The sequence below is a fragment of the Streptomyces yamdrokensis genome (assembly GCF_053890455.1).
The window spans coordinates 1-57121 of sequence record NZ_JBSSMB010000004.1; the positions used below are offsets into that span (position 1 = coordinate 1).

A 57121-nucleotide genomic window follows, 5' to 3' on the forward strand; every position below is an offset into this window, starting at 1 on the left:
TCAGGGGGGTTTGACGGCCGGATCCCTCATTCCTGGCGAAGTCCGGTGGTTAATACCAAGGAGAGGGCAGGATCAGCCTGCTCGCGAGGAAGGGGAGTGACTGTGGACGCGATGTTGCGTATCGAGCCCGCTGACACCTATGAGAGTCCGCTGATGGTCGAGGTGGGCGACTTCGCCGAGCACACCCAGGGCGCCTACGGCGACAAGACGGAGGCAGGCTTCGGCAAGTATGACGACGACTGACAAGCGGGCGCCGTGGTCGCTCAGTTGGTGCCGCGGGCGGTAGTGACAGCGGCATGCTGAACCGCGGCCGCAGCATGTGCGGCCCATAGGCGGGCGCGGCCGGTCCGCGCCCGCTCTGTTGAGGGGGAAGTGCGTGGTCGAGGGGTCGGCGGCGTGGTTCGTCGCGGTTCCAGATGGAGCGGTCGCATCCGGTGTCCTGGACCGGTTGCGACGGCACGCTCCGCAGATCGTGCCGCACGTGTCGGGGCGGCCGTGGCTGTTCGGCCGCTGGCCGAAGGAGCAATGGGCGTTCTCGTCGGCCGGGTCGTCGCTGCTGGTGGTGGCCGGGCGGTGTTCGCTCACCGCGCAGGATCTGGGCGTCCGCGTGAAGGGCGTGCGCGATCTGGCGGATGTCGAGACAGCGGTGCGGGGCGCTGCCGGCAGCTTCCATGTGCTCGCGTCCGTCGACGGACGCAGTTACCTGCGGGGCAGCGCCTTCGGTTCGCGCCGCCTGTACAGGGCGACGGTTGAGGGGGTGACGGTGTGTGCGGACCGCGCCCGCACGCTGGCCTGGCTCACCCAGGCGCTGGTGGACCCCGCTCAGCTCGCCGCCCGCATCCTCACCACCGACCCCCCGCCCCCTCCCTTGGCCGGTGGTGCGATGTGGCGCGGGGTGCATGCCGTCGCACCGGGCCGGGCGTTGATCCTGGGGCGGGACGGATGCCACCGCACGAAGGTGTGGTGGCATCCGGCCTCGCCGCAGCTCTCCCTCGCCGAGGGCGCACCGGTCCTGCGTGAGGCACTGCGTGAAGCGGTGTCGCTGCGGGTGTGGCCGGGGCAGGTCCTGGGAGCGGATCTCTCCGGCGGCATGGACTCCACCTCGCTGTGCTTCCTGGCCGCCGAGGCCGGAGCCCGCCTGGTGACCGCATCCCTGCACAGCGCGGCGTCCGGCAACGAGGACCGGCGTTACGCCCCCTACGCGGCGGAGCGCCTGGGCGGCTCGCAGTCCTTGGCTTTCACGTTCGACGAGGTTCCGGGCTACTTCGCAGGGCTGGGCCGACGGCGAGATCCGGCCGACGAGCCCACGGCCGTGACGCGGGGGCGGGCCGTGCAGGAACACCTGGCCCACGCGTTGCGCGACCGTGGCGCGCATCTGCGCCTGACCGGATACGGCGGCGACGATGTCTTGCTGCCGCCCCGTTCCTACCTGCACACGCTGGCGCGCCGCTATCCGCTCATGGCACTGCGGCACGCAGCCGGGTGGAGAGCGCGGTCGCGCTGGCCGCTGCCGGCCACCGCGAAGATGCTGTTCGACGGCGGTTCCTACCGCCGCTGGCTGACGGCGGCCGGCGGCCAGCTGCGCGAGTCCCCCGCCGGCCGGCCCCGCCCCGACAGCTGGGGCACGGCGCCGCGCCTTCCAGCATGGGCCACCGACAAGGCTGCAGACCTCCTGTCCGGCCTCCTGGACGCTGCCGCGCACGAGGCACAGCCGCTGGCCCCCGCACGCGGCCTGCACGGGCGGCTTCACCAGGCACGGGAAGCGGGCAGGATCGCCTCCGTCTTCTCGCACGACTCGACGGTCGACGGGCTGCCCGCGGACAGCCCGTTCTGCGACGACGCGGTGATCGCCGCGTGCCTGGCGGTACGCGCTCAGGACACCACCAGCCCCTGGACCTACAAGCCGCTCCTGGCGGCGGCGATGGACGGCATCGTCCCTGACTACTTGCTGGCCAGAGCCACCAAGGACCACGTCACCCAGGAATGGCACCACAGCCTGCGGGAACACCGCCGAGACCTCGCCGAGCTCGCCTCCGACTCCCACCTGGCCGCCGCCGGCATCGCCGACGAGAACACGCTGCGGCGCATGCTGCACAGCCCCGAACTCCTCACCGCTCAGACACACGGGTTGGAGCAACTCCTGGCAGCCGAGCTGTGGCTGCGCGACCTTGCCGCCCATCCCCTCCCCGCCCACCTCACCGCCACTGAACCCAAGGAGCAGTCCGTTGAGCCGGCTACGCGCTGAAGTCATCTGCACCGCCACCGAAGACGGCATGGTCCTGCTCGACCTGCGCGCCGGCCGCTACTGGCAGCTCAACGCCGCCGGGGCCGCCGTCCTGAAGGCGTACCTGAACGGTTCCACATCCCAGCAGATCACCGATGCCCTGTTCCAGGCACGCCCCGTCAGCCGTGAGCACGCCGAGGCCGACGTCAACGCCCTGATCGGCCAGGTCACCCGCGCCAAGCTGGTGAGCACCCCGTGAGCCGGCAGACACTCGATACCGCCGGAATCCGCCCCCCAGCACTGCGCAGGCTTGCCGCCCGCACCGCTGTCGGCGCTGCCCGGCTTCTGGCACACCTGCCCCCCGACCGCCTCCAAGCGGTACTGCGCGCCGCCCGCCGGGGAGCGAAGAGCGCTTCATACGACACGGCGTCGACCGCACGCGGGGACGTGACCGCGGTCAGCGTCCTGTGCTCGGGCCGCTACTGTCTCCAACGCTCCCTGGCCACCGTGCTGTTGTGCCGCATCGGCGGAACCTGGCCCACCTGGTGCACCGGCGTACGCACCTCCCCCTTCGCCGCCCACGCCTGGGTCGAAGCCGAAGGACGACCCGTCGACGAACCCGCCGACACTGCCGCCTTCCACACCATGCTCACCGTCCCACCACGCTGAACCGGTCACAGCAACCACCGGCCTCCCCCTGGCCGGACACAGCGAGGGACGCCCGGGACCGGACGTTGACGTTGACTTCGTACCTGCCAGGGATGCGAGGTACCGACACATCCACGGCGACCGGTACGCCTACCAGCACCCACGCCGCTGAGGGCCCGGCCCGGCCGCCCCGGTCATCGCCGAAGCGGCCGGGCCGGGGTGAAGTCGATGTGTCTCCCCGCTGGATCCGCGCGAACCCACGTGCCAATGACCATAAGCAAAGCTCAGTGGATGTGCGCGAATGCGTCGAGGATCATGTGCTGCTTTCTGGCTTGGTACTGATGTTTCGTGCGCCGCACCGGTGCAGGGCTCACGTGACGTCGTGACGCTGTGCCGCGTCGGCCCTGCACCGGTGCCGGCTGAGTCAGGCGGCGTAGGGGGCTTGGACGTCGAGGACCCAGGTGACGCCGAACCGGTCGGTGAGCATGCCGAAACCAGGGGTCCACGCCGACGCGGCGAGGGGCTCGATGACGGTGCCACCCGCGGCGAGGGCGTTCCAATAACCGGTGATCTCGTCAAGGGTGTCGGCGCGAACGGACTGGAAGAACGTCCGGTCGGTGATCGTGGCACCGTTCTCCCGGTGCGTGGAGCCGGCCGTCACCGTGATGTCGGTGTCGTCCTGGCCGGGGATGTCGTAGGCCATGACGCGGAACCCGTCCTCGTTCTCGACCTGGCCGAACACGACCTTGTCAGCGCCGGGAACCTCTTTCGGCATGCCGAGGTCGCCGTAGGTGGCGATGACGGGCCGGCCGCCGAACACGGTCGCGTAGAACTCGAGCGCCTGGCGAGCGGTGCCGCGGAAATTCAGGTGGGTGGTCGTCCTGATCGTCATGATCTGCTCTTCTCCTCGATGGGTCCGACCGGCAGGTGTGCCGTCCGGGACGAGCATCACGGCAGAAGGGGTCAGTGGCGGTCCTCTACTCGGAGCACACTGGATTCATGATCGGAAGTACTTCGCGGATGCTTGCCCTGCTGTCCCTCCTGCAGACGCGACGGGACTGGCCGGGGCAGGTCCTTGCGGAGCGTCTGGACGTGAGCTTGCGCACGGTCCGCCGCGACGTGGACCGCCTGCGGGAACTCGGCTACCGGATCGGGGCGGTGAGGGGGCCCGACGGCGGGTACCGGCTCGAGGCCGGCTCCGAGCTGCCGCCGCTGCTGTTCGACGACGAACAGGCGGTCGCGATCGCGGTCGCACTCCAGAGTGTGCCCTCCACCGGGGTCGACATCGACGAGGCGGCAGCCCGCGCGTTGGCCACCGTCCGCCAGGTGATGCCGTCCAGGCTCCGTCACCGCGTCGACGGCATCCGCTTCACCGGAACCGGAACCGAGACCTCCTTTCGTGTCGATCCGTTCGTGCTCGAGACTGTCAGCGCCGCCGTGCGGGACCGGCACACGCTCCGATTCGACTACGGCGGCGGCGCCTCTCCACGGCGCGTGCAGCCGCACGCGATCGTCGCCCGGAAGAGCCGGTGGTATCTGATCGCGTGGGATCTGGACCGGGACGACTGGCGAGTCTTCCGCATGGACCGCATGACACCGCGCACCCCGACGGGCCCGGCCTTCACGCCTCGCACGCTTCCCGCAGCCGACGCGCGCTCCTTTCTCGCCGCCCGGTCCAAGGGATCGGAGAGCAAGGATCGCTGGCCCTGCGTGGGCGAGGTCGTCATCGAGCTTCCCGCGCGTGACATCACACCCTGGATCGGTGACGGTGAAATCGAAGAGCTCACCGCGCGGTCCTGTCGTGTCACGATCGGGTCGTGGTCCTGGGCCGGTCTGCTCGCATCCGTGGCCCGGTACGACGTCCCCTTCACCGTGGTGGGCCCGGACGCCTTGGCCGAGGCCGCGGCAAAGCTCGCCGGCCGGGTGCAGGACTCCGTCTGTCTGCCGTCGCCGGGAAGTTGACCATCGAGCAGGAAGATCCCGTGCGCGCTGGAAGTGGCGGAGAGTACAGGACAGAAGATGACCGCTTCGCGTGCGAGGCTCACTTCATGACGAAGACGAATACGACGAAAGAGGAGCTGACCGGCCGGTTGATCGTGGCCGACGCGCAGGCCTGGCGGGCGTGGCTCGACGCTCACGAGAGCTCATCTGCCGGGGTGAAGCTGATTCTTGCGAAAAAGGGCATCACAAAACCGACGTCCCTGGCCTACGCCGAGGCCCTCGAAGAGGCTCTCTGCAGCGGCTGGATCGACGGCCGCCGCAACGCCGTCGACGCACGCACGTTCCAACAGCACTTCACCCCGCGTCGAACGGCGTCCATCTGGTCCCGGCGAAACGTCGCCATCGTCGCCACTTTGATCGAGCAGGGGCGCATGCGGCCACGGGGTTTCGCGGAGATCGAGCGGGCGAAGGCGGACGGGCGCTGGGACCGGGCCTATGCCGGACAGGCCGAGGCCGAAGTGCCCGCCGACCTCGCCCAGGCGCTTGCCGCGTCGCCCACGGCGGCGGTCCGCTTCATCGCGCTGACCCGCGCACAGCGTTACAACGTCATCCATCAGGTGATCACCGCTCCGAGCGAGACCAGTCGAAGGAACCGCATCACGAAGTCCCTCACTCGTCTGGAAGCCGCCCCAGGGGCCTGACGCTGCCCGGCGGGGCCTTCCGGGGACGGTAGGGAAGCAGAGACTTTCCGGGTCTGTTCCGCAGCCTTCCTGGGCGGCGCTCCGGTCGTTCCCCCGGCGACGCCGGAGGCCGACGTACTCGAGCGCGGGTGGCTGATGGCCGATGTCCATCACACCGGTGTCGGTGCCGGGAGGGGCGGCCCGGTCGATGCGGTCGAGGACATCGTCATCGAGGTGCGCGTTCGCTCCGTCGAGCAGGCCTTCGAGCTGGTCGAGTGTTCGGGGTCCGATGATCGCGGACGTGACCTGCGGGTGTGCGACGACGAACGCCATCGCCAGATGCGTCATCGACAAGCCTGCCGATTCTGCCAGCGGGGACCGGTTCCTCGATCGCGTCGAATTTGTGTGGATCGGTCATGTGGCGAGGTCCCCACGCCTTTCGGCCCGCAGTCACGGGTGTCTGCTGATCCCGGCGGTACCTGCCCGTGGAAAGCCCCCACGACAGAGGGCTCCACGTCAGCACTCCCATGCCGTGTTCGCCGCACACCGGCAGCACCTCGCGTTCGATGCCACGAGCGAGGATCGAGTACGTCGGCTGCTCGGTCCGCAGCCGCGCGAAACCGCGGCGTTCCGAGATCCACTTCGATTCGACGATCGTCGATGCGGGAAAGTTCGATGAGCCGATCGCCCGCACCTTTCCGCTGGTCACGAGATCGGTGAGGGCCGAGAGGGTCTCATCCAGGTCCCTCTGGGGGTCGAAGTGATGGACCTGGTGGAGATCGATGTGATTCACATCGAGCCGGCGCAGGCACTCCTCGACGGCAGTCACGATCCACCGGCGTGACGCGCCACGGCGGTTCGGGTCATCGCCCATCGGGCCCGTGAACTTGGCCGCCAGCACGACATCGTCCCGGCGGCCTTTGAGGGCGTTCCCGACGATCTTCTCCGTCTCGCCCCCGCCACAGACGTCCGACGTGTCGATGAAGTTGATCCCGCCGTCCAGGGCCCGGCGCACGATACGTCGGCAATCGTCAGGGGCCGGATTCCCGGCGGGACCGGACATCATTGTGCCGAGACAGTAGGGACTGACGCGGATACCGGTTCGGCCGAGTGCGCGCATCTTCATGCTGGTTCTCCACAGTGAGCAGGTGACGAGGAACTCCCGTCACACCGGGTGAGCGCACCTCAGGTCTCGCGCACCCGTCTCCTCGACACTGACGAATGACAGGACCTGGGCGATCATTTCGTCAGCGTGGAGACGGCCAACACGGGTGACCAGCCGATCGCCATCACCAGCTGGGGCACCGAGCTCCCCGGTGACCGGCGCATGTCCGTCACGCGAGGGGAGAACTGGGCAACTCCGCTCCCCCACGTGCTTGCCCCCGGTGCCCCTCCCGCGCGGTTCCTGATCCGGGCCGATGAGCTGCGGCGGGTAGAACGGGAACAGCACATCCCGTACACGCAGATGCGACCGTACGTGGGGCCGGCCGACGGAACGGTCGTCCACGCCGACCGCAGCGTGCCGTTGTCCAACTGACAAAAGCCCTTGGCGAAGGGGCGGGCAGCCAAGGTGTGGGCAGCCCGCCCCTTCGTCCTGACTCGGCGGGTCAGGGGTGCCACACACCTCGGGTGATGCAGTGCGGTGTTGCAGTGGTGGCCGGACCGCGCGGGGCGGTCGGCGGCCACCGCCGGCGCGGGATGGTGACCCGGACCTCCGCCAGGACGATGCCGGTCGTCGGGTCGCGGTGTACGGGGACGTACAGGCCCCAGTGGACCACCCCGAGTCCGTGAGCCGGCCCCCGGGCCCACGGGCCCGGGGGCGACATCACCGAACGGCCGCCCACGAGTCGGACGATCACAGCGGTACTCCCATCCGGCAAGGCTCTCCCGCCTTCATCCCTTAGCGGGACTCGGCAGCAGAAGGACAGCACCGAAGCGCACGGTGGAAGGGATCGGGTGTGACGTGGACACTGCCGGAACCCATGCTGAGCACTCCCGTGCCTGAGCTACGGCCGGGCTGGGCGGCGGAGCCCAAGTTGTCGACAGGGTTTTGTGTTGTCCGTTGTCCCTCGCGAGCTCGGCCTCTCTGCCCCGGCCAAGGCGCCTGCATGGGGCAGTGTTGGACTGCCAGGGGGCGTTGTCCGTCGAGGCTGGCACCGTGGTGCTGCGCTCACGCCGGGGCACCGACATGGGGCCGGCCTTCCCCGAGATCGTGGCCGCAGCCGGGCGGCTGCGGACGCGACCGCGATCGACTGCGTCATGTGACCTGTGGGGGCGTCTCAGCCCCAAGGTGTCTCAGGCGGCGCAGCTCCCATAGACGAGACGAGACGTGACGGGCGTCGCGGCCACGTGCCGCAGCGGCCGCTCAGAGGTGGCCGTCCAGGAACTTCCGTACCTCGGTGATGGTCACAAGGCCCCGTGCCGTGCGCCACCGCCTCTCCCTCCTTCAGCAGGACGCAGGACGGGGCTCCGGTGATCCCGTATCGCTCGGTTGCGGCCGGACAACGCGTGATGTCGGCGCGGACGGCCGTCAGGCGGCCCGCACAGTCGTCGGCGATGCCACCCACGACGAGGTCCATCACCCGGCAGGGCTCGATTGCCTTGGGCCATGTCCCGGTGAAGTATGCGAGGACCAAAACTCCGCTCATCCCGAGGATGAAATCGAACTCCGCGTCCTCACGGGGTCGGTGAACCCGCTTCGTCATGGAAGCTCCTGACCTCACGTTCCGTCATTGCATCCCCCTCATCCCTCGCGCGGTGTGCCAGGCCGGCCCGGCCGGTCGTCCGGTTGATCTGTCGGAAGGACGGCACGGGGCCGTCGCAGAACCACGGTGGTCCCCGGCGCGAGCGGCCCGGCCCCCGCCCCTGGGGACCCGGCCCGGCCGCCCCGCCGGTCACCCAGCTGCAGCCCGCCGCGCGCCCGTGGGTCAGCTCGTGCCAGGACAGCGCCCTCCACGACGACATGAAAGCCGTTTTCCGGGGCGTAGCGGCCCAGTTCACCGACCAGATGCTCGATGAGCGCGTCGACGAGCGGGCCGTGCGCATCGTCCACCGGATCCAGTCGAGCCGTATCCGCCACCGCGCTTCTCAGAGGCAGCGCCCCCGACGGGCTTCCCGAGGCCTTGTCTGGTCTTTCACATCAACCCCCGGTCTCAGCCGGCCAACACCGCTCTTCCCCGGGCCGCACGAGCCAGCTGATGGCGCCGAGAACGAGGCACGATTCCTGGACCGCTCGCGGGCGCGGTCGTGGACGGTCGAAGTACGCGTCAGCTGACCCGAAGACCGACCGCCAGCGTCAGTTCAAGGACCCGGTGTGGCGATGCGAGATCCGGAAACAGCTCCCGCAGCTGCGACATCCGGTACCGGACTGTCTGGGGATGGACGAACAACGCCGCCGCCACCTCCTCCCGCCTGCCCTGGTGCAGCAGCCACGCCCGCAACGTCTCCTCCAGCCGCCGTGCGGTCGCGACAGGCAAGGTCCGCAACGGTGCGAGGGCTCGGGCACGCAGGTCTGCGAACGCGTCCACGTCGGCGCTCAGCACCAGCTCGGGCAGGCGGTCCTCGGTGTCGCGAACATCAAAGGAGAGGGAGCGCGCGCGTACGGCTCGTGCGTACGAGGCGGACACACGAGTCCATGGCCGGGCCGGGCCGACCACGGCGGTGCGGTCGGTCAGCTGCCGCAAGAGATGTGATCGGTCGGCATCGGGGACGAGCAGCACACCGGTGGCGTCCGGCAGATCGTCGAGGACGAGGGTGTTCGGGTCGAGCGCGCGGTAGGCAGGCCGGGCCTGGGCGGCGGGCAGCAGGACCGCGGTCAGCGAAACCGGAGGCTGCCACCCGGCCCGTTGGACAGAGGCCAGCAGTACGTCCGGGCTCGCGCCGGCGAGGAGGTCGCGGGCCAGGTGCTCCAGGTGGCGCTCGTGGGCCCTGCCCCGGGCGGCCAGTTCGTCGGCGTGGCCCGCGGCGCTCGCGGCGGAGAGCTCGTCGATGTAGGCGAAGGTCAGCTCGGCGAACTTGGCGACCTCGGCGGCGGGCAGACCTGCGGGTACGGCACCCGCTGCCAGGCATCGCCAGGCCACGCGGGCGCCGACGCGGTAGGCGCTGAGTAGGGCGTCCATCGAACGGCCGTCGCGCACCTCGCCGCGGCCCAGCTCGTAGGCTGCGTCACCGGCGTCGCCGCCTGTGGCGTTCCCGCTCGCGAGGTCCAGGTAGTGCCCCAGGGCGGTACGGACGGCTCGGCGGATGGTGCCGCCCATGCGGCCCGAAAGGGCGTTGGCGTAGGGAGGGACCTCGTCGATGATCGCCTGGACGACCTCGTCGGCGGTGGTCTTCAGCGCGGCCCGAAGTGCGGTGACCGTCGTCTCATTGAGGGCCAGTTCGCTGGCCCTCCGGATTGCATGGCTCACGTTTTGTTCCCTGCGGACAATTCAGCCGACCAGATTTACGTCCTGCGGTCAGGACTTTACGCCTTGAGGCGCAGCAAGCTGGAGTCATGACGAGTGCGGCCCTGCGCAGCAGGGCGTGGAAACTGCTGGAGATGGTCACGACGCCGCTGCTGCCGTCGGACTACCTCGACCTGGTCAGCCCGCTGCGTGCGGGCGCTGACCTGCGTGGGCGCATCGAGGCCGTGCACCCCGAGACGGGTGACGCCGCGACCATCGTGATCAGGCCGGGACGGGGCTGGCGCGGTCACACAGCCGGTCAGTACGTGCGGATCGGGGTCGACGTCGACGGGGTGCGCCTGTGGCGTGCCTACTCCATCACCTCGCCGACAGACCGCCAGGACGGCCGCGTCACGATCACCGTGAAGGCGATCTTGGACGGCAAGGTCAGCAACCACCTGGTCCGCAGGGCGAAACCGGGCACGCTGATCCAGCTCGACCAGGCGACCGGTGACTTCGTGCTGCCGCAGGCCAAGCCCGCCAAGGTGCTCTACCTGACGGCCGGCAGCGGCATCACGCCCGTGATGGGCATGCTGCGCGACATCGAGTTCGACGACGTCGTCATGGTCCACTGCGCGCCACAGCCGCAAGACGTGATCTTCCGCAACGAACTGCACGACCTGGTCGCGGACAAGAAGCTGCGGCTCACCGAGGTGCACACCGCCACGGACGGCATGCTCGACATCGGCCGTCTCGATGAACTCGTGCCCGACTGGGCCGAGCGCGAGACCTGGGCCTGCGGGCCCGCGGGCCTGCTCGACGCCGCCGAAGAGCACTGGACCGAGCACGGCGTACAAGAGCGCCTGCACACCGAACGCTTCCGCCCCGGCATCGTCCTCGCCGGCGACGGCGGCGAGGTCACGTTCAGCGCCACCGGCAAGACCGTCGACGCGGACGGCGCCACGCCGTTGCTGGACATCGGTGAGGAGGCCGGCGTGCTCATGCCCTCCGGGTGCCGCATGGGCATCTGCTTCGGCTGCGTCACGCCGCTCAAGGCCGGCGCCGTCCGCGACCTGCGCACCGGCGAGATCACCGAGGCCGAGCCGGGCGTTCTCATCCAGACCTGCGTGTCCGCCGCGGCGGGCCCCTGCGACATCGAACGGTAGGAGCACCTTGACCGCCATCGACCCCACCGCCCACCTGACCGCGGAGCAGATCGAGGAGCTCGGCCGCGAGTTGGACGCGATCCGCGACGAGGTGATCGCCAGCCGCGGCGAGAAAGACGCCGCCTACATCCGTAGGGTCATCTCGGCGCAGCGCAAGCTCGAGCTGGTCAGCAGGGGTGTGCTGCTGTTCTCGTTCTTCCCGCCCGCATGGCTGCTCGGCACCGCCGGTCTGTCCGTGGCGAAGATCATGGACAACATGGAGATCGGCCACAACGTCCTGCACGGCCAGTGGGACTGGATGCGGGACCCGAAGATTCACTCCACCACCTGGGAGTGGGATCACGTCTCGCCGTCCGAGCAGTGGAAGCACTCGCACAACGAGCTGCACCACACGTACACCAACGTGATCGGCAAGGACAACGACCTCGGCTACGGCATCATGCGCGTCGACGAGGACCAGAAGTGGCACCCGTTCCACCTCGGCCAGCCGCTGTGGAACTTCATCAACGCCTGCTTCTTCGAGTACGGCATCGCAGCGTACGACCTGGAGCTCGGCAAGAACCTGCACAAGCGCCGCCGCAAGAACCCGGAGTTCCGCGCGCGGGCCAAGGCCGTGGGCCGCAAGATCCGCAAGCAGGTGCTCAAGGACTACGTGATCCACCCGCTGCTGTCGGGCCCGTCGTTCCTCACCACGCTCGCCGCCACGTTCACCGCGAACCTGGTCCGCAACATCTGGTCCCACTCGGTGATCATGTGCGGGCACTTCCCCGAGGGCGTGCAGGTCTTCGAGCGCCGGTCGATCAAGGGCGAGACGCGCGGCCAGTGGTACCTGCGCCAGATGATGGGCTCGGCGAACATCAGCGGCAGCAGGGCCATGCACTTCATGACCGGCAACCTGTCGCACCAGATCGAGCACCACCTGTTCCCGGACCTGCCGAGCAACCGGTACGCCGAGGTCGCGGTGAAGGTGCGCGCGCTGTTCGAAAAGTACGAGCTGGAGTACGTCACCGGGCCGCTGCCCAAACAGGTGTTCTCCGCGTGGCGCAAGGTCTTCCGGCTCTCGCTGCCGAACAGGAAGCCCGAGGTCAAGACGCCGGACCGCAAGCAGGGGTTCGCCGCGGCCTGATTCCCGGTATTGGTTCAGACCTTCCGGCCGAACCCGGCGGCACCGCCGGGTTCGGTGAGATCCATTGCGGACGGTGGGCGGCCGCGACGTCGGACCGTACGACACGGGATCCGGGCAGCCCGGTGTCCGGCTGCGCTGCCTGGACGTGCGCCAGGAGCTCAGCACACAGCCCCCGGCGAGGTGTTGCAGTGCGCTGGCCTTCCGTGGTCGGGCGAACCGTCACCGGCCCAGAACCCTCGGCAGACGATGGCTGACGCAGCGAGCCCAGGCTCGGCTCATCGCCAGCCCGGGTTGTCGGTGGGCAGGAACTCTCCAAAGAGTGACTCGTACTCATCCCCGGACTCAGTGACTACCAGGTGGTCCGGTTCCGTCCTCATCACCGCACTCCTCAGCCGGGCGACCAGTTCGGACACAGGCACCCGGTCCAGCGACAAGGCCGCGGCAACCTGCGCCCGATGCTCAACGATCTCAGGCTCGTCGCTCACTCGATCCTTTTCGAGGAGTGCAGCAGCGGCCTCCATGGCCTCCAGCCTTCCACCGCCCGAGAACTTCAGGCAGTCCTGCCACACAGCCAGACCAGTGATGATCTCCAACGCTTGCTTCAAGTCATCGGCAATCAGGCCGCCCTGGCCCTCGGAGCTGGCATACATCACGGGTCGTCGCCCGTCTTCGTCATGGCACAGGAAGAAGGTCCCGCCAGCCCAGTCACCAGCGATGGGCTCCAGCGAGGCGCCAGAGGCCGCGCGGACCACCTCACCGTGTTCATTGCGGAAGATGCCGAACTCGAAGGAGGAATGCAGCAGGTCAGCGACGCCCGGGGTGTCCTGGATCAATGCGAGCAGATGATCGGTTGAGTTCACGGCGCGGACCTTAGGGGTCGTCTCATTTGGTGAGTCGGCGGTAGCAGATGAGGGTGCAGGCGATGCTGGTGAAGGCTAGGAAGTGCTCGGCTTTGCGTTCGTAGCGGCGGTGCAGTCGACGGCAGCCGGCAAGCCAGGCCATGGTGCGTTCGATCGTCCAGCGGTGCCGGCCGAGTCGTTGGGAAGACTCGATGCCTTTGCGGGCGATGCGGTGGCGGATTCCGCGCGTGCGGAGCCAACGTCGCAGGTGGTTGTAGTCGTAGCCCTTGTCGGCGTGGAGCTTGGCGGGCCGGCGTCGGCGCGGTCCGCGACGGGAGCGGATCGGCGGGATGCCTCGCACGAGGGGTTCGAGGGCTTGACTGTCGTGCAGGTTCGCGCCTGAGATGCCGATGGACAGGGGCAGACCGGTCCGCTCGGTGATCAAGTGGATCTTCGACCCTTTCTTGCCCCGGTCTACAGGATTCGGACCCGTCAGCTCCCCCCTTTCAGGGCCCGCATGTTCACCGAGTCGATCGCACAGCGAGACCAGTCCAGCTTGCCGCGTGCACCCAGTTCGTCCAGGACCAGGCGGTGCAGTTTGGCCCAGACCCGGGCCTTGCTCCACTCGCTGAACCGCCGGTGGGCCGTCGGCCCCGAGGGCCCGAACGACGGAGGCAACTGCCGCCAAGTACAGCCCGACGTGGCCACGAAGATGATCGCCGCCAGAACTTCACGGTCTCCGTACCGCCGGCGGCCACCGCCCTGCGGCCGCGAGGGAGCGGGCGGCACCACCCGCTCGAACAGTTCCCACAACTCATCTGGCACCAGACGCTCAACGATCCCCACGACGCCAGACTATCGAACAGACCAAATGAGACGACGTCTTAACAGGAGCCACCGACACGGACCCGACCCCAGAAACAAAGAAGCACCTCGCCGGAAGCGAAGTGCGAACGTGGATCCCTCACTCGGAGGCTATTCAGTTAGTTCAGAGAACCCGTAGTCGGTGACGTCGGGGTCACCAGGCACGAGATTCTGCGCGATGTCGAGCAGCCATCGCTCATCGATGAACAGAGTCAGCGGCATCAGGCTGCGTGGCTGCTGGATCCGTGGCCGAAACGGTCGGCGAAAGCCTGCCCGTGCTCATCGACGAAGGCCTTCGCGCCCTCGAGGAACCTGGTCCGCGCAAGGTCATCGGTCAGCCGGCGGCTCGCGTACTGGTCAGGGTCCTCGTGCCCAGTGGCGGCGCGACGCTGCAACTCTTCGTACGTCTCGTCGTCAATCACGATGCGAATCTCACGGGCCATGCCCCCACGGTAGCGGGGATCGGTGCTCAGCGGGACGGGAATGCCTGCCTCTAGTACTCCAGCCGTAGTTCGGTATCTGGGCTGGTCAGCGGCCTGGTGGCGTGGAGTGTAGCGGGGGCGCCGGGTGCGCGGGAGGAACTTTGCCACCGCGCCCACGAACGAGTGCCTGTGCCGCATGCCTGTGAGCGGGTCCGAGCAATCCCTCGGCATGCTCAACGATGCGCCGACGAGCGCGTGGGACCGGGAACTCGAAGAACTCTTCCTGCGGACCGGGAGCCGCTTCACCCGGATCGAGCCCCGGCAGCGGATGCGGGACTACGTACGCGGCCTGCTCGCCCCGGTCGACCGCAAGAACGGGTGGCAGCTCGCCGAGTGGGCCGGCCACGCCACCCCGGACGGCCTGCAGTACCTGCTCTCCCGCAGCCGCTGGGACGCCGACCGTGTCCGCGACGACCTCCAGCAGTACGTCGCCGACCAACTCGGCCATGAAGACGGTGTTTTGATTGTCGATGACACCGGCTTCGTCAAGAAGGGGATCACCTCCGCCGGAGTGCAGCGCCAATACTCCGGCACGGCCGGGCGGACCGAGAACTGCCAGATCGGCGTGTTCGCCGCCTATGCCACCAGTCGGGGACACGCCCTCGTCGACCGTGACCTCTATCTGCCCAGGTCCTGGACCGACGACCGCGACCGCTGCCGGGCCGCCCACATTCCCGACGACCGTGCCTTCGCCACCAAGAACGACCTCGCCCGCGACATGATCCGCCGGGCCCATGCCTCCCCACTCCGGTTCCGGTGGGTCACCGCGGACGCCGCCTACGGCCAGGACAGCCGCTTCCGCCGCTTCCTCGAAGACGACCTCAAGCTCCACTACGTCGTGGCCGTCCCCAAGTCCCAGCAGGTCCACGGCCCGCGCATCGAGGACCGCATCCGCCGCGAGGCCCCACCGGAGGCCTGGCAACGGTTGTCCGCCGGCCCCGGAGCGAAAGGTGAGCGCTCCTACGACTGGGCCGGCGCCCTCCTGCCCGTCGTTGAGGAACGCGACGGCGACAAGCCCACCCGCAGACGGTGGATGCTGGCCCGGCGCAGCATCAGCAAGCCCGACGAGATCGCCTATTTCCTGGCCAGCGCCCCGCTGGACGCCACGCTCGCCGACCTGGCCCGGATCGCCGGATGCCGCTGGAAGATCGAGGAATGTTTTCAGTCCGCGAAGAACGAATGCGGCCTCGACGAGTACGAGGTCCGCCGTTACACCGGCTGGTACCGGCACATCACCCTCGCCATGCTCGCCCACGCCTTCCTCGCCGCCATGGCCGCCCAGGAACGCGAAAAAGGGGCCCCGACGACGACACTCCCGACCTCGTGGACCTCACGCCGGCCGAGATCCGCCGTCTCCTGGCAGCTGAACCCCCGCACCGCCCCACACGCCGCGGCCACACCCTGAACTGGTCACGGTGGAGACGACGCCACCAGGCACGCGCCCGCCAGAGCCACTACGAACGACGCGGCTACCTATTCGCCGGGGCGCGGTGGCAAAGTCCGTCCCGCGCACCCGGCGTCCCCGCTACACTCCACGCCACCAGGCCGCTGACCAGCCCAGCTACCGAACTACGGCTGGAGTACTAGGACGCGTCGTGCCTGCTCGCGCGGCCCTGCCCGGGGCAGATGAACGCCTTGCCGGAGTCGAGGTCGACAGAGTTGGGCGGTGCACCGGAGTCGGCGTCGTCTCGGAGGACGAGTTGGCGTTCCCGCTCTTGTTGGACGTGTCGCTGTGATGGATGGAAAAGCTCGCCCCATGTCTCAACAGCCGACGCTCCCCCACCGCCATGCTTGCGCCGACGCCAGCCGACCCACGCGAAGAGGGCAAGCCAAAGGGCGATGACGATACCGCCAATTGTAAACAGCAAAGGATGTCGTCTCCCGGACGCCGACGTTTGTATGCCGACAATCTGCTGACCACCGGGCAGCATGTCGATTACCCGGCCAACGATGCGAGCCGAGCCACTAGCGACACGTGCTGATCACAGCCACTCGTTCATGGCCGCGATGAGGACGGTCGCCTCATAGCGAACCGCGAGCTTGTCGTAGCGGGTGGCCACAGTCGGTGACGGTTGAGGCGGTGGATTCCGGACCCGACCGCGTAGCGCTCGCGGTAGTCGCTGAGGTCGAAACGTGGCGGCCGGCTGCCACGGGAGCCGAGTTTCCTGCGGTTGCGTGACTGGTCGGCCTTGTCCGGGATGGTGCAGCGGATTCTGCGACGGCGCAGGTAGGCACGGTTCTTGCGGGAGGCGTACGCCTTGTCGGCGCGCACTCGGCCAGGGCATGGGGCAAGGACGGGTACAGGGGCATAGGACGGTCTCCCAGCAGGCCATCGACAGGGTCTGGCCATCCCACCGCACACCGCTGACATCACGGTCAGTCAACTCTTCACGGAAGTTGAGCCAGAACCGCGAGACGTGAACGAAGCCGGTCTGCCGTCGGGCCGGGCGGCGCGGATCGACTTCAGCGCGACCGGGCTGTCGAGGGTACCTTCGCGGCGGCGGTTGACGCCCCACGGCCGGTCTTCGCCGACGGAGCAGCAGCCGTGGAAGCAGACCACGCCATGGGCACCGCTTCGGCTGGGAACATTGCATGGACCGTGCTTTGGACCCTATCCGGATTCCGCGGTGGGCCGGGACGGGGTACGACGCTGTGGTGCGGATACGGCCGGCGCTACGTCCGGCGAGTAATGACGGGCAAAGAGAGCGGCGACCAGATCACGCCGGCTGCGGACGCCCGTCTTGTTGAACACCGCCTTCAGATGGTCCTGGACCGTGTATGGCGACAAGCCGACATTACGGCTGATGTCGGCTGTAGACTGCCCCCGCAGTACCAGGGCGGTGATGTCCCTCTCACGAGGGGTCAGTCCGTATGCTGCGACGATCAGCGCGATGTGCTCGGCGGGACCGGCCTGTTCGACAACGACGGCGGTGCGGGCCGAGGTCGTCGTGGGTTCGTCCAGGCGCCAGGCGTGCAACCGCACCCGGCCATGCCTGCGACTGTGCATCCACGAGGTGTGGGAGGCCGCGGCCCCGGGAGCCTGCACCGCCGCTGCCACCGCATACACGGCGGGAGGCAGTCCGTGGCCGTGGCCACCGGACGGTACGCCGTTGGCATGAGCCAGGTCGTCGAACCACATGGCCACGGTGGGCGTCACATGAACCACCTGATGGTCACCGTCCAGCAGCGCCAGTCCCGGCGCCACCGCCGAGGCGCTTTCCTCGGCGAGCCGTGTCAGGTGCAGCCGACGCAGTGCGGCTCCCAGCGGCTGGACCAGCGACGCCGCCACAGCCAGGTCCGAGGAGCCGAACGGGGGTACGTCGTCTCCGCGGCCCATGACCAGGGCGCCCCATGCCCCGTGGCGGTCCCGCAGCAGCACACGTAACTCGTCGCGGAAACCCAGGGGTCGCATGATGTCCCGGTACCGGGGACTGAGGTCGAGGTTTCCGCTCGTCTCCCGGCTGAGCAAGCCCACCGGCGTCGGTCTGGCCGCTAGATCCGACAGGTCGTTGGCGTCCCCCTCGCGGTACTCGATGTCGAGCATGCGCGGCATCATGGCGGACGGCAGGCCGTCCCGATAGTCACCGCCGGTGTTCATCAACGTTTGCGGATCCACGGTCACACAGGCACAGACGTCGAACCTCAGCACAGGCTGTATGACCCGCTTCACCGTTCCGAAGAAATCCTCGACGTTCCGCGCGGACTGAACCCCCCGCGCCGCAGCGTCCCCGATCCCGCCGACCCGCGTTACTCCCCCGCAGCGCCTCATGGTCCGAGGCTAGCGTGTACCGCGGTTCCCGGGCCCGGTTTGCGCAGGTGGCTGTGCCTCCGCTTACCGTGCCCGGGAATCGCGTGTGTTCCGAGGCGCGCGACCGACGCCCCAATACGGCGTCAGCGGTTGTTGTGCAGGACGAAGTTGAGCTTCGCCCAGTCCTTGCCGCCGTTCTCCCCGTTGCGGAGCGTGATCTCGCTGACCGTCGAGGTCTGTCCTGCGGGGACGTAGCGGTTGAAGTGGTACTCGGCGTCGAGGTCGGTGTTGGTGTCGTTCGTGCCCTCGTAGAACTGCAGGGTCACATGGATCATGACTCCGCCGTTGGCGTCCGTCTCTGCGGATACGTGCTTCTCCACACGGATCTCGCCCCCGCACGTGGTTTCCCACCACACCGACGGCGTGCGGACCTCGTTCACCCAGCCCTCGGAGGCGACGTTGCCGCTGCAGTACGTACCGGCGGCGAAGATGCCCTCGTCGTCGCGGATCGTATAGGTCCCGGTCAGGGCGATGTTCCGCCATACAGAGGCCGTGACCGCGTTGCCCGCCGCAGACGGGGCCGCAACAGCAGCCGGAGCCCCCGCCACCGTCAGACCAGCGGCTGCTGCTGCCAGCATCCCGATGGCTTTTCTTCGTATGGACATCTCTTTCCCCTCATTGTCGTCACCGAATGCGCCGAAGGCAGCTCATCGCCATCGGCCGGATAAAGAGTGCCGTGGCCGGTCGGCATATCCCATCCCAGACAAGTGGGGGGTGCCTCTTATGTATTTCGTCAAGGCGCCTGGGTTCGGGTTGGGACGGTTCGACTCGCTGGGGTCATGGCGGCGAGTTCGACGTCCTTGGGGACGCGGGGTTCGTAGAAGGTGCCGTCGCGGAGCATGGCGAACAGGACGCTGATGTGTTGGCGGGCGAGGCGGAGAAGGGCCTGGGTGTGGGTCTTGCCGCGGGCTCGCTGGCGGTCGTAGTAGGTGCGGGAGGGCCGGGGCGGCGTTCATGCAGGCGAAGGCGGAGAGGAACATGGCGCGTTTGAGTTGCCGGTTTCCGCCCCGGGGTGCGTGTTCGCCGTGGATGGAGGTCCCGGACGACTTCGTGGTCGGGGCGAGTCCGGCGTAGGAGACGAGGTGGGCGGCGATGGGGAAGCTGGTGCCGTCGCCGAAGGTGACCAGGGGGATCTGGCCGGCGATCCGGGCCAAGGCGATGACCGAGGGCGGCGAGGTGCTCTTCGCCGACCAGCTAGTCAGCCACTCCCGCACTGCGGGGGAACCTCAGTTTCGCCATGCTGAACTGCTTGTGGCGTGCCATCTCGCTGCCCTGGTCCCAGGTGAGGGAGCCGCGCAGGTGGTCGGGCAGGGGCTGGATGGTGCGGACAAGGCCGTCGCGGACGGTCTCGGCGTCGTGGGCTCCGCCGGGCAAGTGGACCAGCAGGGTGTAGCGGGTGCTGCGCTCGACCAGGGTGGCGATCGCGGAGCGTCCGCCGGCGCCGATGATCAGGTCGCCTTCCCAGTGCCCGGGCACGGCCCGGTCCTCGGCGGCGGCGGGACGGTCGCTGATCATCACCATCGGGTCGATGAACCGTGGGGTGCGCCGCTGGGGGTCCCGGCGTGGTTTGCGGCGGGTCCGGCCGGACCGGATGGCTGCCTGCACTTCCCGCTTCAGACCGCCGCGGGCCTGGAAATACAATGCCTGGTAGACCGTCTCCACGCTCACCCGCATGCTCTCGTCGTCGGGATGTTCTCTGAGGAGAGCGTGGCAGATCTGTTCCGGTGACCACCGTCTGCGCAGTCCGTCCTGGACGAAGCGGCGCAGCCGGCCCTCGCGCAGCAGCTTGCGCTCCTTGGGCCGGGGCCTGTGTGCGGCGGCCGCCCGATGGGCCGCGTAGGGCTGGTAGCCCTCGGCGCCGGAGTTCGCGTCGATTTCCCGCTTGACCGTGCTCGCCGGCCGTCCCAGGGCACGTCCGATCGCCCGCAGCGAACGGCCCAGCGTATGGAGATCACGTATCTGTTCGCGCTCGGCCAGTGTCAGAAACCGCGGGTGCAGGTGCTTTTCCAGGGCTTGCAGGCCCACCGGTGCTGTGGTCACGCCGCCCATCGTGACGGTCCCGGTGGTGTAGTCGACACGGCGGCCGTCGGCGTAAGTGCGCGTGGTGCCGCTCTTCTTGACGCCCCAGTCCCAGTCCTTGGCCGTGCGCTCGTTCACACCGACCTGCCGGGCCGCCACCCGGCGTGCGACACCGGCGGCCCGAAGCCGCTCGTACTCGTCCCGCCCGGGGTGCCGGCGCGGCAGGCGCACCGAGCTCCGTCCGGCCTTCCGGGCCCAGCAGAAGGCAGTGTTCCGGTTCACCCCCAGCTCACGCGCCACCACGGTCACGTTCCCCACGGCATCCAGCCGCGCAAGGAAACGCTCCCTCAACCCCGCAAGATCATCACGTCCAACGACCACGGTCCTCGCAACTCCCACAGATCGCGGGTGTTGCGAGGACCGATAGAACCCAAGGAGGAGCGGGGCCTTCTGTCTTGCTACTTGTCGGAGGGCTCGTCGTTCCCCGAACCGCGCAGGTCATGCCACTCGTCGATGGTGCGGCCGATCTGCCGCATCAGCTCACGTAGCTGCGCGAGAAGTAGAAAGAACAGGCCGAAGAGCGGGTCCGACCGGAGTACGCCGGAAACCTGCCGTAGGGCAGTGATGCATCGCGCTGAGCCGGGGATTTTCCTGTCGCATTGATGTTCGTTAAGGTCGTCGCCGCGCGGGGGGCTTTGTCCGGTTGATGGTCGCGGGTGGTGGTTTCGTGGCGTCGATCGAGCGGACGGCGTATCCGCGGTTGAAACACGCGGTGTCGGCACGGGAGTTGCCCACCTCGGCAGCACGAATCCGGGAGGCAACGGCGCTGCCCCGGCTCGAGGCCGCGTCAGCGGCAGGCCGGAGAGGGCACGGAGAGTGGCGGTGCAGGGACTCGGCCGTTCAGCGGCTCCGGTCGACGCGGTCGACGAAGTCGCCGACCGCGGTGGTGAAGGCGGCGGGCGCCTCCTGCGCGACGAAATGCCCGACGTCCGGGATCGTGACCGCGGTGACGTCGCCGGCGACCTGGCGCATCGTCCGCTCGGTGAAGGGGGCGTTGATGCCGTCGACGGCGAGCACGGGAACGGTCAGCGGCCGCGACTCGGCCAGTGCCTGCATCCGGTCGCCGCCGGTCAGGGAGGAACGGTAGAGCCCCTCGGTGCCGCGCCAGCCGCCCGGCCGCGCGTAGGTGCGGGCGAACTCGTCGAGGTCGGCCTCGGTGACCCCGCCCGGCACCATCGTCATCACCGAGACGGCCCAGTCGAGCATCACTCGCTCGCGGCCGGCCAGGAACAGCTCCGGAATTCCCGGGGCGGCCAGGAACCCCACGTGCCAGGAGCCGCCGTTCCTCACGTCGGCCAGCATCTCCCAGCCGTACCCCGGAAGGGTGGTCTCGACGCCGGTGAAGCTGAGGACGTCGCCGGGGTGCGTGGCCGCGAACGCGAAGACCGGCCCGCCGCTGATGTCCTGGCAGGTCACGTGCACGGGCCCGACGCCGAGGTAGGCGACCAGCCGGTGCAGGTCCTCCGCCATGGTGGCCAAGTCGTGGTCGCCGTCGGCGATGCCGGAGTCGCCGAAGCCGCGCAGGTCGACGGCGAACACCCGGTGGGTGGCGGCGAGCAGCGGGATGACGTCGCGGAAGGCCCACCAGGACTCCGGCCACCCGTGCACCAGCAGGATCGGGGAGCCGGTGTCGCCCGCCGAGACGTAGTGCAACGTGGTGCCGTTGACCTCGGCGGTGTGGTGCGTGACGCCCGCCACGGCGGGCGAGGCGGTCACGAAAGAGCTGGTCATGCGATGACTCCCAAGATAGACAATCAGGTTGACTGTAGTGTTGGTCAACCTGGTTGTCCAGGTCAAGGGAGGATCTAGACTGTGGTCATGTCCTCACGATCCGGCGCCGATCTCGCCCTGCTGCTCCTGGGCAGCTATCGCAATCTGGTGGACGAAGTGGTCCGGGAGCTGGCGACCCGGGGATACCCCGACGCCCGGCCGTCGCACGAGTACGCGATCCGGGCCATCCGAGCCGGCGCCGACAGCGCCTCGGACTTGGCCCGCAGACTCGCCATCACCAAGCAGGCCGCGGCGAAGACGATCGCCGCGCTCGTCGAACGCGGGTACGTCACCACCGAGACCGACCCCGCCGACAGCCGCCGCAAGAACATCCGGATCACCGATCACGGGATCGGGCTGATCACCGAGGGCACGGCGATCTTCGACGAGGTGCGGGCCCGCTGGGAAGTGCGTCTGGGCGCCGCCGAACTCGCCGAGTTGGAAACGCAGCTCGCCCAATTCGTCGGCGACTCGCCCATCAACCTCGACGCTCCGGGCTGGGCGGCGGGACAGGAACTGCGCTAGCGGTCAGCCGAGGGTCGTGGTCGGCCGGTCGGCGCCGCGGCCGGCGGCGCGGGAGTGGTGCGCATCAGGTGGGGTCGGTGCGGTGAAGTGGACCGGTTGAGGGCGACGCGTTTCTCCTTGACCTGAGCCGAGGTCAAGGAGAAACACGACGGGCGCGCACCGAGTGGATGCGCGGCATCGCCCCCGTCGATGTCGCGCACTCCCACACGATGCTGTCCACTCCACCGAGTGAGCCTCCGCCAACCTGAAAGTCCCTGGTCAGCAGGGCTGGTGTGACTGTGTTCCGGGGTACTCGTGCTGATCGTGGGCGGAAGTCTTCGTCGTAGATCGTCTGTCAGCGGTTGATCTCGAGGTTCGTCAGGACGAGCAGGGCGCGCAGGAGCTGGGTGGCGTGGGCGGGGTCGGTGCGGAGCTTGGTGAGGATCCGCCAGTTCTTGAGGTGAGCGAAACCGTGCTCGACCGGTGCGCGTCCGACGGCGAGTACGCGGTTGGCCTCCTTCTGACCGGGAGTGAGCTTGTGGGTGCGGCTGGAGTGGTAGCCGGTGACGATCACGGGGTCGAGTACGTCGTTGTTCAGGCCGCGAAAGCCGAGGTCCGCCAGCGCTCCGAGACCGGCGGCGTGTAGGTGGGCCAGAATGTGGTCATGGCGGGCCGCGGTGTTGTCATGGGTGCGGCCGGGACGGGCGGCAGAGATCCAGACCAGGCGGCCTCTCTCGTCGGTGAGGGCGAGGAAGTGCAGACCATGATGGCGGTGCTTGCCGGAGTAGTTCTTGCGGTCGTCCTTCCCGGTGCGGCGCTGGGTATGGACCAGGGTGCCGTCAATCAGGACGACCTCTCCACCCTGACGGGCGATCTTCTTCAGCGCGCGGTCCAGGCGCGGAGCCTGCACGGCGAGGAGAGCGATCACCTCGTCGCGCCAGCGACGGACGGTGGACTCGGAGACGTTGTTGCCGCCGGCCATGTCGACCAGGCGCTGGTCGTGGCGCAGTACGGCCAGGACGATCACCGCGATCTTTCCGGGCGGCAGGATCCGCCACCTGGACCCGATCGCCTTCAGGTGACGCCGCAGCAAGTTGGCGAGGTGGTTCACGGTGCGCGTGGACAGCGACAGACGGCACTGATAGAGAAGCGGGAAGGTGCTCTCGGTGTGCTCTTTGGTTATGGTCACACATTTCCAACAGCCACCGGGGGCACCCCGGTTACGGCCGCTCAGCACCGCCCGCGGGCAACGCTTCCATGGTCACAGCCGGGTGGTGAACCGTCCGTCGGGCTGTTTCCGCAGCCAGCCGCGGTCGGCCAGCCTGATCAGTTTCCCGCGCAACGGCTCCAGCTTGCTCTTCACGCCGATGTCCACCCCCAGCACTTCGCCGACCTGCCGGGCCTTGACCGGGCCGGCGGCCTGCCGCACGACGGAGAGAATGCGCTGGTAGTCCGGCGGAAGCATGGTCTCCTCCACATTCGCCGCACGGTGCGGGATGACCATCACCGTCCGGCCGCCCACCTGCCCAGGGACCGGCGCGAACACTGCCCGTTCCTCGGCGATCTGCTCGCTCATCCGTTCTAGGATCTTCTCAGCAACGGCGAGCTCATCGCGCTCGGCCCGGACCTCTATCAGCTGCTTGGCCAGCTGCTTTTCGAGCTCATCCAGTTCCGCACGCCGCGCGGTGATCCGTTCCAGCAACTCGGGGTCCAGCATGCACCGGATCGTAGAGGGTCATCCAGACCCAGCCGGTGGGAATTGGCTGTACGGGGATGTCGGGCGTCTGGATCAGCGGGGCGGGAGGAAAGCCAGAGAACGGTCCCACTGATCAGCCGCGCGAAGCAGCGCTACGGCGTCCAACCTGACCTCTACAACGTACTGGTAGATGTCAGCCCCGTCCTCACCCTGTTGCCACGGAGGCGCCGACTCCAGAGACAGATGAAATCGAATCACCGCGGTCCCACCTGCGATTCGATTGCCGAGGCTGAAAGCCAAGACCGGCTCGATGAACGACAGGTCCGGCGACAGCTCACCTTCGGCATCAGGTTCGGTGACGTCCACCGTCCCCGCGGCCACCGCGCGCAGCCACGCGGATACCTGGCGGGCCTCATCGGTGAGCAGACACGGATCGGCGAAGAACCAGTTTCCCTCAGGAGTCATCACCGTGCCGTCAATGACCAGCCAGTTGTCGTCGTACGAGTCGCCCCGAACGGTGGCGAACTGATAGCGCACTGGGCAAAGGTCGACACTGCTGGAGCGATCGTTCAGGAGCACGGAGCCAGGATGGCATGCACCGGCCAGCAGGACGAACTGTGTTTCCCAGCCCAGGTGCACGGACCGGAGCGCTGTTCCGGACCCCGCTTCGGAGACAATCCCGACCTCTGGCAGACGATCTTCTCGATGGGCTCCCGCCCACAAGTAGCGTGAGCACCACGAAAGCCGGTCACACCAGCCCTGCTGACCAGGGACTTTCAGGTTGGCGGGGGCTCAGTGGATTCCACTCGGTGGAGTGGATGCCGGGCATCGTCGGTGCGCACCACGGCATCGGGTGGGCGGCATCGGGTCCACTCAGTTGCCGGCCTCCCGGCCGCGGTGCGGTCCGGGCTCCTGCGGGCGGTGCGCCTGCTGGTCGTCCTGGCGCACCGGCCGCACTCCATCGGCATCGTCCTGTTCGGCATAGCGGTCCGCGCGGGTGCGGGAGGCGTCGGCCGCCTTGGAGAACGCGTCCTGGAGGTGGTGCAGCCGCTCGGTAGTGAGATCGAGGGCTTCCACGTCCGTGCGGGACTCCCTCAAGGCCCGCAGCGCCGTCATGTCGATCGCCTCCCGGCGTCCGGCCTCCGGCTCCTGGTCGTCGCGCTCGGGGTCGGCGGCCGCGGGCGCGAGCAGCTGCTCGGGTATCGCCGCCTGCTGGTGCGCGACGACGTCGTACGCCCGGCCCCGCACGCGGGCGGTGGTGGTGGTGCGCAGCTGCTCCCGCACCACCGCACCGGCGAGGACAGCTCGCTCGTACTGCGGCGGGAGGCGGGGTATTTCCCACTCCCCCGTGTCCTGGCTCGGGGGCCGGGGCGCAGCCGGCTCGCCGGGATCGGCCGGGGGTTGCCGGTCCGGGTCGGGTGCGGGGGTGGGTGGGCGGCGCCGGGCGGGGGGTCGGACAGTGCCCACCGGGCGGTGTAGAGGCGGTAGTCGGCCTCCAGGCCGCGCACGGTCTTCGGCTCGCTGATGTCCAGGCAGTACGTGGAGATGGCGGCGGCCACGATCTTCTCGTCCAGGCCGGGGTCGCGGCGGCGGCCGCGCAGGACGAGGGCAACCTCGCCGCCCAGACCTTCGACGAACTCCTTCGAGCGGTGAAACGCAAGCTGAAATCACTCCAGTACCGGCCCGACATCATCGACGGCTGCCTCGCCGGAACCGGCCTCAACATCGAAGCAGCCCTGACCGACAACACTAGTTAAAGATCAGTAGTTAAAGATCAGTAAGCAGGTGATGTTGTTCAGGCCAGAGCCCCGAGGCCGGTGACGCGGTTCTCGTACTCGCGGCGGGCCTTGCGCTGTGCCGAGGCCGCCGGGATGCCCTGGCCGCCGTCGAACGGCTGGCAGCGGGCAAGGAGCTGGCGGTGGACCGCGGGCGCGGTGCTGACGCGCAGGGTGTAGCCCTGGCCGCGCCGCACGGTCACGCCCTGGTCGAGGGCGGCCCGCTCGGCGGGCTCCAGCTCGGCGGCGCGGAGGAATTCGGCGACCTTGCCCGGCATGTCCGGCGTCGAGGATCAATCGAACCGTGGTTGGCGCTGAGATTGATCATGGGTTCTGCCGGGATGATGGCCTGAGCTTGTCGAGGTCGGGGGCGTAGACGGTCATCCAGTGCGGGTTCAGCCGGTAGTAGACGACCTCGCGGTTCCAGTCGAAGGCGTCGTCGTCGTAGAAGTCCTTCAAGTAGGCGAGAAGTTCCTGCCAGTCGGCCGTGGTCGCGGCGTCCTCGGGGTTCATCTCCTCCACCGTGCCGTGGGTGAACACGCCGAGGTCCTCGCCGCGCATGTGAGCGACGCTGGCGGCCGGACGGGCCGCGAGATGACGGGCCTTGGCGGCGTTGCGCGCCGTGCCGAAGTGCCACCGGCCGTGCAGGAAGTGCCCGTCGGCGCCGCTGATCCGCGGTTCGCCCTTTGCGGTCACCGTGGAGAGGGCGAGCGTGCACATGCCGGTGAGGACCCCGGTGAGCTGCGCCGCCGTGATGGTGCGGCCCTCGACGATCGAGCGGAGGTGTGCGGTCGAGCCGGAGAGGGAGGAGTCGAGGAGGGACTGGAGCTTGTCGAGTTCTTCTGGGGTTTCGCGCATACATCCATCGTCGGCCGTAAACCCGACACCCTCTGTCGCTATTGATGAAGCAGCGGTGAGGTTGCTCCGCGCGGGTTGGGGGTGCCGTAGTGGTAGGAGTCTGTGATCAGGTGACCTGTAATCGAGGGCTTGCACTGCTTCCGATTACTGTGAGTATCTGTCAGGGCGGCCTCGGGGAGCCCTTTGTGTTGCGGTGTCGGGATCGATGTCTCGGTGCCGTAGCCGCGCGCGGACCCTCTCCCACCGCTCAGCGGGCAACTTCCACCCGATCGCTGATCCCGTGTCGCTTGCGGAGAAGGAGACTCCTGATCCCGTAGGCCCCCAGATCTCTGCGGAGATGGTGTGCGGCACGAGGGTGATGAACCATTCGCGCTGCCGTTCGTCCGTCAGGTCCAGGACTACGGCGGTCTCCCCTTCCCGAGCCCCCGTTGCGTCGGCGATGGCGGTGAGGGCGGCCTGGGCATCCGAAGGCCAGGGGAGGTCGGAAATGAGATCAATGTCCGTCGAAGCCGCGTCAGGTGCCACCTCCCGGATCACCTCTTCCACCACTGTCCGCGCTGTTTCGGGGGCGGTGCCTTCCAGAAGGAAGAGGTCAAGCGGACGTGGCCTCTGGCCACCGTGGCTTCCAAAGGGCCGCGCGAATTCGGTGAGTGCGCGCGTGAGTGAGCGTTTGGCGGACATGAGGCTGCTGTCTCCTCCGGTGAGGTTCTGCGCGGATCGTTTCATCGGGTGTGGTCGCCGGGTGCGTACTTCTTCCAGGTCCCTCCGGCTTGGGCGGCGACGGCCTCGGTGTGGACGGCGTGGTAGCCGAGCACCCCCGCGATCACCGATGGCGGCGCCTGGAGGACGAGCTGCCGCAGGGTGGCGGTCCGGCCGTGGAGGGTGGGGACGCCTGCGGTGGTCAGTCGCTTGCCCAGGGTGGCGGGGTCCATGGGCTGTCCGGTCCTGCGTCCGGGGAAGAGCCAGTCGCTGGCGGGAAGAGTGCAGCCTGGCCGATTCGGGCGTCCGTCACGTATGTAGCCGAGTAGTAGTTTGGCAAAGGGCTCGGGAACTGGTGTGGGCGGGGCGCCGAGGAGGAGCGCGACCTGGTCACCGTCGTGCTGGACATCGTGGACGGTGAGCCGGACCAGCCGACGGACGGGCTGGGCATAGAGGAGGATCAGGGCTGCCGCGATCCGTTCCATGAGCGGGAGATCGTCGCTGGTCATGATCTTGCGGATCAGGGCGATGCGGTGGTGCTGGCTGATCGGGGCCGGGTTCTCCGTACGGATCGTGGGGACGCCGCCTGCCCCCCGCAAGGCCGCCCCCGCCACTCCCGACGCACTGCGCGAGATGCTCGCCACCCTCGACCGCACCACGCTCGCCGGGCAGCGGGACGCCGCCCTGCTGCTGCTCGGCTACGCCTGCGCCGCCCGCGTCTCCGAGCTGACCGCGCTCGACCAGGCCGACGTCGTCGACACCGAGGACGGTCTCCTGGTCAGCGTCTACCGGCGCAAGCTCAAGCGGCACGACGAGGTGGCCGTGCCCTACGGCTCTCACCCGGGCACCTGCCCGGTGCGGGCCGTCCGCGCTCTGCTCGCCACCCTCTCCGTCGAAGGGCGCGCCGCCGGGCCGCTGTTCGTCCGCATCGACCGGCACGGCCGCATTGCCCCGCCGATGACCCGCCACGGGCGCACCATCGGCGACCCCTCCGGCCGCATCACCCCGACCGCGGCCGCCGCCGTCGTCACCCGCGCCGCCACCGCCGCCGGGTTCGAGGGAAAGTGGACCGGTCACAGCCTGCGCCGCGGGTTCGCCACCGCCGCCCGCCGCGCCGGCCACACCCTCGAGCGCATCGGACGCCACGGCGGATGGGCCGACGGCTCCCGCGCCCTGCTCGGCTACCTGGAGGAAGGCGACCGCTGGGAGCGCAACCCCATCGCCGGCCTCTGACCCCGCCCCGCCCACCACACCGGAGGAACCGCCAAGGACGCCACCACCTAAACCGACCACAAGGGCTGCACCCTTTCCGAACGCGTCGTCGCCGTGCATTGGTACGGAGACCCCGTCACCCCCGCAGAGCGCGCGGCCGCGGAGCAGCTGCTCGCCGTCCTGCTCGCTGCCGCCGAACAGCACGGGGTTACCCTCGAGGACTTCGACGCTGTGGTCGACCTGCCCGGCGGCTGCCTGGACGTCGTGCTGAGCAAGCACCGCCGCCCCTGACCACCCGCACCACCGGAGAGCCCGCAGCTACCCCGGCCGCGGGCCCTTCCCATGCCGGCCCTGTTCTCGAGAGACCCAGGCCGAGTTAATGGTTACGGTTCTGTAGGTGCTTCCGCAGGTTGTGGCTGTGCTCCTGGTGGCGGATCTGGTGGTGGTTGAGCTGGTGCAGTGACTGTTGGGCTGCTCAGCTGCTTGTAGCTGATAATTGCCTGGATTCTCTGCTGGGGGTCACTTATCTCTTTCAGGCTCATTGTGAACACTTCGTCAATCGTGCTCCCTTTTCGTTGCCTGGAATGTTCGAGCAGCATGCCGGTGAGGGGAAGGCCGAACGTCGTTGCGGCAAAGAGAGCCATGATGAGCCACCAAGGCGCGCCTCCGAGGGCGCCGGCGAGTGCCGCGGGGACGCCGGTCAGAAGGCCCGAAAGCGGGCTGAAGAGAGAGGTGTTCACGCGGCAGCGCCCTTCTGGCACGCAGCGGCGACCGCGCCGCCTCGTGCCTGACACGCCAGGCCGAGGCCGGCAGCAAGCTGACAGGAGACGGCACGGCCCCACCTTGCGATGAGGGCACGCCAAGCGCCGGATTCGCCAATCAGGGCGGTCCGGTGCTTTGTGGTGGAGCTGGTGTTGAGAGACTGGCCGGTGCGGCCACTGCCCTCGGAAGTTACTTCAGATTTTTTGCGAGGGGGGGAGTTTGATCCGGTTTTTGGGCAACCTGGTCTTAGGTTAGTCCCTAATAAAAGGAGGGAGTGCCCTCATTTTTTTCCGGTTCAAGCTCTCTCTGTCTCTCCTCTTGATCTTCTCGCGCCACCTCGGGCCCAGGTGCTTCTGGGCATGGCGGGGACGCCCCCAGTGTATGGCAGACCGAAGCTGGTGTGTACCCCCAACCGAGGTTTCCCGTGGAAGGCGTCGGCCCTTGAGGGGGATCGGAACGGGACAGTGAACCGCTCGACCAGGGGGATAGGCGCGATCTCGCAGGTGAGGTAGCCCGGCAACCTCCACCGGTTGCCGGGGCTTTGTGCGTTCGTCAGTCGACGAGGTAGTGGGCTTGGATGTAGGCGACGGTGGAGTCGTACGGCTCCCCCACCGGCTTCAGGACGTGCCGGCGGAAGACCGCGGCGGTGGCGCGGCGCACGCCTCGGTTGCGGGCGTCGGCGTTGTCCCATGACCGGGCGAGGGTGCGGGTGACCACCTGGTCGATCTCCTCGGCCGGGTTCCTCTCCGTGACGGTGAGCCCGGACGGTGCGTGGTCGTGGATGATCCGCGACAGGACGCCCACGTGGTCGTCGTCCAGCACGATGACGGCTTCGGCGGGATGCTTCTGGGCATCCACGATGGCGCGGGCGACCCGGAGCGCTCGGACAGGAACGCCAGGGCGTCCTGGGCATTCTGGATGAGCCGGTCCCGCAGCTGCTTGATCCGCTCCGCGAGGGCGGTGTACTTCGCGGAGCCCGGCTCGACGCCCTTGTCGAGGGCGGCCTTGATGTGCTCCAGGATCTCGGTCGCGGACGGCGGCATCTTGTCCAGGCTGTCGTCCTTGCCGGGCGTGGGGCGGACGAGGGCCAGCAGCTCCTTGAGTATGGCTGTGCCCTGGGCGTCCAGGACGAGGGCTTCCTCCTGGGAGGCGACCACGGAGAAGGAGTGGACGTGGGCGTTGATGATCTCCAGGACCATCGGCCCCAGCTCGTTCAGCCGCTCCTTGCGCTCCTCGTCGGAAGACTTCTTGAACAGGGTCGTGTACACGGACCCGAACAGAGCGAAGCCGTCCCGGTGGCGCTGTCATGTTGTTGGGTACGTGGGTATCTGACGTGGTGCCAGGGTGTGGCTGGCTCAAGCCTTCAGTCCTGATTCAAGCTGCGGTGGGCTGGCCGACGGTGCCGGTGATCTGGTCCCAGATCGCGAAGCGGAGGGTCATCTCGGCCCGGTAGTCGTGTGCGGTCATCAGGTGGCGGCGGGGCCGGAAACGAGGGGAGATGCCGCTGAACGCCGATAGGAACCGCTGCGCCCCGCCGACGGAACGGAAGCCCTTCATTGCCCTTTCACGCTGCCGCGTGGGCTGGTGGCTGTTCTCTGCCCGGTTGTTCAATCCCTTGTGACAGCGGTGCTCGACGGAGGGCATGACCTCTCGGTGGGCGGCGCGGCAGGAGCGCAGCTTGTCGGTGACGACCACCCGCGGCACCACACGCGTCTTCTTCATCAGGTGGCGGAAGAACCGCCTGGCGGCGGCCTTGTCCCGCCGGTTCTGCACGAGGATGTCGAGGACGTTGCCGCCGGCGTCGACGGCTCGCCACAGATACTTCAGCTCGCCGTTGACCTTGATGAACACCTCGCCCACATGCCTTTTGTCCCCGGGCCGGGGCCGGCGGCTGCGCAGTCCGTTCGCATACGCCTGACCAAACTTGGCGCACCAGCGGCGCACGGTCTCGTGCGAGACGATGACGCCGCGCTGCAGCATCGGCTCCCCCACCTCACGGAACGACAGCGGGAAGCGGAAGCACAGCCACACGCAGTGGGAGACCACCTCGACCGGGTACCGGTGCCCCTTGTACGACGGCGACGCACTGTCCACGGACGATCCTTCCCAGCGTGATCAACCCGAAGATCATCCCAGGCCGGTCAGCCAACGTGACAACGCCCATGACATAGATCTGGTACGCCTGGACCAGGTGCTCCGCCCAGTGCTCGACAACGATGAACAGGAGTAAGCGCAGGCCGAGTTGATGGTGGCGACCGTTGATGGAGTCGATTCCTCCCCGCAGCGTACGCGGTGGCGCTCCCGTGCTGATGGCCATGCTTGAACCTCCACGGTCGGGGAATCGTGGCTCATCACATCAGGCTCGCGCGGGGGCTTCTTCCTCCGTGCTCTTCACGAGGACCGGTGCGCGGACACCCGCGTGCTGCCGAGCGGCTCGGCGCCGCGCCTTTGGTGTGCGCTACGCCGGCCGCCCCGGCCCCCGCCGGGCAGATGCTCCTGCTCAGCGGCTTGATCGCGGGAGGACCGATTGTCCTGTCCCCGCACCGGGCCGGTGGTCCGCCCATGACACAGAGGCGTTTCCGAGGCCCGGCGCAGAGTTGCCACCGACGGTCCGGTTCACTAGCTTCCTGGCATCAGGAGGCCCTGTCGCCCCGCGGCGCGCCGCTCTCACCGGCCGCCCGTCTCCCCCTTTCGGAGGAAGAGCCGTGCCCCACATCGCACTGGATAACGACCTCCCCGGAATCAGCGGCCTGACTGACGGCCCACTGTCCCGACACCGCCGCGCCGCTGGGTGGCCTCGCGAACGAGCTGCTGCGGGCGCTGTCCTCGCTCAGCCCGGGGGAGAGTGAACTCATCGCGGCGTATGTCTCGCAGCTCAACGGCGCCGAGCTACCGGGGCGGGCCCGCGCAGGGCGGCTGAGGCAACCCACCCAGGAAGGGACGACGGATGAGCACCCGGCGCAAGTGGAGCACGGCCGACATCCCGGACCGGACAGGCACCACCGCGGTGGTCACCGGCGCGAGTTCCGGCATCGGACTGCGCACGGCGGAGGAACTCGCCCGGCGAGGCGCCCACGTGGTACTGGCCGTACGCGACCCGGACCGTGGGGCCGCCGCGGCGGCCCGCATCCGGGCCCGTGTACCCGCGGCCACCCTGACGGTCCGGCGGCTGGACCTCGCCAGCCTCGCCTCCGTGCGGGACGGGGCGAAGGAACTCTGCGCGCAGTTCGCCCGCATCGACCTGCTGATCAACAACGCGGGTGTGATGTGGAACGACCGGGCCCACACCCCGGACGGACACGAACTGCAGTTCGCCACGAACCACCTCGGTCACTTCGCCCTCACCGGCCTGCTCCTGGACCCCTTGCGGGCCGCACCCGGCGCACGCGTGGTGACGATCAGCAGCTACCTCCACAGGCTGGGGCGCATAGACTTCCGCGACCTCCACGCCGAACGCGGCTACAGCCGGTACCGGGCCTACAACCAGTCCAAGCTGGCCAACCTCATGTTCGCCCTCGAACTCCACGACAGGCTGGCGGAGTCGGGCCCGGGCCTCGCCTCGCTCGCCGCCCACCCAGGGCTGGCCGCGACCGGCCTGGGCCGGAACTTCCCGGCCCCCGTGCGCAGGTCCGGCTCCGTGTTCGCGCCGCTGTTCCTCCAGCCCGCCCACATGGGGATGCTGCCCGGTCTGCGTGCCGCCACCGACCCCGGGGCGCGGGGCGGTGAGTTCTACGGGCCGCTCGGCGTGACCGAGACACGGGGCGCACCCGGACTCGTCCGTCCCGGCAGGGCCGCCCGCGACCCGGAGGTCCGGCACCGCCTGTGGGAGGAGTCCGAACGCCTCACCGGCGTCCGCTACCCCTTCTGACCCCGCCACCCGCCCGTGCCGGGGCCGGTTTCATGCCGGCCCGGCCCGGCGGGGTGCGCAGATCCGGCCGCCGATCCGCACCGCGGTGGTCAGGGCGGCGTAGGACGTGAACTCGATGAGTTCACGGTCGGTGGGGAACCGGCTCCTGAAGGCCGCGACGTCCTCCGGGAGGGTCTGGTACGGCGCGAAGGCGGTCAGCAGTGCGAGCCGGGCAGCCGGCACGTCCTCGGCCGGCAGCGCCGACACGGCCTCATCGAGCCACCCCCGGCCCAGCCCCGGGGCGGATCCGTCCCACCGGTCGAGGCGTGAGCGCAACCGCTCCCGTACCGGTTCTGGCACCCAGCGCGCCCCCTGGTCCACGGCGGCGAAGGCCCGCCCGAAGGCCTCGGCCACGGAAGGACTGCCCAGGGCCCACTCCAGTCCGGGGGGCAGGGGCGCCGGGGGCAGCAGGCCGAGCGAGTCGCCCGGCGCCAGCGGGCCCGGGGCGACGGGACGCATGGCCAGGGCGGTGGTGCGCATGATGGGCCCACGCAGGGGCGTCGGCGTCCGGGCGGGCATGGGGGAGTCGGCCAGGAAGAGGGTCACCATGCGGTTGATGTAGTGGAACGTCACCACGACGCCGCAGAGTTCCGGCGCCTGTGCGTCCGGGAACGGGAGCGGGGCAGCGCTCGCGGCCGAGTCTCCCGGGGCGTGCCGTCCGGTCGCCCTGGCCCACTCGGCGATCCGGGCGACCGTCCTGTCCGGCGGCAGCGTCCCCAGGACCGCCTGGTGCACACCGACGCAGTACGGGCAGTCATTGGCGCGTGAGACCTCGGTGGCGACCGTCTCCTTCACCGCGCGGCTCACCAGGCCGTCGGCGAGCAGGGTCTCACGCAGCATCAGCCAGGTCGCCGCCAGCGATGTGGCAGCCGGCGAGTGGAGGGCCACGGGCGGTGCGAGCACCCCGAAGTCCCGCTCCGTGCGGCGGTACACCTGCGCCACCAGGCCCCGGGCGCGGCGCGGGGCGATCACATCTACGTACCGCACCTGCCGCAGGGAGCCCCGCAGCACGGCCCGCACGAGCGGCCTCATCGCCGCTCCTCCCTCTCCTGTTTCACATGGGTTCCCTTCCCCGGAGACCACTTGCCCCCGGTATGTTCTGCCCGGCCCCGTGAAGGGCGCCCCGGCCCACCGGCCGGGCCCTGCACTCCCGTTCCCGGAGTTTCGGTGCGGTCCCTCGGCGCGATGCCGCCAGGAGCCAACCCCAGCTGCTCCATCAGCAGACGGATCAGCGCGGTGGCCGTCTCCTGAGCGGTGGACGCGTTGTACGCGGCGGGCGAAGCCGCCGCCGCGCCGAGGACTGTGCCGGCCGACGGCTCCGTGGTGGGTGCTGCTCCGGCCGGCACCCGGGACACGTGGTCGCTGTCGCTGGTGGGCTGCCTCCTCACAGGGGTGGGCCCCCGGTCCGTCCGGTCCGTTTGCTCCGTCCGGTCCGGCCGCACTCGCGGCGGACGGGGCCGGACGCGAAAGGGCTTTCTCCTGCGGCCCGTTGGGCGTTTCCGCTCGTCCATCAGCCCGCCGCGCTCACTGTCATCGGCAGTCCGCCGCGCATCCGCAGCGACAGCATGGGCTCGGCGACCGCCCGGTGCCCGGGGAGGGTACGCAGGTCGAGGTCCCGGGTGACCAGCGCGGTCACGAACACCGCTTCCATCATGCCGAGGTTGCTGCCGACGCAGAAGCGCGGTCCCGCGCCGAAGGGAATATAGGCGTACCGGGGGCGGCTGGCCACCGCCTGCGGATCGAAGCGCTCGGGATCGAAGCGCTCGGGGTCCTCCCAGAGACGCGGATTGCGGTGCATGATGTACGGGCAGATCAGGACGTCGGCCTTGGCCGACACCGTGTATCCGCCGACCTCGTCCAGCTGCTGGGCTATCCGGGGCAGGACCCACACCGGCGGGTAGAGCCGCATGGCCTCCTGGACGACCATGGTCGTGTAAGTCAGCCGGTGCAGGTCGTCGACGTCCGGGAGACGTTCGCCCAGGACGTTCCTGGCCTCCTCGCGGACAGCGGCGCGGACCTCGGGATGACGCTCCAGCAGGTGCAGCGTCCAGCCGAGGGTACTGGCCGTCGTCTCGTGCCCCGCGAGCAGCAAGGTGACCAGCTCCTCCCGGAGTTGTCTGCGGACCTGTTGGGGCCGCCTGTTCCGCCGTCGGGCGGCCTCGATGATCCGGGACAGTGCATCGTCGCCGGGCTCACCGTCGGCCATCCGCGCGCTGCGGTCGGCCACCAGCAGATCCGCCACCCGGTACAGCTCCCGGCGGGCCCGGCGGAAGCGGGCCTGTGCAGGCAGTGGGAGCCAGCTGGGCACCATGCCTTGGGAGACCATCTCCAGCATCGCCTGGTCCTGCACCTCTTCGAAGGCGGGCGCGAGGGTGTCCTGGGAGGTGAGGTCGGAGTCGAGCAGGGTGCGGCCAAGCACACCGAGGGTGAGCCCGGTGACCTCCTGAAGGACGTCGACCGGGCCACGCCCCTCATGGGCGCGCAGGAGGGCGACCAGTTTGGTGCCCTCCTGCGCGACGGCGTGCGCCTGCCGGTTGATGCGCCCCGGCTTGAACGCGGGCTGCACCGTCTGGCGCTGGGCCCGCCACACCTCGCCGTCACTGGTCAGCAGGCCGTCGCCCAGGACCCGGCGGGACTGCACGAGGCCGATGCCCTTGTGGTAGTTGGTGCTGTTGTCGGCGAGGACGTGTTTGGCGTAGTCGGGCCGGTTGAAGATGTAGAGCTTCCTGGGCCCCATGGAGACCCGCACGGCGTCGCCCAGGGCGGCCGCGTCCTTCATCATCCCCAGGCGGTTCACCGCGAACTTCCTCAGCAGCCCCGGCAGGGCACTGACCGGCGGGCCCGGCGGGTCGATCCTCATGCCACCTTGCCTTCACCGTGTTCAGGGGCGAACCGCCGGAAGCGGCCGCCGGAGAACAGCAGGGCTTCACGGAACGGCCAGCGCACCGCAGAGAGCACCTCGCCGAGAAAGATCGTGTGGTCACCGCCTTCGTACAACTTCTTCTTCTCGCACTCCAGATGCGCCACGGCACCGGCGATCAGCGGTGCGCCGGACTTCGGTCCGGGCTGCCAGGCGACGGCGTCGAACTGGCCGGCTCCCACGGGACGGGAATGGTCGGCGAAGTGGCGTGCCACGGCCTCCTGGCCGACGTCGAGCACCGACACCGAGAACGTCTGCGAACGGTCCAGGCTGCCGTGCATCAGCGCGTCCTTGCCGACGCAGACGAGCACCAGGGGCGGAGAGAGGGAGACGGAGGTGAACGAGTTGGCCGTCATGCCCCGCGGGGAGTCCCCGCCGACGGTCACCACGGTGACCCCGGTGGGGAAGGTGCTGAACGCGCCCCGCAGTTGTTTTCGGTCCTCCAGGTCGACGAGTTCCATGGACGGAACAGTTGTCGGGCTCATGTCTGCCTCCCTGTCAGCGGCCGGGATCCGGCCGCGCAGGACGCCGACGCTCGTGCCGGCGCATCGGGGATCAGTGCGGGTACGGGGGCGGCGACCGGGAGCCGGCCCGTGCGGCGGCCCGTCCGGCCGGTCATGGCCGGGTCCTGGCGGCGGTGACGGCGCCGTCCGGGCCTTCGGCGAGGAAGGCCAGCACCGCCGGTTCCAGGGCGTCGCGCAGCGCCGTGACAAAGGTGGCGATCCGTAGTCCGCCCACGGTGAGGACCACCCAGTTGTCCTTGTTCGGCGGAGCCAGTGTGAGGGGCGCCCCGGCCATCAGTCCGGCCTTCCTGAGACACTCGACGGCGCCCCACACACGCGTCGCCGCGGTGTCGGGGGCCTCGCCCGTCTCCTTGGCCACCAGAGCGGCCAGCTCGGCGTGCTCACCGAGCAGCCCCGCCCATTCGGTGGCGCTGCGTACGCAGACCGCCTCGATGTCGCAGGCCACGGTCTGCGCGGCGGCGACCCCGAGGGTCACGCCCAGGCCGTGGGCGGCCGAGATCCGGCGGTCGTCGGCGAGTTCGGGGCGTCCGTCGGGCCGGTAGCGCACTTCGGCGCTCTCGCCCAGTGCTCGCTGAACGGCCCGTGCGGTGGCCGCACGTCGCTCGTCCTTGGACTCCCCGGCGCCGGGCAGGTCCGGTTCGACGGCGATGTCGAGATGGGTGCCGAGCACCTCCTCCAGAGTCCGCTCCAGGTAGGAGCCGAGCAGCGGGGCGACCCACGGCCCGGAGCCGTCCGTCTTGCGGACGGCATGCAGGGTGAGCCCCTCCCACCGTTCGACGACAGTGCCGTCGGGAGTGCGTACCGCGATGTCGTACACATAGGTGTCGCCGTCCCGGTGGCGCTCGGTGGCGCAGTAGCGCACCTCCTGCGGCAGGTCGTCGCCGGCGGCCATCGGGTACAGCCGCTCGATGCCGGACGGCAGCAGGGTCGCGTCGGGGACGCACACCTGGTTGCCGTGCATCAGCGCGTCCCGCATCCCCGGATCGGCCAGCAGCAGGGTGCCCGGCAGGAAGCCGGCGAACCAGCCGGACGGCGCGGCGATCGCCACATCGGCGTCGACGTGCCGGGCGGCCGCCCGGTGGAAGCGGCGCAGCCGCTGGAAGCGCTCGCCCTGGAAGAGGACACCGCCGTACAGGTCGGCCGCCGGGTCCAGCGGGGCGGCCGGGACGTCCGGGCCGACCTGGGCCGGGGGCCCGTCCGGGATTCCGGCGCCGGAGTAGACCAGCCGGGCCCGGAAGTGTTCGGCGACGAAGCCGGTGTCCTCCGCGTGGATGGCCACGTCCACGGTGTCGGTGTCGGTGACGGTGGCCGCGATCCGGATGCGGGTGGTCCCTGCGGGCGGCACCACGATGGGCCGCAGGAACTGCGCCCCCTCGATGACCGGTACGTCGCCGCGTCCGGTGACCGCGGACGCCACCTGGACCATGGCCTCCATACCGATCACCGCGGGCATCAGCATGTTGTCGTCCAGGAGGTGGTCGGCGAGGTAGAGATCGGTACCGCCGTTCAGTTCGGCCTCGGTGACGAGTTCGACGCCGTGGTAACGCACCAGCGGGGTCCCGGTGAACCGCAGCAGCGGCATCGGCGGGAGGTCGCGGCGTACCGTTCCGATCCCTTCGGTGCGTCCGCTGATCACCGTCACCACGGGGGCGTCCGGGTCCGAGATCAGCCGCAGCAGGATCTCGACGCCCTGGTCGGGCGAGACCGGGACGATGCCCTCGCGGGACAGGGACTCCACGACGGAGAGCTTCTCGCCCATGCCGACACCGGACCACACGGACCATTCCATGCACAGGGCACGGCAGTCCGGATTGTCGCGGGCGACCTTCTCGGTGAGGTCGGCCAGCCATTCGTTGGCGGTGGCGTAATGCGCCTCGCCGCGCAGTCCGGACCGGCCGATGATGCTGCCGAAGGTGACGAGGAGTTTCAGGTTCTCCTCGCCGACGGCGTCCAGGACGGTGCGCAGCCCGTCGACCTTGGGGGCGAACGTGGCGTGGAAGGTGTCCATGCCGAGGCCGGTGAGGGGGGCGGGCTCGTTGCGGCCTGCCCCGTGGAGCACGGCGGTGACGGGGCCGAGCGCGGCGGTGAGTTCGGCGACGGCCGCGGTGACGCGTACCGGGTCGGTGACGTCGGCAGCGGCGTAACGCACCGTTGCCCCGCTGTCCTCCATACGCCGCAGGTTCGTGGCGAGGTCCTCGTCCAGGGCGGGGTCCGACCGGCCGATGACGGCCAGCTTGACGCCGGTCTGCCGGGCCACAGCCAGGGCGCACTCGGCGGTGATGCCCTTGCCCCCGCCGGTGACGAGCAGGACGTCGGAGTCCTCCAGGACCTGGTCGGTGCGCCCGGCGCGGACCGGCAGGGCGCGTAGTACCGGGACACGGCGGGTGCCGTCCGCGGCGAGATGGACCTCGCTGAAGCGGGTGGTCGCCGCGACCTCGGCGGCCACCCGCTCCGCGGCGCCGTCGGCCACCGGGGTGTGCACGACGGTGGTCCGCAGGTGGGGGGCCTCCAGGTGAAGAGTCTTGGCCAGTCCGGCCGCGCCCCGGCCGTGCTGCACCAGGACGAAGCGGCGCTCGCGGTCGCCCGCGAGGGCGGCCCTGGCACCGTTCAACGCGTGTTCGATCTGCTCCCGGGTGCAGGCGGGCGGTAGGCAGACCAGGACTCCGGAGCCCACCGCGGCGTTCTCGAGGGCGCTTCGCACGTCCTGAGCGAAGGGGTGGTCCTGGGTGGTGAACAGCTCCCAGGAGCCGTTGCCCCCGCCCAGTACGGGGGCGGGCAGCGGGACCTCGTCGAGGTCGACGGCGAAGGGGCGGGCCCACGCGGCGGCGCCGGCCACGACGGGTGCGGCGCCCGTACCGCTGTCACCCGTCTCGGCGAGGGTGGTGAGCGCTTCGGCCAGTTCGGTCATCGTCGCGGTAGCGAAGTTGGTCGGTACGTGGGCGGCGGTGAGGCCGAGCTGGACGGCGGCCTGATTGACGATCTGGCCGACCGTGATCGAGCTCATGTGCAGGTCGTCCAGGAGACTGCTGTTCTCGTCGACCAGCTCGGGCGGCAGTTCCGCCCGTTCGGCGACCAGGGCGCGCAGCACGCTGAGCGCCGACTGTCCCGCCGAGCCGCCGGCCTGTGCGGTGACGCCGTTGCCGGAGTCCTCGGCCCGGGGGCCGCGCGTGGCGGGCAGGGCGACATCGGGCGCCTGCTCGCAGGGGTTGGCCAGGAAGCTGAACTCGGCGCCGACTTCCAGCGGCCGGGTCAGCCGGTCGTTGAAGAGCCGCTCGTGGATGAGCGGGGCGCCCAGCACATAGGCGGTGCCGACGACCTGGAGCAGTCCACGCAGGGACTCGTCGTCGGTGTTGAGGGCGACAGCCGGTACCTCGGCGGTGGCTGCCGCCATGCCGGCGAGCACCCGGCCGGGGCCGACCTCGACGAACAGGTCGACATGGGGAGCGGCCGACTGTACCGCCTGGGTGAACAGCACCGGGTCGGTGATCTGCCGCCGCAGCAGCTTGGACAGGTCGGTGTCGCTCTCCAGTTCGCCGCCGGTGACGGTGGAAACGACCCGGCGGTTCACCTCGTCCATGCGCACTCCGGCGAGCCAGGCGCCGAAGGCGTCGGCGGCCGGAGCGACCAGGGGCGAGTGGAAGGCGTGCGAGACCGCGAGGTCGGTGCAGGTGACACCGGCTTGTCCGGCCCGTCCGGTGACAGCTGCGACGGCGTCGACACTTCCGGCGACAACGGTCTGGTGGGGGCCGTTGTAACCGGAGATGACGACAGGCAGCTCTTCGATGAGCTCCCCGGCCTGCTCGGGGGTGGCGGCCAGCGAGACCATGGTGCCCGAGGCGCTGTGCTCGGCCATGGCCGCTCCGCGGACCCGGGCCGCCTCCAGCAGAGTGGTGGAGTCCAGGGCGCCCGCCCAGTGCAGGGCGGAGAGTTCGCCGAGGCTGTGGCCGACGGCGATGTCAGCCTCGATGCCGAGCGCATCCAGGACGCGCAGTCCGGCGGTGGAGCCGGTGACGATGCGGGGCTGAGCCACGTCGGTGGCGACCATGTCGCCGGTGGCGGGCAGCTTGGCCCGCCTGTACACGTCGGCGGCCTCGGTGAAGCGGCGGGCGAGCGCGCCGCCACCGGTCGAGGTGCCCGAGCCCTGGCCCGGGAAGAGGAAGCCGATGCGGGCGCCCCCGGTCGCCCGGCCGAGGATGGCACGGCCGTCGGAGGAGAGCGTGATGCCTTCGCCCCCGTTCGGCGCGTCGGCCAGCCGGCGCAGCCGCAGTTCGGCGTCCTGCGGTGAGGTGACGACGGCAGCCGCCCGGTGGGGCAGTTCGCGCAGTTCGCGCTGGAGGGTGGCGGCCAGGTCGGCGAGCTGGGCGTAGGAGACCGTGCCGGCGAAGTCGGCGACCTGGATGAGGCGTTCCTTGAGCGCCTGCGGTGATTCGGCATCCAGGAGCAGCAGTTCGGCGTCCTGGAGCGAGTTGGCCAGGGTGGTGGCGCGGCGGCTGGTGACCTGGCGCTTGGCGGGGGCGGCCTTGTCGAGTACGACATGGGTGTTGATCCCGCCGAATCCCATGGCGGTGATCCCGGCGCGCAGCGGTGTGTTCTTGGGCCAGGCCTCCGCCTTGCGCAGTACCCGCAGGTTGGCCGACTCGGCGGTGAGTAGCTCGTGCGGGTCGACGCAGCCGATGGCGGGTGGCAGCATCGCGGCGTCCAGGGCCATCGTGGCCTTGATCAGTCCGGCGATTCCGGCGGCGGCCTTGGTGTGACCGATCATGCCCTTGATGGAGCTGATGACGGCGCTGGGGGCGTCGGGATCGGCCTGGGCACGGGCGCCCATGATCGCCCTGAGTTCGGTCGCGTCGCCGACGGCGGTGCCGGTGCCGTGGCCCTCGAAGAGCGGGACGGTGTCGATGCCGAAGCCGGCCCGTTCGTAGGCGCGGGCCAGAGCGAGCTGATAGCCGCTGACCTCGGGGCGGGTGATGCCGCCCTGCCCGTCGGAGGAAACGCCCCAGCCGGCGATCGAGGCGTAGATACGGTGTCCGGCGGCGAGGGCGTCCTCTTCGCGCATCAGGACGACCATGCCGCAGCCCTCGCCGGGCCAGAAGCCGTTGGAGCCGCGGTCGTAGAGCCGCATCTCGTCCTTGGCGAGCGCTCCGGTCTTGGCGAAGCCGATGATCTCGAAGGGGTCGATGGACAGGTCGACGCCCCCGGCGACAGCGATGTCGAGGTCCTCGTACAGCAGCGAGGTGGCGGCGGTGGTGACCGACAGGAGCGAGGACGAGCACGCGCCGTCGACGGTGTATCCGCCGCCGTTGAGGTCGAAGTGGTTGCAGATCCGGCCGGCGATGGTGTTGGACAGGCTGCCCGCGAGGGTGTCCTCGTCGATGGCGGGAAACGGCTTCTTGTAAGCGTCCTCCACTCCTTCGAGGAATTCGCCGAGGCGCTCGTCGCCCCAGTCCTGCCCCTTGAGGGCGTCGGCGAGCACCCGGCGTACGTACGGCCAGCGCAACCGCATCATGTTGGCGCGGGCGAACTCACCGGTGAGGGTGTTGCCGACGACGACGCCGGTGCGCTCCTTGGGCAGCCCTTCCCCGGCCGGGAAGCCTGCGTCGGCCAGCGCCCGGGTGGTGGTGTCGAGCGCGAGCCAGTGCGTGAGGTCGGTGGAACGATAGGTGCTGCCCGCGATGCGGTGGGCGATACGGTCGAACTCCCACCCCTCCAGGACGGCGGCGTTACGGGTGTAGAACTTGTCGGGGGCCGTGGGGTCCGGGTCGTAGTAGTCGTCCAGGCGCATCCGCACGTCGGGCAGTCGGCGAAAGGCACGCCGCCCGGCGACCGCGTTCTCCCACAGTTCGCGCGGGGTGGTGGCGTCGGGGTAACTGCACGACACGCCAACGATCGCGATTCGGCTCATCCTGGCATCGCCGCCTTCTTCTCCTGCGCCGCCGCCCGGAGGGACGCGCACTTGCCGTGGAAGCAGGTGCCGTCCTGGCACGGGTCACCGGTGCGGACCGCCGTGACCGTGGCCGCGCGTACGGGAGCGGGATCCGGGGCGGGGGAGGCCCCGGGAGCCGGTACGGCGGCGACCTGCTCTGCGGGCTCTGTCGGGGTCCGCTGTGCCGGGGCCTGTTGCGCCAGGGCCTGCTGTGCCGGGGCCTGCTGTGCCTGCTTGTCCGCCGCCGCACGCTGCTTCGCCATGAAGTGCAGGCCCCACAGGTAGCCGCCGCGGATCAGGCAGACCAGGGCGGTGGCGAAGAAGATGCCGTACGCGATGCCGAGCCCGGTCAGCACCCCGTACATCGCGGCGACGCCGGCGCCGAAGGCGATCTGGGAGGAACGCTTGGAGGGGGAGGTGCCGGGGTCGGTGACCATGTAGTTCGTGAAGAGGATGAAGGCCACCCCGGTCATCATGCCCAGCGCCGCAGGGATGGAGGTCCCCATCACCAGGCCACGGATGATCGCCTGGAGGGCGAACCCGACCAGCCAGGCGCCGATCAGCCACATACGGCCCGTCAGCTTCGCGTTCAGCATGGTGCCCAGAACCAGGATGATCGCCGGGAGGACCCAGTCGGCGGGGCCGTACAGGTACTCGGTGAAGTGGTAGGGCGGGGCGATGCTGGCCCACGGGAAGAGCAGCAGGATCACCGCGATGCCGAAGTTCGACGGGTTCATGAAGTGCCGCATACGCCCCTTGAGCGGGGCTCGCAGCACCCATTTGGTGCCGACGGCCACGATGACGCCGAACACCAGGACCCAGACGCGGTCATTGACGTACGTGAGCATGTTCACCGCGAGACCGGTGATGTGTGCGGGGAAGAGGAACTCCACCATCCCCTTGAGTCCCCCGCCCGCGAAGCGCGGTGCGCGCTTCTCACCCCTGGCGCTGACCACCTCCAGGCCGATTTCCACCACGTAGGCGGTGAAGACCGCGATGAACGGCCACAGCCATGGCTGCTCGAAACCGAGGAAGGTGTACCCGGCAATGTTGAGGATCGAGATCGAGATCGCGAACCGGCGGAGTGCGGTAATGACCTTCACATCGTGCCGGGGGGCGGCAGCCGTGTTCGCCTTGGTTTCGGGCACGGTCACTTCTCCTTCACGTCGGCGCCGAGTTCCAGCGAGTGCCGGCCGGGGGCCAGCTGGAGATCCTTGTTGTGCACCTGCCCGGTGCGGTCGCGCCAGGTCAGGTGGGTCCGCACCGGTCCCTCAGCCTCCTGGCCGAGGCCGATGTGCACGTCCTGGCTGCGCTTGCCGGAGTGGCCGCTGCCGCCGTCGACACGGCCCAGGCGGGTGCTGCCGTCGGAGAGGGTCACGGTGACCTGTGCGCCGATCACGGGCGAACCGGCCTTGTCGGTGAGACTGAGGTTCAGGTAACCGCCGGTGTCCTGGCTCGTGTTGCAGTAGAAGACGGGGTCCTCCCACTGGCGTGCCACGACCATGTCGAGGCGTCCGTCGCCGTCGGCGTCGCCGGTGGCGATACCCCGGCTGGGCACGGGTACGGCCAGGCCGAGCTGCTTGGACAGGTCGCTGTAGGCCTCGCCGTCCTTGTCCTGGACGAAGAAGCGCAGGTGCTGGTCGCCGGCGAGGTCGTCGCCCTCCTCCACGCGGGGCCAGAAGCGGGGGTGCTTGACCAGCGAGTCGTTGGCGGTGGCGAGCTCCTGGAGCTGGGCCCAGCGGTTGCGCTTGCCCTTGACGAAGCCGACGGCCTGGGTGATCTCCTGGATTCCGTCGTTGTCGAAGTCGCCCATCTTCACGTCCCAGCCCCATCCGGACCAGGCGAGGTTGAGCGGTGCGCTCTTGTCCTTGTAGGGGGCGACGCCGTCGCGGAAGCGGGCACGCAGGTCCGACTTGTCACGGGCCGTTCCGATGAAGGCGAAGTTCGACTCCTGGATGCCGAAGGACGTGGTGATGTTGGAGACGAAGGCGTCGTACAGGCCGTCGTTGTCCAGGTCGCCGAAGTCGACGCCCATGCCCTTGAAGGAGCTGCGGCCGATCTCCTTGGACTTCGGAGTGGTCGCGGTGTGCTTGGCCTTGACCTCGCTGAACTTGAACGTGCCGGGGGTCGACCTGTTGTAGAGGAGGGCCGAGGTCCCGAAGTCGTGCGCGAGGTACATCTCGGGGCGCTGGTCCCCGTCCAGGTCGGTGGCCGAGACCGCCAGCGTCCAGCCCTGGTCGATGTCCTTCGGCAGGACGTTCTTGACCTGCTCGTAGCCGGAGGGGGTCCAGCGGAAGAAGTGGCCGCCGCCGCCGTTCTGGGCGTGGGACAGCGAGTCGTTCATCGTCACGCCGCCGTGCACGGTGTCGTCCAAAACAGGGCTGTCGGGGAAGTAGTTCCCGATGTAGATGTCGTTGTGCCCGTCACCGTCGAAGTCGGCGACGGTCGCGGCGTTGGAGTTCCACAGCGGGCCGCTGTAGTCCTTGCCGCCGTTGCCGGGGACGAGCTCGACGGGCTCGAAGCACTTCGGGTCCATGATCGTGGTGTCCTTGCCCGGCTCCTTCTTCGCCTGGAAGATCACCGGGGTACGGCCCCAGTAGTAGACGAGCAGGTCCATCGCGCCGTCCTCGTTGAAGTCACCGGGGACGCAGCCGATCGGGGCCATGATGTCGCTCTTGGGCAGCGGCGACATGTCGAGTGTGAACGGCGCGTACGACGCGCTCCTGCGGCCGGGCACCGGCGCGGGGGTGACCACGACCTGGTCGATCTGCGGGTCGGTGATGCACAGGTCGTTGGGCAGGCCGTCGCCGTCGATGTCGTTCATGGCGACGCCCGCGCCGACCGAGGAGATCCACGCCTCGATATGCTTGTAGGCCTTGTTGACCTTGCGGACACTCTGTTTCGTGTATCCGCCCGGCATGGCTATCGCCATCGGCTTGAAGGCGAACTTCTCCGCCAGCTCCGCTTTATCGGCAGCACTCGACTCATGCGGCTTCACCGCGTAAAAGGTGCCGACCATGAGAATGAGTGCGATGACTCCGGGCGCTTGCTTCCGCAGCCAGGAAATCGGGTGTGTCATGCCAGCGCCTTTCTACGCGTGCGGAACGGAAGTGATTTCTGCGGCGATGTGCTGCCGCCAGATCTCGAATGCGGGGATCTCGCCGCCGTCGCAGCCCTCGGGCGCCGCGTCGGTACACACCCGAGCGGCTTCCTCGGGTGTCCGGCCGCCGCACAGGACACGGGCGGCGACATGCGTGTGGGCGATCGTCGTACCCGCCCGCTCGCGCGCCTCGCAGGCGAACGCGGAGCCCTGCGCCAGGTTCGGCCGGTGCTCACCCGCGTGCTTGGCGAAGCGCCGCAGCTCGTCCTCGTCGGCGCTGCCCGCGTAGGTGCAGGCGAGCCCGGCGCCGGCGTACATGTCGCCGTGACGGTGGGCGGGGTAGGCGTCGATGAGCTCGGCGACGACGTCCGGGTCGGTGCCGCCGACGAACCACAGGGCGCGGCCGATGCCCTGGTCGATGACGCGGGCACTGTAGGCGTCCGGCCCTCCCTTCCAGCTGAAGGGGTGTTCCGGGCCCGGGTCGCGGACATAGGCGTCGGTCTTGAAGTACGCCTGGTGGAAGCCGTACCCGTCCAGGATCAGCCAGCGCAGCACCGGATCGGAACGGGTCACGTCGGGCCACATGAACCGCGGCAGTCTGGCCATCGCCCAGCCGACGCCGACATAGATCATGTAGTTGTGGTGCCGGCCCCTGCCCTCCAGGATCCCGGTCAGCCGCTTGTTGCCGCCCGTCAGCGAGTCCAGCATGACGGCGCCCATACCGGCGCCCTCGTACGCGAAACCGCGGAAGGCCCGGGGGACCGTCTCCAGCCAGTCGGCGGCCTGGTCCGCGGAGCGTGCCTCGACCGCGTAGGCATATCCCTGGAGGAAGCTCTTCCCGACCGTTTCCAGCTGCTGCTTGGCCTCCGCGTTCTTGATGTGGAACCCGCGTGTTTCCAGTTGCGTTTCCCGGACATTGGGCGTGAGGACCCGGCGCCTCAACGCACGCATCATGGACACCTGAAATACCGCCCCTCGATCCTTTGCCTGAATTTCCCGTTCGTTAGACGAAGATATTCGACAGAGGTACCCGTGTGGCTACTCCAGGAATGCTTGACGGGTATGCGCGAGAAGTTGTTCACGCACCGCGCGGCGCCACAATTCATAGGTCGGGACATCACCCGCCACGCCCGGTTCGGGCGCGGCGGCGTCGGCGAGCGCGGCCGCCGCCTCGACGGTGATCCCGGCCAGCGCGTGCAGCGCGGTCCGGGTGTGCTCGGGGACGGTGGCGGAGAAGTGGCGGGCCTTCGCCGCGAAGACGGCGCCCTGCGCCACATGGCCGTGCAGCTCACCGGCCTCGGCGCGCAGCGCGGCCAGTTCGTCGGCCGTGGAGCAGCCCGCAAAGGTGGCGGCGAGTCCGACGCCCGCCCACAGATCCGGCTCACGTTCGGAGGCGAACCTGCGCACGGCGGCGCTGACCTGCCCGACGTGCGCACCGTGGATGAACCACAGGGCACGGCCGATGCCCTGGTCCACCGCCCGCCGGAAGTAGTCCGGGTGCCCGTCCCACGCGTAGGGGGTGTCCGGACGCTGGTCGTCGACCCAGCGGGCGGGGTCGAAGTAGGCACGGTCGAAGCCGTACCCGTCGACGGCGAGCCAGTTCATCGGCGGGTAGAACTCCTCGCCGTCGAGCTCGTCGGGCATGACCTTCTTCCACAACGGCCGGGGCAGCTTGGCCATGGCGAACCCGATGCCGATGTAGTTGAGGAAGATGTGCCGCCGTCCGGCGCCCTGGAGGAGCTCCCGGGTGCGTCCGCCGCGGCCGGGCATCGCGTCCCGGATGACCGAGGCCATGGTCGCGCCCTCGTACGCGAAGCCCTGCACCTCCGGGTCGACCAGCGAGAGCCGCCGCTCGATCTCCCACAGGTCCTTGGACTCGATGCCCCATTCGAAGCCGGTCACCACGGCCTGCGGGATGGTCTCCAGCTGCCTGGTGGCAGCGGTTTCGGTCACCGGGAACCCGCGTCCGGCGAAGCTCACGTCACGCAGGGACGGAGCCATCAGAAGTCTGCGCAGAGAGCCCATTGCCGTTGCCACGCGGCGCCTCCTCGGTCGGCCACCAAGGAGGGTGGCGAGGGCCTCATCGTCGATCGGCGGCGAGGATCACGGCATCTTCGGGAATGCGCACACCCTTGCTCGCGATCGTGGCCGGGCGGCGTCCGATGCTGTCAGGCCGCCCAAGGCGCGATCGGGTACCAGGGAATGATCTCGCGGCGCGCGAGCAGCCTGACGTCCCAGTACAGGACGGTGAATACGCCCGCGACGATCAGGGTCACCGCGGTCACGGCAGCCATCCGGCCCGGCCTGGCCGTCATCCAGACGGACAGCCGGCCGCCGGCGAAATAGGCCATCAGGAAGAAGATCACCGCGATGATCACCACGTTGCCGACCGACTGCAGCACGAACGCCGCCGCCCCGTACAAGGGGTTGCCGCTCTCGGCCGCATCACGGAAGAGCTGGCGGAAGAGCGGATACGGCCGCCCGATGAGGAAGCCACCGACCAGGACACCCATGAACACCGTCTGGGCGTGCGGGAAGCGGCGGGCCGACCTCGCGAACGGATCACGGGTGTACCCCAGCGCGCTGAGCCCCAGCCAGAACATCGACAGCCCGATCACCCCGAACGTGACCATCGACTGCACCGATCGCCCCGACAACTCCCCCGGAACGGTCTGCGCCTCGGAGAACTGCGGCATCGACGTCCCCACCAGACCGACCACCGCCCCGTACACCGCCGAGACCACGACCATTCCCAGGAAGAGCCAGCCCAGCGGTCTGAGCGCCTGGACGGCCCGGCCCGCACGACTGTTCACGGTCCCCAGCATCGGAGCGACCGTGCCGAACACCGCGATGTTGCACGCGGTGAGAGTCCCGGCGAGACCCGACGTGAAGGCGAAGGCCGTCCCGGCCGCCACCGAGGCAAGCGGGGCAGTCTCCGGATCACGACCGAGAATCGACCTCGCCACATTGCCGCCGACCGTCTGGTCGACGAACTCCGCCGACCAGATCACGGTCAGCAGAAAACCGGCGACCGTACCGAGGACCAGCAGGAGTCCGCGCCGCCGCACCTCGTTCCCTCCGGTGCCGACGCCGCTCCCACGAACCGGTAATCCATCGATGCCTGCCACAACAGAGCTTCCTTGTCAGCCGTCGGATCTGGCGACAGCGTAAAGGGGACGGGCGGCGATTCCTTCTTCCCGGTTGCTGGATCTCCGGACGGAGAGCGGAAGGGAGCAGGGGAGGTGATCAGTGCGCGGCGGCCGAACCGAATTGAGCAAGGGAGGAGTTGGTCGCGGACGACGCTCTCAGGAGCATGGACGGGTCTACCGCTCGGACGACAGACGAGGACATGCCCATGCCACATATCAAGACCGGCAACGACGAGCCCGGCATCCGCGGTCTGATGGCCCACCGCCCGGACACCGCCGCGCCGCTCAACCACCTCGCCAACGTGCTGCTGCGGGAGCCGGCCTCCCTGAGTCGCGGGGAGCGCGAGCTGATCGCGGCGTATGTCTCCCACCTGAACAGCACCCCTTTCTGCGCCGGAACGCACGGCGCGGCGGCCGCCGCCCAGCTCGACGGAGGCCGGGACACGGTCAGGGCCGTGTGCGCCGGCCCGGACAGCGCGCCGGTCACTCCTCGGCTGCGCGCCCTGCTGCGGATCGCGGCCGAGGTGCGGCAACATGCCCGTCCGGTGTCCGACGACGCGGTCGCCGCGGCCCGCGCCGAAGGTGCCGAGGACAGCGACATCCACGACACCGTGCTGATCGCCGCGGCCTTCTGCATGTACAACCGCTACGTCAGCTGTCTGTCCACCGATGTCCCGGCCGAGGAGGGTTACTACGACGCAGCGGCCCACCGCATCGTCGGACAGGGCTACGGCACAGGCCTCCACCAGGACCACGTCCCGGACATGTCCGTCGGCACCTCAGCCCTCGCGAACGGAGGCTGAGGCCGGTACCTGCGCGGCGTACGGTTCCAGGGCCAGCCGCAGGGCCTCGGGCACCCTCGTGGGCCGGGTGTCGCCATTGGGGCCGCGCATACAGGCCACCCGCTGCCGGCCACGGGCCACCAGCTTCTCGGTGCCCTCGTGCAATCGCACGTAGTCGAAGGTGAAGGCGATCTGCGTCTGGGTCAGCTCCTCCAGGCGCATCTGGATCGAGAGCTGGTCGAAGGCGGTGATCTCGGCGAAGAATTCGCAGCTCACCGAGACGGTGAACAGCTTCAGGTCGTCGCGAATGTCGTCGAGCACTTCGGGGGCCATGTCCAGCAGGAACATCTCCCGGCACCGGCCCTGCCAGCGAACGTAGTTGACGTAGTAGACGTTGCCGACCAGATTGGTCTCCTCGAATCCGACGAGATAGCGCAGTTCGTAGTAGGGCCGCACGTCGGCCATCAGCGTTTCCTTTCCTTCGTCATCAGGGCAGGCGGCCACCGGTCACGCCTGTTCGTTCCAGCGCGGGATCTCGACGGCGCCCCATGCGGGCCCCGCCGCCAAAAGGCCCCCTGTCCCGCCGGGTGTGGTGACCGGCGGACACATCGCGAAGACCGGTGACGGCACGATCGGATCCACCACAAGGCCTGGTTCGAATCATGGGAAGGGATCCCACAGATACGATTGAGGATCGCCCAACGGCCGGCATCTCCCGGCTTGCTGAGGGATCTCGGGTCCGGACAACTGCCCTGCACAAAGCGCGGTTGACGGGAGCCGGAGCAATCCCGAAGTGGTACGCCACCAGGAGAAGCGGCGGTGAGGGAAGAAGGCGACAACCGCCCAGCGGTCTCGTTGTTTCGGCAGACTGCGGGGACGGGGGATTCCCACCACTACCGAGGAGAGGCATCACATGCCGCGGATTCCCGTCCACACCGTCGACAGCGCGCCCGCAGCCGGCGGGGAGACCCTGCGCCGCCTGGAGAAGCGTTTCGGGAAGGTGCTCAACATCCACGGAGGGATGGCCCACTCACCCGTGGTCCTGGAGGCCTATGCGGCGATCAGCACGGCCATCGCAGAGCACGGCACCTTCGACGCCCGCACACGCGAGGCGATAGCCCTGGCCGTGGGCGCGGTCGACGCGTGCGCGTACTGCCAGTCGGCGCACACGGTCTCGGCGAAGACGGCGGGCTTCACCGAGGAGGAGACCGTGGCGATCCGCCGTGGAGAGGCGGGCGACGACGCGAAGCTCGCCGCCCTGGTCCAGGTCGCGAGGGAGATCGCCGGCGAGGTCGGCGAGGCCTCCGACGCGGCGTGGGACAAGGCCGTGGCACAGGGCTGGACGGACACCCAGCTGACAGAGGTGTTCGTCCACGTAGCGGTGAACCTCTACACCAACTACTTCAACCACTACGCCCGTACGGAACTCGACGTCCCGGCCGCACCGGGCCTAGACGGCTGATCCCACCGGCCGCGCGCTCCGGGTCGTTTTGGTGCCGCGCGGCCACACCGGCGAAAGAGCCGGTCCCGCGGGTCACCCCATCGGGTCTCGACGGCCGGCAGGTTCGGGATTCGTCCGCGCACGTTCGCGATCGCTGCTTGTCCCGGCATCAGAACCATGCCCCAAGGGCCCAACCACACGAGCAAGTCGACGTTTCATCAGGCAACTTCCACTCAGTACGCGGCACCGGCGGGGCGGCACTGCCGGGAGCCCTCGGTTCAGCGGGGAGGCTTCATGAGTCGAACGGACGTGCGCCCCAGAGTGCTCGTCGTGGGGGCCGGTCTGGCCGGCACCGCAACGGCGATCCGACTGCTCCGCTTCGCGCGAAGACCACTTGAGATCGTCCTGCTGGAGCGGCGCCCCGACTACCGCTCCGCCGGAGTCGCCTACCACCGTGACGGCAACCCCTGGGACCACGTCTTCAACATCCAGGCCGGCCGAATGTCCGTGTTCCGGGAGGACGTCCTCGACTTCATCCGCTGGGGCAACCAGGAGGCCGACCGCCGGGACTGGCCGCAACACTGGGCCGCGCAGGAGTTCACCGAACAGGGCCCGGCACCCCGCCGAATCTTCCAGGACTACCTCGACGACCGGCTGGCCGAGGCCAGAAGGGAGTCCTGCCCCGGCGTCGACCTCGTCGAAGCGGACGGTGAGGCGCTCGACATGGACGCGTGCGACCGGGGCTTCGAGGTGACGGTGGGCCACCTCTCCGCGAACGGCCTCGACGGCCTGCGTCCCGGGCCGCTCCCGGACACGGAGGTGCTCGGCACGGACCACGTCGTCCTCGCCACCGGCCTCGAACTCAAGGAGCCGCCCTTCGCCGCAGAGGTCACCGGGCACCCCTCCTTCGTACGGAACCCGTACTCCGCGACCGGAATCCGCAAACTCGCCCAACTCCCGTCCGACGCCACCGTCGCCATCGTCGGATCCGCGCTGAGCGCCTACGACTCGGCAGGCATGTTGCTGCGCAACGGCCACACCGGGCGGATCCACCTCATCTCCAAGTCCGGAACGATCTTCCGCACCTACCCCAACACCCACGAACACGGCGTGCTGCGACTGCCCCGCCCCGACGCCCTGCTGGAGCCCTACCGCAACCGCGAGGAATTCCTGGCCAGGGTCAGGACCGCATGGCGGACAGCGTGCTCGACGGTCCGGGAGAATCACCCCGACATCGCCTCCGTGATCATCTCCGAGCGCGTCGCCAAGGCGTGGGAGCCCTACCTCCCCGAGGCCATCGAACGCATCCCCACGGACGAACTGCGCTGCCTGCTCGATGAGTTCGCCACCACCATCGCGGCATTACGCGTCGGTGCCGTGGAGCACACGATGGGGGTCATCGAACACGCGATGCGGCCACCGGACGGGCCGGTGGAACTGGTTCTCGGAAAGGTGCGGGCGATCACGCCCGCGCAGTCCGGGCGGCTGCTGGTCTCGGTCGCCGCACAACACGAGAAGCACAGCGTCGAAGCCGACCTGGTGGTCTCCAACTTCGGCAGGGAGTCCGACTACGCCAAGGTCGGACAGCCGCTCTGGCGAAACCTCCTTCGCAAAGGCATCGCGGCCCCCCACGAGCGCACCGGGCGCGGCCTGGAGGTCGACGAATGCGGAACGCTGCTGGGCGCCGACGGGCGACCGGCAGGTCCGATCTCCACGGTCGGCGCGCTGAGGGAGGGCGACGAGATCGTCCGGCACGGCCGAACCGGCGCGTTCACGTTCAACCTCGCCGCTATCAAGAACCACTCGGTATCCGTCGCGGCCCACGTGATCGAGCAGCTGGAACTGCGGCAGGACGGCTTGAACGACATCGCGGCCCGGCATCCCCACTACCGGAGCTATGCCAGCAATCCGGAGGAAGCGGCCCGGGCGGCCCTGGAGGAGTCTGTGGTATTGGAAGTACGAAGGCTGGCCACGCGTGAACGCGAGCAAAGAGAAGCACTCGACTCCCGCCTGAACGCGAGCATTCTTTCCCTGGGCGGTCTTCCGGCACTTCCGACGGATGTCTCCCGGCCCGACCGCCTGATGAGAGCAGTCGTCAACCGGGTCGCTGTGGAACGGCTCAACGACGTCTCCGTGACGCCACGGCAGCTACGTCGGCAACTGGGGATCGGGAACGTCGAGAACCTGGAGGGTTAGTTGAACGGGAACGGGCGGCGGATTCTGGGATTTCTTCTGGCCGGCGGCACCGAGAGCGTGCTGCATGGCATCTGTAACCGAACAAGAAGTCCACGCGAGGGAACCATCCTCGTCGCCCCTTCCCTCGAAGCCGGGCTGTACGACGCCATCGTGGCCGCGCGCGCGGTGGTCTGCGGCTCCGGCGGGCTGACCGGTCACATGCAGTCCCTGTGCCGCGGCAGAGGGATACCCGTGCTCCGTGTCGACGAGGCGGACCTCGCCGATCTGGTCGGCGAGGTGACGCTGTACCTGGAGAGCGCGTCGATCGTCGTCGGACCGAAGCCGTCCGCGGAGTCCGGGGCCGGGAGTCCCACCCTGGACGACCTCGGCTCGGCGTGCGCGGTCATCGCGGACCTGCAGGACATCACCACCGTCAACGCCTCCGGGCCGAACGCCGGACAGGTCGAGTCCTTCTTCATCCGCGAGGAGTTCCTCTGCCTCGCACTGGGTCTGAGCCCGCTCGACGCCATGGCCGGCGGCCCCGCCGACATCACCGCCTACGGACAGGCCATCGGAGGGAGGCTCTGCGGCTTTGTCGAGGCGCTCCTGCCCGGCCAACGACTGATCCTGCGGATGCTCGACCTGCGCTCCGACCATGCGGCCGACGTCACCGAGACCGCCCCGGTCGCGGTCGAGCCGAACCCCGAGATGGGCCTGCACGGCGCACGCTGGCTGCTCGGCTCCGTCGCCTACCGCGACGCATTGCACGCCGTGCTGTCCACCCTGCGCAAACACCTCGGCGACGAAGCCGACCGGGTAGGGCTCTCGGTGCCGTTCGTCAGCGACGAGACGGAGTTCTCCCAGCTCAGATCGCATCTCGACCTACCGGACGGCGCTCCCCTGTCAGCGTTCATCGAGACGCCCTCCGCCGTACACGCCACCTCGGCGATGTGCGCCGCGGGCGTCAGCGAACTGTTCGTCGGCATCAAGGACCTGGTGCAGTTCTACCTCGCGGCGGACCGGGGCAACCACCTGGTCGCCGACTCCTACCGCACCCGTCACCCGGCTGTCCTGGACGGGGTGCGCAGGGTCGTGGAGTCCGCCCGCGCCGCGGGCACCCCGGTACGGGTCTTCTCCCTGGCATCCGATCTCGACCACTACCTCGAGAACCTGCCGACCCCCGACGGCTACATGATGTGCACCGCCGAACTCCAGCAGATGCTCCTGCAGCCCCACTCCCGGACCTGATCGCCGCGCCGTGCCCGCATCCGACGTGCCGGACGGCGCCTCTCCCCATGCCCGGGGCGGCCGCCCACGCCCGCACCTGGGAGTTCGGCGTACTTGATCCGGCCAACCAGGCATTTCGCACCGTCATTCGATGGCCGGCGGCACAGCGGGCGGCTGTGGATGGGGTGCCGGTAAGAACGCTGTCATCGATCCTGCTGGCTTGTTCCGTGCCCGGCAGGGCTGGCAGCCCGTCGGTCGGGACAGCAGCGGACGTCTTGGCGATCCCGGTCGCGGGTGGAGTGTGGGATGTCGATGCGGCCGGGGCCGTGGCCGAGGGTGCCTGAGCTGACCGCGCAGGTGGCACGGGCTGTGGCGGCACGGGGCCCGTACCCGTTGGCGATGCGGGACCGTGACGAGCTGGGCGAGTTGTTCGCGGACGCCGAGTTCGCCCAGGCGTTCGGAGCCGGAGGGAATCCGGGCTGGCCATTGGGCCAGCTGGCGCTGGTGACGGTGTTGCAGTTCACCGAGAACCTCACCGACCGGGCGGCAGCGCATCGGGGGCGGTACGGCATGGACCTGAAGTACGCGCTCGGCCTGGAGCTGGATGATCCCGGGCTCGACGCCTCGGTGCTGTCCGAGTTCCGCACGCGACTGGTCGAGCACGGGATGGAGGAGAAGGTGCTCGACCTGCTGCTGACCGCCCTCAAGGACCGGGGCCTGGTGAAGGCGGGAGGCAGGCAGCGCACTGACTCCCCCCGCGTGCTGGCGGCGGTACGCGATCTGAACAGGCTGGAGCTGGCCGGGGAGGCGCTGCGGGCCGCGCTGGAGGCGCTGGCCTGCGCGGCCCCGGACTGGCCGGCCGGGGCGGTGTCCGTTCGGGAATGGGCCGACCGCTACGGCCCGCGGACTCACTCCTGGCATCCGCCGGCTTCCACGAGCAAGCGCGAGGAGATGGCCCTGGTCTACGGCCGGGACGGGTTCGCGCTGCTGGAGGCAGTGCATGCCCCTGGCGCGCCGGCCTGGCTGCGCGAGCTCCCGGCGGTGCAGGTCCTGCGCACGATGTGGGTGCAGAACTACCACCGCACCGTGACCGAGGCCGGAGCGGAGGTGAAGCGGCGGGAGAGCAAAGACCTCCCGCCCGGCCGACTGCGGCTGGCCTCTCCGTACGACACCGACGCGCGCTACGGCCTCAAACAGGGCTCCTGGTGGACCGGTACAAGATCCACATCAGTGAGTCCTGCGACGATGCCGATGACCAGGACTCGGCTTCCGGCGGCCAGGCTCTGATCCCTGGAGCCGACGGACCGCCGCCGCGCTTGATCACCGGCATCGCGACCACCGACGCCACAGTGACCGATACGGAAATGACCGAACCGGTCCATCACATGCTCGCCGCCCGCGATCCCCTGCCCGCCGAGCACTTCCCCGGTTCCGGTTACGCCTCCGCCGAGCTGATCGTGGGCATGAAGAAGAACTTCGGAGTCACCCTGGTCACCCCGGTCCTGATGAACAGCTCACCCCAGGCGCGTGCCGGCGCCGGGTTCGACCGCACCGCGTTCGCCGTCGACTGGGACAAGCGGCAGGCCACCTGCCCACGCGGGGACACCAGCACCTGGTGGAGCCCCGCCACCCTGCGCGGCACCAAGGCCGTCGTCATCAAGTTCCACAAGGAGACATGCCGCCCCTGCCCGGTGCGCGACCAGTGCACCCGCTCGAAGACCGGCGGCCGTACCCTCTCCCTGCAACCCCGCGAACGGCAAGAAGCCCTCGACCACGCCCGCCTCCAGCAGGGCGACGAGCAGTGGCGAGCCAAGTACGGAACCCGCGCGGGCATCGAGGGAGCCATCCACCAGGCCGTCGCGGTCACCGGGATGAGACGTGCCCGCCGCCTCGGTCTCCAGAAGACCCACCTGGAACACGCCCTCTCCGCCGTTGCACTCAACCTCATCCGCCTCGGTGCCTGGTGGAACGGCCACCCGCTCGACCGCACCCGCGTCAGCCACCTTGCCCGACTCGACCTCTCCCTTGCCGCGTGACCGAATGGGGGTCTTCCTGGTGTGATCGCCTAATCAGCTGTCGCCGGTTCCACGAGGAACCCAGCCAGTTGGTGACCGACTGTGGTCGCCAACGGCGTATCGGCTCCGGGTCCCACCAGCCTCGTTGCGGAGCCGGGTGGTGGTCTTGCCGTGGGGGCGAGAACGCCCGCGGCGACGGGCGCGGGATTCGGCACGAGGCGGGAGAACAGCTGCGAACGGTGGGTGTTAACTTCCTTCCCGTGGTGGAGCACCAGGACGAGACCAGAGCGGCCTACGACGGGGTCGTCGAGCTGTATGCGTCGATGTTCGCTGATCGGCTGGAGACGCAGCCGTTCTCGCGGAACATGATCGGCATTTTTGCCGAGCTGGTGCGCGGGACGGGGAATCCGCGGGCGGCCGATGTCGGCTGCGGGCCCGGACAT

Annotated in this window: 47 protein-coding genes and 9 pseudogenes (1 of these 56 cut by a window edge); 21 read left to right on the forward strand and 35 right to left on the reverse strand. The window is 69.2% G+C overall.

The window, feature by feature from the left end:
• The first annotated feature begins 111 nt into the window (after positions 1-111).
• The 4 genes from ACWZEH_RS35160 to ACWZEH_RS35175 all read left to right on the forward strand — a co-directional run bounded on the left by ACWZEH_RS35160 (position 112) and on the right by ACWZEH_RS35175 (position 2893).
• On the forward strand, positions 112-243 hold the full coding sequence (locus tag ACWZEH_RS35160) for a lasso RiPP family leader peptide-containing protein (RefSeq protein ID WP_456199974.1): 132 nt from the start codon (positions 112-114) through the stop codon (positions 241-243).
• A 133-nt stretch (positions 244-376) separates the two neighbouring features.
• A complete protein-coding gene (locus ACWZEH_RS35165) occupies positions 377-2245 on the forward strand; it encodes an asparagine synthase-related protein (RefSeq protein WP_456194897.1) in 1869 nt (622 codons plus the stop codon).
• Entirely contained in the window at positions 2226-2483 is a 258-nt protein-coding gene (locus ACWZEH_RS35170) for a lasso peptide biosynthesis PqqD family chaperone (protein ID WP_456194896.1), read from the forward strand. The genes ACWZEH_RS35165 and ACWZEH_RS35170 overlap by 20 nt, the downstream gene beginning before the upstream one ends.
• Positions 2480-2893, forward strand: a complete 414-nt coding sequence (locus ACWZEH_RS35175) for a lasso peptide biosynthesis B2 protein (RefSeq protein WP_456194895.1) — start codon at positions 2480-2482, stop codon at positions 2891-2893. Before ACWZEH_RS35170 ends, ACWZEH_RS35175 begins: the two co-directional genes overlap by 4 nt.
• 403 nt (positions 2894-3296) lie before the next feature.
• Here ACWZEH_RS35175 and ACWZEH_RS35180 read toward each other — a convergent pair whose 3' ends face one another.
• Complete coding sequence (locus ACWZEH_RS35180) at positions 3297-3764, reverse strand: VOC family protein (protein ID WP_456194894.1); 468 nt, start codon at positions 3762-3764, stop codon at positions 3297-3299.
• Between the two features lie 107 nt (positions 3765-3871).
• On the opposite strand from ACWZEH_RS35180, the gene ACWZEH_RS35185 reads away from it, so the two are divergent.
• Together ACWZEH_RS35185 and ACWZEH_RS35190 are read left to right on the forward strand one after the other, a co-directional pair.
• Positions 3872-4834 (forward strand): helix-turn-helix transcriptional regulator, encoded by a 963-nt coding sequence (locus ACWZEH_RS35185; protein WP_456194893.1) that lies wholly within the window; start codon positions 3872-3874, stop codon positions 4832-4834.
• Positions 4835-4920: 86 nt separating this feature from the next.
• On the forward strand, positions 4921-5514 hold the full coding sequence (locus ACWZEH_RS35190) for a YdeI/OmpD-associated family protein (RefSeq protein WP_456200548.1): 594 nt from the start codon (positions 4921-4923) through the stop codon (positions 5512-5514).
• Between the two features lie 72 nt (positions 5515-5586).
• Here ACWZEH_RS35190 and ACWZEH_RS35195 read toward each other — a convergent pair.
• Positions 5587-6619: pseudogene (locus ACWZEH_RS35195) on the reverse strand (aldo/keto reductase); the annotation flags it as partial.
• A gap of 126 nt (positions 6620-6745) precedes the next feature.
• On the opposite strand from ACWZEH_RS35195, the gene ACWZEH_RS35200 reads away from it, so the two are divergent.
• Positions 6746-7030: a hypothetical protein gene (locus tag ACWZEH_RS35200; protein WP_456194891.1), complete on the forward strand. Its 285-nt coding sequence runs from the start codon at positions 6746-6748 to the stop codon at positions 7028-7030.
• Between the two features lie 828 nt (positions 7031-7858).
• On the opposite strand, the pseudogene ACWZEH_RS35205 reads toward ACWZEH_RS35200, so the two are convergent.
• Positions 7859-8198, reverse strand: a pseudogene (locus ACWZEH_RS35205) (thioredoxin family protein).
• Between the two features lie 561 nt (positions 8199-8759).
• Positions 8760-9899 carry a PucR family transcriptional regulator gene (locus tag ACWZEH_RS35210; RefSeq protein WP_456194890.1) on the reverse strand — a complete coding sequence of 380 codons (1140 nt, stop codon included), beginning with the start codon at positions 9897-9899 and terminating at the stop codon, positions 8760-8762.
• A gap of 86 nt (positions 9900-9985) precedes the next feature.
• Between ACWZEH_RS35210 and ACWZEH_RS35215 the strand changes: the two genes are divergently transcribed.
• A complete protein-coding gene (locus ACWZEH_RS35215) occupies positions 9986-11041 on the forward strand; it encodes a ferredoxin reductase (protein WP_456194889.1) in 1056 nt (351 codons plus the stop codon).
• 7 nt (positions 11042-11048) lie between these two features.
• Positions 11049-12167 (forward strand): fatty acid desaturase family protein, encoded by a 1119-nt coding sequence (locus ACWZEH_RS35220; protein ID WP_456194888.1) that lies wholly within the window; start codon positions 11049-11051, stop codon positions 12165-12167.
• A 275-nt stretch (positions 12168-12442) separates the two neighbouring features.
• On the opposite strand, the gene ACWZEH_RS35225 is transcribed toward ACWZEH_RS35220, so the two are convergent.
• The 3 genes from ACWZEH_RS35225 to ACWZEH_RS35235 all read right to left on the reverse strand — a co-directional run bounded on the left by ACWZEH_RS35225 (position 12443) and on the right by ACWZEH_RS35235 (position 14313).
• Positions 12443-13027 carry a hypothetical protein gene (locus ACWZEH_RS35225; RefSeq protein WP_456200448.1) on the reverse strand — a complete coding sequence of 195 codons (585 nt, stop codon included), beginning with the start codon at positions 13025-13027 and terminating at the stop codon, positions 12443-12445.
• 22 nt (positions 13028-13049) lie between these two features.
• Positions 13050-13846, reverse strand: a protein-coding gene (locus tag ACWZEH_RS35230; RefSeq protein ID WP_456200550.1) for an IS5 family transposase whose coding sequence is annotated in 2 segments (ribosomal slippage) — positions 13050-13504 and positions 13504-13846 — 798 coding nt in all. Because the reading frame shifts where the segments join, the coding sequence is not laid out codon by codon here.
• Between the two features lie 245 nt (positions 13847-14091).
• Complete coding sequence (locus ACWZEH_RS35235; RefSeq protein WP_456200450.1) at positions 14092-14313, reverse strand: hypothetical protein; 222 nt, start codon at positions 14311-14313, stop codon at positions 14092-14094.
• Positions 14314-14521: 208 nt separating this feature from the next.
• Between ACWZEH_RS35235 and ACWZEH_RS35240 the strand changes: the two genes are divergently transcribed.
• The gene (locus ACWZEH_RS35240) at positions 14522-15757 is read left to right on the forward strand and encodes an IS701 family transposase (RefSeq protein WP_456200452.1); all 1236 of its coding nucleotides are present in this window, start codon (positions 14522-14524) and stop codon (positions 15755-15757) included.
• 178 nt (positions 15758-15935) lie between these two features.
• Here ACWZEH_RS35240 and ACWZEH_RS35245 read toward each other — a convergent pair whose 3' ends face one another.
• From ACWZEH_RS35245 to ACWZEH_RS35280, 8 genes and pseudogenes are all read right to left on the reverse strand, one after another.
• Positions 15936-16283 carry a DUF6191 domain-containing protein gene (locus tag ACWZEH_RS35245; RefSeq protein WP_456200453.1) on the reverse strand — a complete coding sequence of 116 codons (348 nt, stop codon included), beginning with the start codon at positions 16281-16283 and terminating at the stop codon, positions 15936-15938.
• 51 nt (positions 16284-16334) lie between these two features.
• Positions 16335-16633, reverse strand: a pseudogene (locus tag ACWZEH_RS35250) (transposase); the annotation flags it as partial.
• 147 nt (positions 16634-16780) lie between these two features.
• Positions 16781-16918: pseudogene (locus ACWZEH_RS35255) on the reverse strand (IS630 family transposase); the annotation flags it as partial.
• 45 nt (positions 16919-16963) lie between these two features.
• On the reverse strand, positions 16964-17950 hold the full coding sequence (locus tag ACWZEH_RS35260) for a helix-turn-helix transcriptional regulator (protein ID WP_456200455.1): 987 nt from the start codon (positions 17948-17950) through the stop codon (positions 16964-16966).
• 293 nt (positions 17951-18243) lie between these two features.
• Entirely contained in the window at positions 18244-18738 is a 495-nt protein-coding gene (locus ACWZEH_RS35265) for a hypothetical protein (RefSeq protein WP_456200457.1), read from the reverse strand.
• A 155-nt stretch (positions 18739-18893) separates the two neighbouring features.
• A pseudogene (locus ACWZEH_RS35270) lies at positions 18894-19287 on the reverse strand (transposase); the annotation flags it as partial.
• Between the two features lie 109 nt (positions 19288-19396).
• Positions 19397-20404, reverse strand: a pseudogene (locus ACWZEH_RS35275) (IS30 family transposase); the annotation flags it as partial.
• Between the two features lie 675 nt (positions 20405-21079).
• Positions 21080-21970: an alpha/beta fold hydrolase gene (locus ACWZEH_RS35280; RefSeq protein ID WP_456200459.1), complete on the reverse strand. Its 891-nt coding sequence runs from the start codon at positions 21968-21970 to the stop codon at positions 21080-21082.
• Positions 21971-22057: 87 nt separating this feature from the next.
• On the opposite strand from ACWZEH_RS35280, the gene ACWZEH_RS35285 reads away from it, so the two are divergent.
• Positions 22058-22534, forward strand: coding sequence for a MarR family winged helix-turn-helix transcriptional regulator (locus tag ACWZEH_RS35285; RefSeq protein ID WP_189845467.1), 477 nt, complete (start codon positions 22058-22060; stop codon positions 22532-22534).
• 334 nt (positions 22535-22868) lie between these two features.
• Here ACWZEH_RS35285 and ACWZEH_RS35290 read toward each other — a convergent pair whose 3' ends face one another.
• The 4 genes from ACWZEH_RS35290 to ACWZEH_RS35305 all read right to left on the reverse strand — a co-directional run bounded on the left by ACWZEH_RS35290 (position 22869) and on the right by ACWZEH_RS35305 (position 25493).
• Positions 22869-23702 carry a transposase family protein gene (locus ACWZEH_RS35290; RefSeq protein ID WP_456200461.1) on the reverse strand — a complete coding sequence of 278 codons (834 nt, stop codon included), beginning with the start codon at positions 23700-23702 and terminating at the stop codon, positions 22869-22871.
• A gap of 72 nt (positions 23703-23774) precedes the next feature.
• On the reverse strand, positions 23775-24230 hold the full coding sequence (locus ACWZEH_RS35295; protein ID WP_456200463.1) for a hypothetical protein: 456 nt from the start codon (positions 24228-24230) through the stop codon (positions 23775-23777).
• Between the two features lie 72 nt (positions 24231-24302).
• Positions 24303-24788 carry a WapI family immunity protein gene (locus tag ACWZEH_RS35300; RefSeq protein ID WP_456200465.1) on the reverse strand — a complete coding sequence of 162 codons (486 nt, stop codon included), beginning with the start codon at positions 24786-24788 and terminating at the stop codon, positions 24303-24305.
• Between the two features lie 294 nt (positions 24789-25082).
• Positions 25083-25493, reverse strand: coding sequence for a hypothetical protein (locus ACWZEH_RS35305; RefSeq protein ID WP_456200466.1), 411 nt, complete (start codon positions 25491-25493; stop codon positions 25083-25085).
• Between the two features lie 347 nt (positions 25494-25840).
• Between ACWZEH_RS35305 and ACWZEH_RS35310 the strand changes: the two are divergent.
• Positions 25841-25966 (forward strand): annotated as a pseudogene (locus ACWZEH_RS35310) (transposase); the annotation flags it as partial.
• 38 nt (positions 25967-26004) lie between these two features.
• Here ACWZEH_RS35310 and ACWZEH_RS35315 read toward each other — a convergent pair.
• The 3 genes and pseudogenes from ACWZEH_RS35315 to ACWZEH_RS35325 form a co-directional block, all read right to left on the reverse strand.
• Positions 26005-26271: pseudogene (locus ACWZEH_RS35315) on the reverse strand (hypothetical protein); the annotation flags it as partial.
• A gap of 37 nt (positions 26272-26308) precedes the next feature.
• On the reverse strand, positions 26309-26842 hold the full coding sequence (locus ACWZEH_RS35320) for a pyridoxamine 5'-phosphate oxidase family protein (RefSeq protein ID WP_456200468.1): 534 nt from the start codon (positions 26840-26842) through the stop codon (positions 26309-26311).
• A gap of 722 nt (positions 26843-27564) precedes the next feature.
• On the reverse strand, positions 27565-28050 hold the full coding sequence (locus tag ACWZEH_RS35325; protein ID WP_456200469.1) for a hypothetical protein: 486 nt from the start codon (positions 28048-28050) through the stop codon (positions 27565-27567).
• Between ACWZEH_RS35325 and ACWZEH_RS35330 the strand changes: the two genes are divergently transcribed.
• Together ACWZEH_RS35330 and ACWZEH_RS35335 are read left to right on the forward strand one after the other, a co-directional pair.
• On the forward strand, positions 28049-28774 hold the full coding sequence (locus ACWZEH_RS35330) for a tyrosine-type recombinase/integrase (RefSeq protein ID WP_456200471.1): 726 nt from the start codon (positions 28049-28051) through the stop codon (positions 28772-28774). The genes ACWZEH_RS35325 and ACWZEH_RS35330 overlap by 2 nt on opposite strands.
• 93 nt (positions 28775-28867) lie before the next feature.
• Entirely contained in the window at positions 28868-29044 is a 177-nt protein-coding gene (locus ACWZEH_RS35335) for a hypothetical protein (RefSeq protein ID WP_456200473.1), read from the forward strand.
• A 92-nt stretch (positions 29045-29136) separates the two neighbouring features.
• Here the strand turns inward: ACWZEH_RS35335 and ACWZEH_RS35340 are convergent, their stop codons facing one another.
• From ACWZEH_RS35340 to ACWZEH_RS35350, 3 genes are all read right to left on the reverse strand, one after another.
• Entirely contained in the window at positions 29137-29493 is a 357-nt protein-coding gene (locus ACWZEH_RS35340; RefSeq protein WP_456200474.1) for a hypothetical protein, read from the reverse strand.
• A 574-nt stretch (positions 29494-30067) separates the two neighbouring features.
• Positions 30068-30373, reverse strand: a complete 306-nt coding sequence (locus tag ACWZEH_RS35345) for a hypothetical protein (RefSeq protein WP_456200476.1) — start codon at positions 30371-30373, stop codon at positions 30068-30070.
• Positions 30374-30889: 516 nt separating this feature from the next.
• Positions 30890-31609, reverse strand: a complete 720-nt coding sequence (locus tag ACWZEH_RS35350; protein ID WP_456200478.1) for an IS6 family transposase — start codon at positions 31607-31609, stop codon at positions 30890-30892.
• An 853-nt stretch (positions 31610-32462) separates the two neighbouring features.
• Here ACWZEH_RS35350 and ACWZEH_RS35355 point away from each other — a divergent pair.
• On the forward strand, positions 32463-33383 hold the full coding sequence (locus ACWZEH_RS35355) for an oxidoreductase (RefSeq protein WP_456200480.1): 921 nt from the start codon (positions 32463-32465) through the stop codon (positions 33381-33383).
• A gap of 30 nt (positions 33384-33413) precedes the next feature.
• On the opposite strand, the gene ACWZEH_RS35360 is transcribed toward ACWZEH_RS35355, so the two are convergent.
• From ACWZEH_RS35360 to ACWZEH_RS35400, 9 genes are all read right to left on the reverse strand, one after another.
• A complete protein-coding gene (locus tag ACWZEH_RS35360; RefSeq protein WP_456200482.1) occupies positions 33414-34454 on the reverse strand; it encodes a carboxymuconolactone decarboxylase family protein in 1041 nt (346 codons plus the stop codon).
• Positions 34455-34932: 478 nt separating this feature from the next.
• A complete protein-coding gene (locus ACWZEH_RS35365; RefSeq protein ID WP_456200484.1) occupies positions 34933-36282 on the reverse strand; it encodes a cytochrome P450 in 1350 nt (449 codons plus the stop codon).
• Positions 36279-36827: an NADH-dependent FAD reductase SgcE6 gene (sgcE6, locus tag ACWZEH_RS35370; RefSeq protein ID WP_456200486.1), complete on the reverse strand. Its 549-nt coding sequence runs from the start codon at positions 36825-36827 to the stop codon at positions 36279-36281. The genes ACWZEH_RS35365 and sgcE6 overlap by 4 nt, the downstream gene beginning before the upstream one ends.
• Before the next feature lie 130 nt (positions 36828-36957).
• Positions 36958-42768: a type I polyketide synthase gene (locus ACWZEH_RS35375; RefSeq protein ID WP_456200488.1), complete on the reverse strand. Its 5811-nt coding sequence runs from the start codon at positions 42766-42768 to the stop codon at positions 36958-36960.
• A complete protein-coding gene (locus tag ACWZEH_RS35380) occupies positions 42765-43943 on the reverse strand; it encodes an enediyne biosynthesis protein (protein WP_456200489.1) in 1179 nt (392 codons plus the stop codon). Before ACWZEH_RS35380 ends, ACWZEH_RS35375 begins: the two co-directional genes overlap by 4 nt.
• Positions 43940-45868, reverse strand: a complete 1929-nt coding sequence (locus ACWZEH_RS35385; protein WP_456200490.1) for a CRTAC1 family protein — start codon at positions 45866-45868, stop codon at positions 43940-43942. The genes ACWZEH_RS35380 and ACWZEH_RS35385 overlap by 4 nt, the downstream gene beginning before the upstream one ends.
• A 12-nt stretch (positions 45869-45880) precedes the next feature.
• Positions 45881-46849 (reverse strand): DUF1702 family protein, encoded by a 969-nt coding sequence (locus tag ACWZEH_RS35390; protein ID WP_456200491.1) that lies wholly within the window; start codon positions 46847-46849, stop codon positions 45881-45883.
• A gap of 78 nt (positions 46850-46927) precedes the next feature.
• Positions 46928-47926, reverse strand: coding sequence for a DUF1702 family protein (locus ACWZEH_RS35395; RefSeq protein WP_456200493.1), 999 nt, complete (start codon positions 47924-47926; stop codon positions 46928-46930).
• A 131-nt stretch (positions 47927-48057) separates the two neighbouring features.
• The gene (locus ACWZEH_RS35400) at positions 48058-49017 is read right to left on the reverse strand and encodes a hypothetical protein (RefSeq protein ID WP_456200495.1); all 960 of its coding nucleotides are present in this window, start codon (positions 49015-49017) and stop codon (positions 48058-48060) included.
• 227 nt (positions 49018-49244) lie between these two features.
• Here ACWZEH_RS35400 and ACWZEH_RS35405 point away from each other — a divergent pair, with 227 nt between their 5' ends.
• Positions 49245-49841 carry a carboxymuconolactone decarboxylase family protein gene (locus ACWZEH_RS35405; protein WP_456200497.1) on the forward strand — a complete coding sequence of 199 codons (597 nt, stop codon included), beginning with the start codon at positions 49245-49247 and terminating at the stop codon, positions 49839-49841.
• Here the strand turns inward: ACWZEH_RS35405 and ACWZEH_RS35410 are convergent.
• Positions 49818-50285, reverse strand: a complete 468-nt coding sequence (locus tag ACWZEH_RS35410) for an acyl-CoA thioesterase (protein ID WP_456200499.1) — start codon at positions 50283-50285, stop codon at positions 49818-49820. The genes ACWZEH_RS35405 and ACWZEH_RS35410 overlap by 24 nt on opposite strands.
• Positions 50286-50733: 448 nt before the next feature.
• On the opposite strand from ACWZEH_RS35410, the gene ACWZEH_RS35415 reads away from it, so the two are divergent.
• The 5 genes and pseudogenes from ACWZEH_RS35415 to ACWZEH_RS35435 all read left to right on the forward strand — a co-directional run.
• On the forward strand, positions 50734-51282 hold the full coding sequence (locus ACWZEH_RS35415; RefSeq protein ID WP_456200501.1) for a carboxymuconolactone decarboxylase family protein: 549 nt from the start codon (positions 50734-50736) through the stop codon (positions 51280-51282).
• Positions 51283-51555: 273 nt separating this feature from the next.
• The gene (locus ACWZEH_RS35420) at positions 51556-53457 is read left to right on the forward strand and encodes an FAD/NAD(P)-binding protein (protein ID WP_456200502.1); all 1902 of its coding nucleotides are present in this window, start codon (positions 51556-51558) and stop codon (positions 53455-53457) included.
• A complete protein-coding gene (locus ACWZEH_RS35425) occupies positions 53458-54684 on the forward strand; it encodes a putative PEP-binding protein (RefSeq protein ID WP_456200504.1) in 1227 nt (408 codons plus the stop codon).
• Between the two features lie 285 nt (positions 54685-54969).
• Positions 54970-56699, forward strand: a pseudogene (locus tag ACWZEH_RS35430) (transposase).
• Between the two features lie 239 nt (positions 56700-56938).
• Positions 56939-57121, forward strand: partial view of a class I SAM-dependent methyltransferase gene (locus tag ACWZEH_RS35435; RefSeq protein WP_456200506.1) — the 5' portion only. Its footprint extends 474 nt past the window's final position; 183 of the gene's 657 nt are visible here — the first part of the coding sequence; its start codon is at positions 56939-56941; the stop codon falls past the right edge of the window.

Coding starts and splice junctions, on each gene's coding strand:
- ACWZEH_RS35420 (WP_456200502.1), top strand. CDS start 51,556: ATGAGTCGAACGGACGTGCGCCCCAGAGTGCTCGTCGTGGGGGCCGGT.
- ACWZEH_RS35385 (WP_456200490.1), bottom strand. CDS start 45,868: ATGACACACCCGATTTCCTGGCTGCGGAAGCAAGCGCCCGGAGTCATC.
- ACWZEH_RS35245 (WP_456200453.1), bottom strand. CDS start 16,283: ATGCTGCCCGGTGGTCAGCAGATTGTCGGCATACAAACGTCGGCGTCC.
- ACWZEH_RS35295 (WP_456200463.1), bottom strand. CDS start 24,230: ATGCTGGACCCCGAGTTGCTGGAACGGATCACCGCGCGGCGTGCGGAA.
- ACWZEH_RS35410 (WP_456200499.1), bottom strand. CDS start 50,285: ATGGCCGACGTGCGGCCCTACTACGAACTGCGCTATCTCGTCGGATTC.
- ACWZEH_RS35185 (WP_456194893.1), top strand. CDS start 3,872: ATGATCGGAAGTACTTCGCGGATGCTTGCCCTGCTGTCCCTCCTGCAG.
- ACWZEH_RS35160 (WP_456199974.1), top strand. CDS start 112: ATGTTGCGTATCGAGCCCGCTGACACCTATGAGAGTCCGCTGATGGTC.
- ACWZEH_RS35325 (WP_456200469.1), bottom strand. CDS start 28,050: ATGACCAGCGACGATCTCCCGCTCATGGAACGGATCGCGGCAGCCCTG.
- ACWZEH_RS35215 (WP_456194889.1), top strand. CDS start 9,986: ATGACGAGTGCGGCCCTGCGCAGCAGGGCGTGGAAACTGCTGGAGATG.
- ACWZEH_RS35260 (WP_456200455.1), bottom strand. CDS start 17,950: ATGAACACCGGCGGTGACTATCGGGACGGCCTGCCGTCCGCCATGATG.
- ACWZEH_RS35405 (WP_456200497.1), top strand. CDS start 49,245: ATGCCACATATCAAGACCGGCAACGACGAGCCCGGCATCCGCGGTCTG.
- ACWZEH_RS35365 (WP_456200484.1), bottom strand. CDS start 36,282: ATGAGGATCGACCCGCCGGGCCCGCCGGTCAGTGCCCTGCCGGGGCTG.
- ACWZEH_RS35320 (WP_456200468.1), bottom strand. CDS start 26,842: ATGCGCGAAACCCCAGAAGAACTCGACAAGCTCCAGTCCCTCCTCGAC.
- ACWZEH_RS35360 (WP_456200482.1), bottom strand. CDS start 34,454: ATGAGGCCGCTCGTGCGGGCCGTGCTGCGGGGCTCCCTGCGGCAGGTG.
- ACWZEH_RS35280 (WP_456200459.1), bottom strand. CDS start 21,970: ATGACCAGCTCTTTCGTGACCGCCTCGCCCGCCGTGGCGGGCGTCACG.
- ACWZEH_RS35375 (WP_456200488.1), bottom strand. CDS start 42,768: ATGAGCCGAATCGCGATCGTTGGCGTGTCGTGCAGTTACCCCGACGCC.
- ACWZEH_RS35240 (WP_456200452.1), top strand. CDS start 14,522: ATGCTCAACGATGCGCCGACGAGCGCGTGGGACCGGGAACTCGAAGAA.
- ACWZEH_RS35415 (WP_456200501.1), top strand. CDS start 50,734: ATGCCGCGGATTCCCGTCCACACCGTCGACAGCGCGCCCGCAGCCGGC.
- ACWZEH_RS35285 (WP_189845467.1), top strand. CDS start 22,058: ATGTCCTCACGATCCGGCGCCGATCTCGCCCTGCTGCTCCTGGGCAGC.
- ACWZEH_RS35180 (WP_456194894.1), bottom strand. CDS start 3,764: ATGACGATCAGGACGACCACCCACCTGAATTTCCGCGGCACCGCTCGC.
- ACWZEH_RS35190 (WP_456200548.1), top strand. CDS start 4,921: ATGACGAAGACGAATACGACGAAAGAGGAGCTGACCGGCCGGTTGATC.
- ACWZEH_RS35330 (WP_456200471.1), top strand. CDS start 28,049: ATGATCTTGCGGATCAGGGCGATGCGGTGGTGCTGGCTGATCGGGGCC.
- ACWZEH_RS35265 (WP_456200457.1), bottom strand. CDS start 18,738: ATGCTGGCAGCAGCAGCCGCTGGTCTGACGGTGGCGGGGGCTCCGGCT.
- ACWZEH_RS35235 (WP_456200450.1), bottom strand. CDS start 14,313: ATGGCCCGTGAGATTCGCATCGTGATTGACGACGAGACGTACGAAGAG.
- ACWZEH_RS35355 (WP_456200480.1), top strand. CDS start 32,463: ATGAGCACCCGGCGCAAGTGGAGCACGGCCGACATCCCGGACCGGACA.
- sgcE6 (WP_456200486.1), bottom strand. CDS start 36,827: ATGAGCCCGACAACTGTTCCGTCCATGGAACTCGTCGACCTGGAGGAC.